Raw genomic sequence first — 55411 nt, forward strand, 5'->3', positions numbered from 1 at the left:
GAACTTCAGAAATCGGATCCTTTTCTGCAGCGGTGTACCGAAAAAACCGCGCCGGGGCTAAGCACCCCGACACGGTCTTGGATTAAGGTATTTTTGTTCCGCGTATTTCAGCAGGATATAAGGCTTCTTTCATAGCCGGTAAATATGTTGTTATAGGCTTCTTCCACCAGCCAACGGCGGTCCTCATCAAGCCAGATCCACCGCTTAAATTCTTCATTGATCAGGCGCTGCTTTTCCAGGGCGGCAAGGGTATCCCGCTCGTTGTACTCCGTTCCGTTATCAAGCAGCTTGATCTCCCGCAAGTTCAGTGTATTTTCCATGATGCGCAGTGCATTGTATCGTTCAAGTCCGTACTTGAACATCGCATTTTTGCTGTTTAAGGAGGCCAGATACGCGGGAAAGTCCGCAGCTATGAGGATGTAATTCAGCGTAATAATCTGTGGCGATTCTTCCATCCGCTCAGAGAAAAAGCGGTCACGAGGGACGAAGCTCGCTGATTCCTGTGTAGAGCCAGAAAAAACGCATTTTATCGAATGGGAGCGCGTCGGACAGGGCAGACATCGTCCGGCGCGCTCCTGTTTAAAAATCGCCATTTTTTCCAAGTCAAGAGCCGAAGAAAATCCCCGAAAAACACCCCTATTGCGTGACAGAGCCGCAGAAAGGATAAGCCTATGAGAAGAGGGCTGACCCAGCAGGAAAAAACCACCGAAATCTATTTTGACGAGAAAGACCCCACCATCTTCATCCGCACCCACAACACCGACCTCAAGAACAGGTTGACCGCCTATGCCGCAGCTCACCCCGGCGAGTGCCGTCAGACCCGGACACGGGCTGCAAGGAATTTGAGATTGAAAAGGGACGCTTCTCTTTCCGGCTGACCGCCCCATACAGAGAGGAACGCCGCCGGGCGGCAAGCGAAGCAACGAAAAAACGAATAAAAGGATTTTATGGCTTCGGTGATTGTTGCGTTGGCAACCCCACCGCAATGGTGGTGCCCTTCTCCGAACTCTCCTCCACCCAAACGGAGCCGCCGTGGAGTTCGGCGATCTCCCACACCAGCGCGAGCCCCAACCCTGCGCCACCGTACTCGCGGCTGCGGGACTTGTCCACCCGGAAGAAGGGCTGGAAGATACTGCGCTGATGCTCCTCCGGGATGCCGCAGCCAGTATCCGACACGCGAAGCAGGAGCTTTTCCGGCTCCTGTGTGACAGAAACCCGTACCGAGCCGCCCGGCCGGTTGTACTTGACAGCATTCTCCGTCAGGTTGAAGATCAGCCGGTAGATCAGTGCGTCACTGCCGGTCATAATGCCGTCACCCTCCGCCGTCAGTGTGACGCCGCGCTTATCTGAGAGCGGCGCGAGATCTGTGAAGATCTCCTCGATCATGGGGGCAAGCTGGATGCGCTCGTTCCGTGCCACCTGCTGCAAATTACTCATCTCCAGCAGCGTTCTGGTCATCTGCGTCAGCCTCTCCGTTTGCTCCCGCAGAAGGGTGAGAAACTCTGCCGTCTGCGGCAGCATGGCGGGATGCTCTGCGGAAAACAGCTCCAGCTGCGCCTGCATCAGTGCCAGCGGTGTGCGCAGCTCGTGGGCAGCGTTGCCGGTGAACTGCCGCTGGGCGGCAAAGGCGGTGTTCAGCCGCTCCAGCATCTGGTTGAAGGAGTGGCTGAGCTGCTTAAACTCCGGAAGCACATCTTCATCGATCTTCATATCCGCCAGATTGTTCATCTGCACCATTTCCACCTGAGAAGCAAAGCTGCGCAGGGGCTTGAGGGCACGTCCACTGACAAAGTAGGCAAGAATGCCGCTGAGCAGCGTTACCGCAGCCGTGATATACCAGTTGGTCGCGCGAAAGCGCCCCTGCGCCCCATCGACGACGATGGTCAGCTCATCGTCGGGCGCTACGAGCTGCGGGTCAAAGCTTGCTGTGCCTTCCTCATTCAGGATCACCGTGCCGCCGCCCTGTAAGCCGTCCACAATGGTGTCCATATAGTACACACCGGAGAAGCAGAGCAGCAGATTCATGGCCACGCAGGTGACGCCGATGAGCAGAACGGTCATCAGCGTGATGCGCCATTGTAAAGAGATCCGCTTCATGCTTCAGTGCCTCCCATCAGATAGCCTTCACCGATGCGGTTGCGGATGGGATCATAGCCCAGTGCAGCGCGAAGCTTTTTGCGCAGTGCGGAGATGTGGACCCGGATGGAGTTGCTGAAGCTGTCCACACTGTTGTCCCAAACATGATCCATCAGCTCCTCCTGACTCACCGGCCGGCCCTGATGTACCATCAAGTATTCCAGAATCCCCGTCTCCTTGCGGGTCAGTGTCATGGTCTGCCCCTTGACGGCGGCGGTGCGGGAGCGGGTATCAAAGGTCAAATCTCCGCAGACCAGCAGCACATCCTGCTGGGTAAACTGCCGCAGGGTCAGACTGCGGATGCGGGCCTCCAATTCAGCTAAGTGGAAGGGCTTTGCCAGATAGTCGTTGGCTCCCGCATCCAGCCCCGCCACCTTGTCCTCCACCTCGCTGCGCGCAGAGAGGATCAGCACCCGTGTCTCACGGTCGGTCTGCCGCAGGCTCCGCAGCACCGTCATACCGTCCTTCCTCGGCAGGTTCAGGTCAAGAAGCACCAGATCATAGCGCTCCACGCCCAGCAGCTCCAGAGCCTTCTCCCCATCGTAACAGTAGTCCACGCTGTAGGCCAGCCGCCGCAGGCTGCGGACGATGGTCTCGCACAGGGCGCGTTCATCTTCAATGACCAAAAGGTGCATAAGAGCCCTCCTTTTTATTATTTCATTTTCACGTTGTTCTTAATTATAGCAAAAACAGATAAGGTTTGCGTTAAATTTTCGTTCTTAACAGAGAATTTAACTCTCCTGCGCTATGATAGCGACAGAAAACCGGAAAGGGTGATGAAAAATGAGCCATGCGAAAAAGACGACGGTACAGGTTACCCTGTTGGCTGCCGCAATTGCCATGCTATGCTTCGGCGCCTGGCGTGGCGAGGCGGCGACGGTGCTAAGCAAGGCCATTAAGCTGTGTCTGGAGTGTGTTGGCATTGGGTAAAAAGAAGTTTACGGGCGTATCACAGTTTCTGGCGCGCTTCCGGGGCTGGATCCAGGCGGGTGCGGCCTTATTGACCAATCTGCATCTGCCGAATTTTCTTAAGGGCGGGCTGTACCAGGGCGCGGGGAAGACCGTCTGTGTGCCGGGACTCAACTGCTATTCCTGTCCGGCAGCCTCCGGTGCCTGTCCCATTGGGGCCTTTCAGGCGGTGGTAGGCTCGTCGAAATTCAGCTTTTCCTATTATATCACAGGAATTCTGATTCTGCTGGGCGTTTTGCTGGGACGCTTTATCTGCGGTTTTTTGTGTCCCTTTGGCTGGTTTCAGGAGCTGCTGCACAAGATTCCGTCAAGAAAGCTGTCTACAAGGAAGCTCAAGCCCCTGCGATACCTGAAATATGCTATTTTGCTGGTGATGGTATTCCTGCTCCCGGCGTTCCTTGTAAACGATGTGGGCATGGGGGATCCCTTCTTCTGCAAGTATCTCTGCCCGCAGGGCGTGCTGGAGGGGGCAATTCCGCTGTCTCTTGCCAATTCCGGCATCCGTGCGGCGCTGGGCAGCCTGTTTACGTGGAAGTTCGGCATTTTACTGGTGGTGATCGTGCTCAGCGTGCTGTTTTATCGGCCCTTCTGCAAGTGGATCTGCCCGCTGGGCGCGTTCTATGCGCTGCTGAATAAGGTCTCCCTGGTTCAGATGAAGGTGGATCAGAGCAAGTGTATTTCCTGCGGGAAATGCGCAAAAGCCTGCAAAATGGACGTGGACGTAACGAAATCCCCGAACCATACCGAGTGCATCCGCTGCGGGATGTGTGTCCGAGCCTGTCCGACCAATGCCGTGCGCTTCCGCTGCGGCTTTGGCACGGGAAAGCAGGGTACCGTTCTCCCGGAGAAAACAAATAAGCAAATGAATGATATTGTAAAGGAGAAAAAATCATGAACATGAAAATGACCAAAATTCTGACCGCACTGCTCCTCGTTGCGCTGGTGCTCAGTTTTGCTGCCTGCAGCAAGCCGCAAACGAACGGAGGCAACATGGCAACTGAAGACAACGCGGCTAACGCGATCGATGACCTTCTGGCAAAAGAGGCGGCCACCGCTGAGGAAGCGACGGCACTGCACACCCAGCTGATGGATGCCGAAACTGCGATCCTGAACGAGAACAGTGCGCTTTGGGAAAAGGTTTTCCTTTCCGCTGACAAGGGCTCTACGATGATCGAGGACGGCAGCAACTACGGTGACTTCCTGCTCAAAACGATCGAAAGCGCAAAGGATGAGTTCACCGAGGACGAGCTGAAGCTGCTGCAGAAGGACGGCGAAACGATCCGCAGCATTGAAGTCAAGGTCGCCGCTCTGGAGGAGAAGTTCCCTGGCTGCGGTCAGATGCCCTCCGGCGACGGCATGAGCGTGCCTGCGGGCGACAACATGATGACGCCTCCCGATGATGGCAGCCTGCAGAAGTTCCCCGCCTTTGAGGGAAAGGATCTGGACGGGAACGAGGTCAAGAGCGATACGCTGTTCTCCGGCAATGCCGTCACCGTAGTGAATTTCTGGTTCACCACCTGCAATCCCTGTGTGGGTGAGCTTGCCGAACTGGACGCACTGAACAAGGAGCTTGCGGAGAAGGGCGGCGCACTCATCGGTGTCAACACCTTCACATTGGATGGCGACGAGGCAGCAATTTCCGAAGCAAAAGACGTATTGGCCAAGAAGGGCGCGACCTATCAGAATGTGTATTTCGCTTCCGATGGCGAGGCCGGCAAGTTCACAACGAACATCTTCGCTTACCCCACCACCTATGTGGTTGACCGCAACGGCAATATCGTGGGCGAGCCCATCGTGGGCGCCATCACAGAAAAGAACCAGGCGGAAGCGCTGCAAAAGCTCATCGATCAGGCGCTTGCCGCCGATAAGGGCTGAGAGCGGGATCTCGAACAGGAGGTCTCAATGGGCAAGACGTCGTGTAAGCCGGCAGTCGTTCTGTTTCCCGCCGCACTGACGCTGGCCGGCGGCGTCGGCGGCTGGCTGTACTACCGCTATGTAGGCTGCGCTGCGGGCGCCTGCGCCATTACGTCCAACCCGTAGCTCGCCATCGGCTTCGGTGTCGCCTTCGGGCTGCTGCTCGGGATGCTCCTGCGGCCGTACGGCGGAGGGATGCCGGACCGCTGAAGGCGCGGAGCAAACCGATTCCTCTCGAAAGGAGGAAACACCATGATTCGGAGAGGATTGCCGCTTCTGCTTGCTGCGGCGTTGCTGCTGAGCGGCTGCACAGCCAATCAAAAGCCTATGCCGCAGGGAAAGGAAGCACAGGATATGGAAACAGCCGGGCAGTCCTCAGATACGTCCGGTGAGGAGAGCATGTATATGGATAACACGGAACATGTCATATATCTGGCGGGCGGCTGCTTCTGGGGCATGGAACAGCTGATGCAGTCTATTCCCGGCGTCATCGACGCCCAGAGCGGCTATGCCAACGGCACCTGCGAGGCGGACGCGGACTATCGGACCGTCTGCAAGGGCGGCACGGGATTCCGTGAAACCGTGCGGGTGGAGTACGACCCCGAACAGGTGAGCCTTGACGCGCTGCTACTGGCGTATTTCTACGTCATCGACCCCACGGTGGAGAACCGGCAGGGGAATGACGTCGGAAGCCAGTACCAGACCGGCGTCTACTATACCAACGACAGGGCGAGGGAGACCGTAGAGCGCATCGCGGAGATCGAGCGGGGGCGCAGCAAGAAATTCTTCGTGGAGATCGGGCCGCTGAAAAACTACTACCCCGCCGAAGAATACCATCAGGATTATCTGGAAAAGAATCCGAACGGCTATTGCCACATCCCGCGGGCGGAGATGGAACTGTTCTCCAAGCTTCGCATCGATCCGGGCGACTACCAAAAGCCCGCAGCAGAGTCCATTCGGGACAAACTGACGGTGGAGCAGTACCGCGTCACCCAGGAGAACGGCACGGAACGTCCATTCAGCAATGCGTTCTGGGATCAGTTCGAGAAGGGCATCTATGTGGATATCGTCACCGGCGAACCGCTCTTTTCCTCCACGGATAAGTTTGAGAGCGGCTGCGGCTGGCCGGCTTTCACAAAGCCCATTGAAGAGCCTGCCGTGGTGGAGCTTGAGGACAGCAGCTTCGGCATGCGCCGCACAGAGGTGCGCAGCCGCGCCGGAGACTCCCACCTCGGGCATGTGTTCACCGGCGATCCGGAATCCCCCAACGGCGTGCGCTACTGCATCAACAGCGCGTCTCTCCGCTTCGTCCCCTATGCGAAGATGGAGGCCGAGGGCTACGGATATCTCCTGTACCTGTTTGAGGAATGAATTCGCAAAATACAATGATATAAGAAACAGCGTCCCAATCATTATGATCCGGGACGCTGTCGTTTATGCTCATGTCGGTTTATTCAAACAGGACATTCAGCTTGCTGTTCAGAATCAGATCGGCATAGGCAAGCGGGTTCTTGTAGATCAGATCGTTCCGCTCTGACCGCTGGAAGCGGTTGTCGGCAACTTCGTTTTCAACGGCTGTGCAGTCATATGTTGAATTGATAGGATATAAGTTTGCTCATGGTCATACCTCGTTTGAATAATTTCGCCAGCAAAAGAAAACGGCGCTATCTGATCGGAAGTCCAGTCAGATAGCGCTTTTTATGGCGTTCCTTCTAATTCCGCTGAGATATACTTACCGCTTTTACATTTTACACATATCCGCAGAGATCGAATGCAGCGAGCTTTTAGGGCGGTTCTCTTTCAACCGTTTTCCTTCTGCTCCGCTCCCCGCCAATACTGCGCGCCCCAATGTACAAAGTCCCACTGCTCCTCGTAGGCATTGCACTCGTAGTCAATGTAATAAAGCACTCCGGCGCGCGGGACGAAGTTGGTGGGATAGTAGTCGATATTCAGTCCGGCCGGGTACAGCAGGCGGCACATGGCGTGCACCTGCGCAAGCCAGCCGGGCTCCGGCCGTCCCGCTTTGAGGAGCTCCGCGACCGTCGGTCCGGCGATGTACTCCTTCAGGATGCGCTCCTGCGGGATATCCGCCGCCAGCAGCCGCGGCATCGGGATGCCGAGCTTCCGCAGCGTTTCATAGTCGCGGAGCTCCGATTGCAGCTTGTCGCCGAAGGTGTAGTATTCGCAGGGCTCGTGGTGGATCTGCTTCAGGACATACTGCGAGGCCCCATCCGTCACAAGATAGGAATATCCGCCCTTTCCCTTTCCCAGGAGCCGGAGCACGGCATATTCCGCGCCGTTTACGGTCCATGCGTCAGGCATGGCAGCGGAGCATGTCCGGCGTGATCGGCACGCCGTTGAGCGCCGTCCACAGGGCTCCGCAGGTCCCGCAGTCCCGTCCGCAGCGGCCGGTCCATTCGTCCATACGGCATTCTCCTGATTCATACAGCTTCCCCGTTCGGGTGGTCCCGGCTTTCCCCGTACTTTTCCTCCAGTTCCCGCGTGTGCGCGCGGAGTAGCTCCAGCGCCCGCGTCTGAATGCACGAAAGCACCGTTTGGTCCGTATCTGCAAACTCTCGTCCGATCCTTGCGGAGGCGACCGCGTGACTGTCGTCCGGTTTGCTCTCGTCCGCTTCCGACAGGAACTTTTGCAGCAGCCCTGGGTCGCCGGAGAAATGCAGCTCCACCAGCTTGGCCCGGTATTCCAGCTCCGCCGGGGTGATCTGAGGGAATCGTTTTCTGTCCACGGTATGCTGCGCCTCATGCTTCAGGAGAGAGACCCGGAACCGCTCGCTTTCCAGATCATACGCCTGCTCGATGCAGTTGATCGTGCCGTCGGGCGAGGCCCAGCCGCCCGTGCCGTACCGGCCGAAGGTCAGATAATCCATCCAGCTCCGGAACACGAAGCCCTTGAGAAGATTGACGGTATATTCCGCCGATCCGTCCGGCAGCTCCACCTGATAGACGGCCGGGACCGTTTCGCGCCAGACATAGGGGCCGTAATAGCCCTGCGTTTTCCCGAAAAGCGCATGATAGCCCTCCGCTTCAAACGCCGCCTGCAGCCGCTCCGTCAGCCGTGCCTCGTCTGCATCCGGCAAATCCAGGCGCTTTTTCAGCCGCGCCAGCAGTTTGTCCGCGGCCTCCGCCTCCGGCAGGCCGCAGTAAAAGGTATCCCGGAAGTAGATCTGATACAGGCGCAGGATATCGTTGAGCGGGGCCGGTATCCCGTAGGTGCGGTATTCGCAATTCTCAAAAATCGCAAGGTAGGCCGGTAGAACATCCCGGAATTCCTCGTGCGCGCGCATATGGGCAATGGCGCCCCTGACGTCTCCGCGCAGGAAATACTGGCTGATATGCATTGCTGTTCTTCTTTCCCGATTTGGACCCGATCCGGCCGCACGTCCGCCCGGCAGACCAGAACGGTCCACAGCACGAAGGCCGCGAAAAAGCCAAGCGCGCTCCAAAGAAGCCTTTTGTTTTGTTTTTCCATGTAGATCTTTCCTTTGCAGCAATGATTCTTGCCATCCGCCGGGAACCATTCTGCACGATCCCGGCGAAAAAGGAAAGAATCTGTCTGTCACATGGGCGACACGGATCGTGTCATGGCCGCTTTCGGAGCAGCAGGGCCTTCCCTGCCAGCAGGCGCAGGCGCGTCTTCGCCCCGCACATCGGGCACAGGACCCACCGTTCACCGGGCTGTTCCATCGTCTCCCCCACTTTCCGGCGTTTTGCCATGAACCATGCGAAAAAAGAGTCCCACATGCTTCCGGAGCCGCTCCAGACACTCCGCCTCGCGCTCCGGCTGGCGGTCACAGACGCCGAGGAGCGTCACGACCGGCGCGACATACAGCATCGCCAGCGTGTCCGGGTCCTCCGGACAAATTTCTCCGGCCGCGATCAGGGCGCGAAAAATTCCGGCATGATAGTCCAGCACGCGCCCGACATAGCGCCGGGAGTACAGCGCCGCCAACTCCGGCGAGCGGAACTGCTCGATGGTCATCATGCGGCGGAAGCGGCTGATGGTCTCGTTGTGCAGGGAGTAAGAGAAGATCTGCCGCACCTTCTCGAACAGGGCGTCCTCCGTGATCTCCGTAAAAACAGGAATGTCCTGCCCCGCATCCTGCACATGGATGTCGATCCGGTCGGTGTCCGCCTCATACTGCGCCGCCGTTGCCTCGACGATCGCGTCGAAAATGGCCTGCTTGCCCGGAAAGTGATTGTAGAGCGAAGGAGCCTTAATGCCGACCGCCTGCGCGATCTCGCCCACACTGACGGAATCATAGCCCTTCGCCGCAAACAGCTCCAGCGCCTTGTCCAGAATTTTCTGCCGGGTATCCTCCTGCTTCATGCTCGCGCCTCACTAACTAACGTTCGTTAGCTATATTATAATCCGCTTCTTGCCCTTTTCAAGAGGTTTTTTCGGCCGTCAGGCTTTTTTCCGCCTCGATGCGCGCGATGAACCGGTCAATGTGCTGCCGCAGCAGGTCCGTGACGGTCTCCTTCTGCGCCGCGCCGTCATAGACGCTGTAGAGCAGGAACATCGGCCCGTAAAACTCCAGTGCCAGCTGCATGGCGGCCTCGTCCGAATCCGCCAGCCTGCGGAAGATCGCCGCCATATACTGCAGCGGCCCGCCCGCCAGATAGTCCTGATACAGCTGCGCGAGCTTCGGCTCGCGGTATTGCTCCAGCGTCAGCATCCGGCGGAAATTCGCGGCAAACGGCTCCTTCGTCCAGTGGTCGAACTGCGCCTCGCTGTAGGCGCGGATCTTGCCGACCGGCGTATGGAGATAGGCCTCCGCAAAGCCGTCCGGCTCCGTCTCCGGCATCTCATATTCCGCTGCGCGGGCATAGTCCATTTCGTTCATCCGCTCCACGATCCGGTCCAGAATTTCCTGCTTGCTGCGATAGTGCTTATACAAAGCGCCCTTTGTGATGCCGAGCTGCTTTGCGATGTCGCTCATAGAGGTCCCCAGATATCCACTCTGCGCGAACAGCTCCAGTGAGACCTCCAGAATGCGCTCTCTGGTATTGCCTGCCATGTACGCTCCCCTTTCGTAACCGTTCGGTCACATTTATATTATAGTAACCAATCGGTCACTTGTCAAGCACAATTTTGCAGAGGTTCGCCGCACCGCTGCATTTTCCCTGCCCGGAATTTGCTTTTTCGGCAGAAAAGGTGTATAATAAGAAGCTGGACAGTTGGAAAGGAGGCGGTCGTATGGGCCCCATTGCCGTATTTGATTCCGGTGTCGGCGGACTGAGCGTCCTGCGGGAGCTGGTCGCGCAGATGCCGAGCGAGCATTTTCTCTACTTCGGCGACTCGGCCAACGCGCCCTATGGCACGCGCCCGACCGCAGAAATTCGTTCTCTGACGCTCGCCCATGCCGAGCGCCTGTTTGACCGGGGCGCAAAGGCCCTTGTCGTGGCCTGCAACACAGCGACATCCGCCGCCATCGGTGCGCTGCGCGCCCGCTGGCCGGATCGGGTCATCATCGGCATTGAGCCTGCGCTCAAGCTGGCCGTTTCGCGCCATCCCGGCGGCTGCATCGGCGTACTGGCCACGGAGGCCACGCTCCGCGAGGAGAAATTTGCCGCCCTGCTGCAGCGCTGCGCCGAGAACTGCCATATTTTGAAATGCCCCTGCCCGGAGCTGGTGGAGTTCGTCGAGCGCGGTGAGCTGACCGGTCCCGCACTGGAGCGCTGCCTTGCTGCGCGGCTTGCCCCGGTGCTTGCCGCCGGGCCGGACGCCCTTGTGCTGGGCTGCACCCACTTTCCCTTCGCCGCCGGGGCCATCCGCCGTGTGGTGGGGCCGGACGTCGAGCTGCTGGACGGCAGCGCGGGCACGGCGCGCGAGACAAAGCGCCGCCTGCTGGACGCGGGGCTGCTGGTGCAGCAGGGCGAGGGCAGCGTGACGATCGAAAACAGCCTGGATTCCCCCGCCATTCTGGCGCTGTCGCGGCAGCTGCTGCACGCGCCGATCTTCCCCGGGCGGGAAAGTTTCGACAAATAGCGACTTGTTCTCCAACTTTTCGTCCGGTGTTTTTCTGCCCGTTGTCGAATAATGAAAGGAAAAGCGAAGTTTTCGACTGATTTCTTCCTTTCGTTGTCGGAATATGCAGAAATTTCACCGTAGCGCGCAGGTCGGTTCTGTGGTTCAATAGGAACCGGAGGTGGTCCCATGAAACACAGAACGCTGATCGGCCGCGCCGGGGTGCGCTGCGCGGACGGACACCGCGCCCGGCTGGACTATTATCTGCTGCGCTCGGGCGGGCGCTTCGGGCTGGAGGTCCGCATGCGCCGCGGGCAGGAGCGATGCCGCGCCTGCCTGCCGGAGCTCTCGCCCACGCCGCGCGAGGTGCTGCGGCTCGGCCGCACACTGCACCGCGGGACGGTCACGCCCTGCGCCGTGCGGGACGTGCTGGAGGAGCTTCTGTCCCGCTGACGCAAAAAAGCAATGGACAAATTTGACAGGATTTGATAAACTAAAAGAAACGAAACAAAAGGGGAAAATTGCCATGAAATGTCCCTATTGCAGCTATCCCGAGAGCAAGGTCGTCGATTCCCGCCACTCGGACGACGGCCTGAGCATCCGCCGCCGCCGCGAATGCCTGCAGTGCCAGCGGCGCTTCACGACCTATGAGACCGTCGAGAGCCTGCCCATCGTGGTGGTGAAGAAGGACGGCAGCCGCCAGTCCTTTGACCGCAATAAAATCCTCAACGGCATGCTCCGCGCGTGCGAAAAGCGCCCGGTCAGTCTGGCCGCGCTGGAGACGGCCGCGCTGGACATCGAGCAGATCCTGCAGAACTCCCTCGAGCGCGAGGTCAGCACCGGCCAGATCGGCGAGCTGGTCATGGAGCGGCTCAAGCCGCTCGACGAGGTCGCCTATGTCCGCTTTGCCTCGGTTTACCGCCAGTTCAAGGATATCAACAGCTTCATGCGCGAGCTGAACAAAATTCTCGAGGAAAAGTGAGGCGCAGAACTTGCTGCCTTATCTGGAAACATATGGAAATTCCGGACGAAGCCGCGGGAAAAGTTGCATTTTCTGCAAAAAAACGTTGACAAAACGCGTTCTCTGCGCTATGATTACGGTAATTAAAGAAAATCCGGCGGTTTGTCCTTTGACGCGCCTCTCCTGCGCATTCGCGCCGCCGTTCGCATTCTGAAGGGGGAATTCCAGATGAAGCAGTATCAGAAGCCCAAGGTAAATTACGAGAATTTTGCGCTGGCAGAGCATATTGCAATGTGTGATTACCAGATCGGTAGTGGTGATCCTATACAATGTAAAATTATCAAGGATAATTATGATGGCGATGGTGCAGACTTTGTAAACGGTTTTGCTGAGACAGAACCTCATGTCACCAAATGCGATTTTATTGTTCCAAACTATTGCTATACCAACGGTGCTGATATGCCGAAAATTTTCCAGTCCTGACTCTCTGTGGAATCGATCTCTTTCTCCATCGCAGGCTGTGAGATCCGCCTGCTGATGCCGTTCCGGCCGGAGGTCACGCGCGGCTTCCAGCCCTTCCTCTGTGCGCCCGGCGAAGCACCCCTGACTGTCTCGCTGCTGCCCGTGCAGGCTCTGCCCGAGGTCCGCGGCCGCGAGCTTCTGCGAAATTATGCCTTTGCCGTCTTCCGAACGGAGGACGGCTTTTTTCGCGTCTTCCACGACCGGCGTGAGGGCGACCGGCCCTACGCCGTCGGCCATTTGGAGCAGGACGGGCGCGAAACCATCGAATATCTGGAGGCCGACCGGGGCTTTTTCTCCGAGACGGCCAACTGCTTCTCCCACATTGCCCTCGAGGCCCTGCTGCTGCAGCGGGACGCCATGATCCTGCACGCCTCGTTCGTCTCCACGCGCTACGGCGGGCTGCTGTTCTCCGGCGTATCCGGCATCGGCAAGTCCACGCAGGCGGACCTCTGGCAGCGCTATGAGGGCGCGGAGCTCCTTAACGGCGACCGCACCGTGCTGCGCCGCATGGACGGCGTGTGGACGGCCTTCGGCTCGCCATACGCCGGGTCCTCGAACTGCTTTGTAAACGAGAGCCGCCCCGTGCGCGCCATCGTCCTGCTGTCGCAGGGCAGCGCGTGCTCGCTGCGCCGCCTCTCCCCCGCCGCCGCGTTCCGCGGCCTGTATGCGGGAATGACCGTCAACCTATGGGACGACCGCTATGTCGCGCGGGTCTGCGACCTGCTGGCGGCGCTGGACGTTCCCGTCTACGCCCTGACCTGTACGCCTGACCGCGCCGCGGTCGACTGCCTGAAAGCGGAGTTGGAACATGAAACAGCCTGAACGCTATGTTGAACCACGCCTGACACAGTATCTTTTTGACCGCGCCAGCCGCACACTCACGCCGCTGAGCGGTACCTTTGAGCTTTCGCCGGTGTGCAACCTCGCCTGCAAGATGTGCTATGTGCGTAAGACGCCCGCCGAGGTCGCCGCCTCGCCGCGTCCGCCCGTCGGGCTGATCCAGTGGCTGTCCATCGCCGAGCAGGCGCGCGACGCAGGCATGCTCTACCTGCTGCTGACCGGCGGCGAGCCGTTCCTGTGGCAGGACTTCTGGCCGCTTTACGAGCGGCTGAGCACGATGGGCTTCCTCATCTCCATCAACTCCAACGGCACCCTGCTGGATGAGGCCCGCGTGGCCCGGCTGGCCGAGCATCCGCCCACACGCATCAACATCACGCTCTACGGCGCGGGCAATGAGACCTACGAAGCCCTGTGCGGCCGCAGCGGTATGTTTGACCGCGTGGACCGCGCCATCACCCTGCTGCGGCAGGCAGGCATCCTCGTCAAGCTCAACTGCTCCCTCACACCGCACAACGCGGGCGATCTGGAGCGCATCGTAAGCTATGCCGCCGAACGGGACCTCATCCTTGAGGTCAACACCTATATGTTCCCCCCGCTGCGCCGCGACCCGGCCATGATCGGGCGGAACGACCGCTTCACCCCGGCGGAAACGGCGCACTATCACATGGAGCGCTACCGCCTGCAGCGCGGCGAGGAGGACTTCACCCGCTTTCTGCAGAACATCCTGCGTGGCATCGCCCCGCCCCCCGGTCTGGACGAGGACTGCGTCGACCCCGTAGACGGCACGATCTCCTGCCGCGCGGGCAACGCCTCGTTCTGGGTGACGTGGGACGGCTGGCTGACGCCCTGCGGCATGATGCCGAAGCCGCGCATCGAGCTGAAGGGCAAGCCCTTCCGCGAGGCCTGGAGCGAGCTGACGCGCGTCAGCGCGGCCCAACGTCTCTCCGGCACCTGCACCGGCTGCCAGAACCGGCGCATCTGCCACTCCTGCGCCGCCATGGCCATGGCCGAGACGGGAAGCGTCTCCGGCATTCCGAAATATCTGTGCGAAATGGTCTGGGCCATGCGCACGGAGGCCGCGCGGCTGCTGGCCGAGCGACAAAAACCAACAGCATAGCCTTTCGCCCCCGGCAGGGTCACCTGCCGGGGGCGAATTTTGTCGTATGGGCGCGGATCAGGTCGTTTCGTTCTTCAGGGCATCAACGGGATTGTCGCGCTTGATCTTGCGCATGGCATACATCATGGAGAGAAACACAACGAGGAACACCATGACCGACGCGATGATCACAGCCGTCCAGTCCAGCCGGAAGTACGACGCGCCGATGAAAGAGGCGGAGCGATACATCAGGAAGGCCAGCGCAACCGACAGCGGCAGGCCGATGAGCAGGGCCCGCGTGCCGTAGAGCAGGCACTCATAGCAGATCATGCGGTTCAGGCCGCCGCGCGTCATACCGGCCGAGCGCAGCATCGCAAAGTCCCGGCGGCGGAGCAGCACGTTCGTCGTCGTGGTGTTGAAGACGTTCGCCACACAGATGAGCGACATCAGCGTGATAAAGCCATAGGCGAACACGCGCACCACGATAAGGGCATTCTCCGCGTCGCGGTACTCCTCCCGTGCGTCATAGAGGTTGCCCTCCGTATAGGTCTCGCCGGAGGCGTTCACGACCTCCTCCAGGCTCTTCTGGGCCTGCTTCGCGTCATCCGTCACCAGCATCAGCGAGCCGGTGTTCCGGGCAATGCCCTTGGCCATGGAGAACGGATAGTACAGCACGAGGCTGTCAGAGCCGCTGTTCGTCAGCTGCGTCTCCGTCCGGCCAACAATTGCAATCCCATCGCCGAACGACGCCGGGCGCGGCTGATAGGTCTGCTTCGTCTCGTTGTAATAGTAGCTGACATAGCCGCCGTCTTCGTAAGCGGTATAGACGTATTTCGAGCCGTCCTCGAGGCTGTCCGCGCTGAACGTGCGCAGCGCCGTGACGCCGTCGTTCAGTACGCGGCCGGTATAGCTCAGGCGGTTGTTCTCGTCATAATAGGTCACGCTTGCGTGGTCACAGACGATCGCGCCGGGCGCGGCATCATACTCTGCGCGCGTCATGCCGATAGAGGCGAGGATGGCGTTGAACGTCTCGTCATCGAGGTAGCAGGCGGAATAGCTCCGCGCTTTCTCGGTTCCGGCGCCGGATTTCTCCAGAATATTCCGGTAACCGCTGGCAAATTCATTCCTGTCCAGCACATAGTCGCCGTTGTCACAGGAGGCAAACCACACCTTCTCGACGCCATCCGCCGCCCGCAGGGCGGGCAGCATGGCAACATCCTTCTCCCCTTCGCCCGTGGAATAGGACAGGTCATAGGGCGGCAGGTTGACGCTCTCGGTCACGCTCTCCGTCAGGTACATGCCATAGGTACTCGCCGAGACGAACAGCAGCACACTCATGGCAAGGGAGAAGATCGTGGCACGGTACTTTTTACGGCTGCGGTGGAAATAGCGGCTGGAAAGCAGGCCCGGCAGGCCGAACAGGCGGTAGCTCAGGCGGCCGGAGCCGCCGTGTTTTGCCGCCGCGCGCACGTCGCGGCTCTGGCGGATGGCCTCAATGGGCGAAATGCGCATGGCACGCCGCGCCGGGATCTGCGCCGAGAGGAAAACCGTCGCCAGCGCGATCAGGGCCGCCGCCAACAGGGTCAGCGGCGAGGCGGCAAACCGCATCGCGACCTCGCGTGTGCCGATCAGGCCGGAAATGCGTGGGCTCAGCAGGCGGATCGTCACCCACATACCGCCGCAGCCCGCAAGCAGGCCGAGCGGAATGCCGATGAGCGCGACCGTCCCAGCCTCGGCATAGACCGTCCGGCGGAGCTGCGCCCGCGTCGCGCCGATGGACGCCAGCAGGCCGAACTGCCGCGTCCGCTCGCTGACGGAAATGGAAAACGCACTGTAAATCAGGCTGACGGAGCCGAGCATGATGAGCAGGACAAAGATGACCACAAACATCAGCAAGAATCTCGAATAGTTGCCATAGCGGAAATTGCCCTGTGTGCGCAGGTAATCCCAGTTCATGCTGATACCGCCCTCGGCCGCATCGGAATAGCGCGCCATGACCCGGTCAAGCGTCTCCTGCTTTGCATCACGCAGCAGCAAATAGACATCATACAGGCCGGTCTGCGGCTCATTCTCCTGCACCGTCAGGGCAGAGAAGCCCGGCGCGGAGTAGTCTTCAAAATTCGGGCGCTGATAGACGCCGACGATCGTATAGGTGCGCGTCTCGCGCGCCAGCAGCTGCTCCGGCTGCTCCGGCTCGTCCGTCAGGCCGGGGTCCGCAGACTCATCGCCTTCCGGCTGGAAGCCGTTGTTCTGCCACAGCCGCCAGCCGCCGGAATAGCGGTCGCCCAGCTCGAGCGTCAGCGTGTCGCCGACGAGATAGGTCCCCGCGTCGGAATAGGCCTGCAGGTGGTCCGGGATGAGCAGCTCCGTGCCGTTTTCCGGCATACGGCCCTCGACAAGATGGACCGGCATCCGGTCCGAAAACCCGGCGTCGATGGCCTCGACATACAGATAGGGCTTATAGGCGTTGTTGACCGTGACCTCTGCATAGCCGAGCACCTCGGCGGCCGAAAAAGCCTCGATATCACTGTCGGCCCGCATGGAGGCCAGTGTGTCGGCGTCCACATTATGCACGCCGAGATAGTAAGCGCCGTCCAAATAGGCCGTGACCCGCTGCAGATGCGTCATCAGCGTGGTCGCGAACGTCGTCACGGCGGTAAACATGGCCGCCGAAAGGATCACGCCGATGATCGTGACGATCGTCCGCATGCGGTTTGCGCGCATGGAGCGCTGCGCAACACGGTGAAACACATTCATTTGCGGATCACCTCGTCCCGGACGATGTGGCCGTCCTCGATGGCAAGCACGCGGTCGGCCTGCAGGGCGATGGACTCGTCATGCGTGATGACGATGAGCGTCTGCCCGTACTGGCGGTTGGAGTATTTCAGCAGCTCCACGATCTCCTGCGAGTTCTTGCGGTCAAGGTTGCCGGTCGGCTCGTCCGCCAGCACGACGGACGGCGCGTTGATGAGCGCGCGGCCGATGGAGACGCGCTGCTGCTGACCGCCGGAAAGCTGATTCGGCAGGTGCTTTTCGCGGCCGCGCAGGCCGAGCGTGTCCAGAAGCTCCTGGAGGCGCGCGTCATTCACCTTCCGTCCATCCATCAGGACGGGCAGCGTGATGTTCTCCACCACGTTCAGGACCGGGATCAGGTTATAGAACTGATAGATGAGGCCGACCTCGCGGCGGCGGAAGATCGCCAGCGCCGTGTCGGAGCGGGAGTAGACGTCCTCCCCATTCATATAAACGTGGCCGCTCGTCGGGCGGTCCACGCCGCCGAGAATATGCAGCAGCGTCGATTTGCCGGAGCCGGACGGGCCGATGATGGCAAGAAACTGCCCGCGCGGGACGGAAAAGCTCACGTCATCCAGCGCATGGACAGCGTTCTCCCCCGTGCCGTAGGTTTTGGTCAGATGTTCGACCGTCAGAAGATCCATAGATATTTTCTTCCTTTCGTTTGATGCCTTCATTTTACCATGCCCCGGTGACGGGCCAGTGACTCGCAGGTGACAATTTTGTCACATTCGCGGCACAAACAGCGCCGTCGCCCGGTGGGGATCGTCCGCAAGCTGCACAGCGCACGGACCGAACAGACGGCGCACCGTGCCATCCGCCTGCCGCAGAGCGAGAAAGCTCCCGCTCCAGAGCAGGCCGTCCTGCGCCCGAAGCTGCATGGGGTCATAGCCGCAGACAGCAAAGTCCCCCTCCGTCCGCTCCGCCGTTTCGAGCAGGGCCCGCAGCGTCACACGCCGCGCCGACCGCTCCCGTTCGAGCCGCCGCTCCGCCTCGGCCAGAAGCTCCGGCTGCAGCCGTACCTCCGGCAGGCTGAGCTGCCGTGCGAGCTGATCCGCGATCGGTTCCCCGCCGGGGTGCACCGGCATCGGCAGGCCCTCCTCTGCCGCCCGCCGCAGCAGCCACGGACCGCTGTCATAGGCCCCGCGGCGCAGGTCCGGCCACTGCAGCAGCCGCTGCGCACTGCGGGCATAGGCACCTTTGCAGGCCGCAGGCGACAGGCGCGCCAGCGCAAGGCGGCCGACATATTCCGCCGTCCCTTCGATGGTCTCCATGCGCGCCTCCTCCAGGAGAAGCTCCGGCTGGAGCGCCGCGCGGCTCTGCCGCAGAGCCAGTACCTCGGAAAGCGGCGCGCCGCCTGCCAGGGCGCGGTGCTCCTGTGCGCGCAGGGCCAGAAACGCGGGCTGCGGCTCCGTAGCCGCCAGCACCAGATCGTCCGGCCAGCCCTGCTCGCCGCAGCGGAACTGGAAGCTGTGGAACATCTCGTGCACGAGCGAGGCCGCAAGCCCCGCAACATCCGCAGGCGGGTCGGCCTCCATATCCCAGATGGCAAGATACTCCCCCTGCCGGCACACGCTGGTGTTGCCGTAGAATTCCGCCGGGCGGGGCACCATCTCACCGTTCAGAACGGCCGTGTCGTGCGTGTACAGGGCAAACGGGCAGGGTGCAAAGCCCGCCCACAGGGCCGGGAAGTCCAGCCTGTCCAGCTGCTCCCGTACCCGATCGTACCAGTTTTTCAGATCCATCGTCTGCACCTCCTTTCCCACAGCATAATAAAATCCCGCCGGAACTTCAACCTGAAATCCGGCAGGATTTTCCGGGGAAATAGACGGACAGCGCCTGCAGCGCCGCCAGCACATCCTGCGCCGGGCCGCGCAGCGTCACGCGCGAGAGCGCCGCATCTCCGCTGAAAGCCATGGTCACGCCATGCTCCGCCGCAAGGGCGGCCACAGTCCGGCAAAGCTCCGCTGCCGCGACCGGCAGGTCGAGCACGGCGCACAGCTGCCCCGTCGTGTCCATGCGCCGCTGGATGAAGTCCTCTGCCACGGCGTTCCGCCGCGCGTTCGAGGCGCTGCACACCTGCGGCAGGGCCAGAAACGCCGCGGTCTGCTCCGCCGTGAAGCGCCAGCCGCCCGGCGTCTTCTCCCCGGCGAGCAGGCCCCGCTTGAGATAGCTGCGCAGCGTGCGCTCCGTCAGCATGGAGATGGCCGCAAGCTGCGCCAGTGTGATACGTTCGCTCATACGATCCCCTTATAGAGCTTCATCGTAAATTCCGCGCCGCCGGGCACATTAGCCGCCGTGAGCGTGCCGTTCTGCGCCGCCGCGATGGAGCGTGAAAGTGCAAGACCGATGCCAACGCTCTGCTCCGGTGCGTTTTCGCCCTTATAATAGCGCTCGAACAGATGCGGCAGATCCTGCGGTGCGATGCCGCCGCCGGTATCGCGGATGACAACGACCGACGCAACGGCGTTTTCCTCCGCCCGCACCGTGATCGTGCCCTCCTGCATATGCTCCGAGCAGTTTTTCAGAATGTTGCCGAGGGCCTCCGCCGTCCACGCGGGATCGCAGCGGACGTTCCCGGAAGCCTCGACCTGCAGCTGCTGGCCGCGCAGCTCCATGCCGATGGCAAACGGCTCCGCCGCCCGCGCCAGCAGGGCCGAAAGCGGAATGGTTTCCGGGCAGAAGCGCGCCGTCCCGGCATCGAGCTTTGCCAGCTTCAGCAGCGATTCTACGAGCCAGTCCATCCGCGCCACCTGCCGCCGCAGCGCGCGCACGTCGCCGCGGCTTTCTTCGTCCACATGCCCGGCCAGACTCGTCAGCAGCAGGTTCACCGCCGTAAGCGGCGTGCGCATCTGGTGCGAGATATCCGCCATGGCGTCGGCGAGCTGCAGCTTTTCCTTTTCGAGCTGCGCGGACTGCTCCCGCAGGCGGAGCGTCATTTTGCGCACCTCGCTGCGCAGCAGGCTGACCTCGCCCTCGCCGTAATCGGCCAGATGGATATCGCCGCTGCCGTGCAGCACGGCGTCGATGTCGGCCGCCAGGCGGGCCATGGCCCGGTAGCGGCAGCAGAGCTCCACGCCGTAAAGCACCAGCAGCACGGTGCCGAGCGCCAGCGCCACGCAGGCGGCCTGCCAGCCGGACAGGCTCATCGCCGCTGCCGAGGCAAGAAACGTCAGAAGGCCGCCCACGAGCAGCGCACGGCGCAGTTCCGGGTTCCGCAGCATCGCTCAGCCCTCCATCCGGTATCCGACGCCGCGCACCGTGCGGATGAGCGCTGGGTCCTGCGGATCGTCCTCGAGCTTGTCACGCAGGCGCTTGATGTAGACCGTCAGCGTATTGTCGTTCACGAAATCGCCCGCCACATCCCAGATCTCCTCGAGCAGCTGCGCGCGGCTGAGCGTCGCGCCCCTGTGATTCAGGAATACGAGCAGCAGCCGGTATTCCAGCGCGGAAAGGCTCAGCTCCTGTCCGTTTTTGCTCACGCAGGCGCGCTCGGTGTCGACACGAAGCGGGCCGACGTCCAGAACGGACTGTACCCGCCCCGTCCGGCGCAGCACGCTGCGGATGCGCGAGACAAGCTCCCGCGGGCGGAAGGGCTTGGCGATATAGTCGTCCGCGCCGAGGTCCAGCCCCGTCACAACACTGTACTCGTCCCCGGACGCACTCAGGAAGATCACGGCCGTCCCGCCGCGCTGCTTCACAGCCGAGCAGACGGAAAAGCCGTTCCCGTCGCGCAGGCCGACATCGAGCAGCACAAGGTCAAATTCTTCCGTCTCCAGCAGAGCAAGCGCCTCGCGCTGACCGGAGGCCTGCCGCACGGCAAAGCCCTCACCGCGCAAAAACGACGTCAGCGGCTGATAGATCGCGCTGTCATCCTCCACCAGCAGGATCCGTTCCATATCCGCGCCTCCCATCCCGTTATCTTGCCTCTTATCATACCCCAACGGCATAAAATTTGCAAGACCTCACAGCCATTCGATATAATCAGATTTTTATCTGGCAGTTTCATCTTTAGAAGTATCTGCGCGCAAAAAATCGATTAAACTTTAAGAGATTATATGCTGTCAGAACCGGGGTGAAGGATCGTGAAAATCTATTGGTACCGTAATTCCAAGAACCTGATCGGGCACCGTCTGCACGACCTGCGTATCAGTCAGCACCTGACCCAGCGTCAGCTGGCCGCGCGCATGCAGCTTGCCGGAATGGAAATGAACGAAGTAACCATTCTGCGCATTGAAAAGGGCGTTCGGTTCGTGCCGGATTATGAGGTCGCCGAGCTGGCCAAGGCGCTCGGCGTGAGCTGCGACGACCTGCTGGAAGACTGCTGAAAGGATTCTTCCGGCAATATCGCACCGTTGCATTCGTCCTCCGGAAAATGCTTTCCCGGACCACGCGGTATTGCCTTTTGTTTTTTTGCGCCGTTTCATCACAGACTTCTTGTTTTCTCTGTGATGACCGTCACAAAAAATGAAAAACGGGAGAAATCGCAGGTATGCTGCGGTTTCTCCCGTCATCTTGTCAAACAGTCCCTCGGGGGATTTTTTGACAAGATGCTTTCAGAATCGCAAAATCAATTTTTGTATCATGATTTTGCAATTCTGTCGCTGCGGCGGGTGATGGAACGTGAAAGCAAACCCTGACGGTTTCCTTTCACACGATCCTTCCCTCCGAGACTTTTGGCTGGGCAGGTTATTTGACAGTCTAACGGACCGTGCTGCAAAACACAGCACGGTCCGAACTTTTGTTCTCAGTTATAACTCGGCGTACTCGCCCTCGGCGGCGTCCTCCGCCTCGACGGCAGCCTCTGTCTCAAGTGCGATGGCCTCAGCCGGGGTCTCCGGCTTCAGTCGCGCGAAGCGGTAGAACAGCAGAGACAAGACCGTTGCAACGGTCCAGCCGATCGGCCACGACAGCCAGATGCCGGTCTCCTCAAAGGTGCGGGACAGGACAAAGGCCAGTGCGACACGCAGCAGCAGGTCCGTGAACGTGGAGACCATGAACGGGCCCATCTTTCCCGCGCCGCGCAGGACGCCGTCGGCCACGATCTTCGAGGCGACGATCACATAGAAAGGCGCGACGATGTGCAGGAACTGCACGCCGGTCGCCAGCGCCTTCTGCGTCGGGTTATCGACGAAGATCTTCACAAGCGGTGCGCCCGCAAAGAAATACAGCACCGTCAGCGGGACGCACAGCGCCCACACAAGGTACAGACCCGCGCGGAAGCCGCTGCGGATGCGGTCCGGCTTCTGTGCGCCGAGGTTCTGCGCCGTGAAGTTCGAAATGCCGTTGCCCAGCGTCACGAGTGACGTGATGACCAGATTATTCAGCTTGACCGACGCGGAATAGCCCGCCATAACGGCCGTGCCGAACGAATTGATGATACTCTGCAGCACGATATTGCCGACGGAGACAAAGCTCTGCTGCAGGATACTCGGGACGGCGACGCGCGCCACGCGGCCGAGCAGTCTGCCGGAGAAGACCGGAGCCCTCTGGCCCTCCGGCAGGTGGATCTTCGCCAGACGGCGGAACACGAACACCAGCGCCAGCACGCAGCTCACGCCCTGGCACAGGAACGTCGCCCACGCAACGCCGTCCACGCCCATGCCGAACGCCGTGACGAACAGGATATCCACCGCGATGTTCGAGAGAGACGAAGCCATGAGGAAGAAGAACGGCGTTTTGGAATCGCCGAGCGCGGAGAAAATACCGGTCGCCACATTATAGAAAAACACAAACGGCAGGCCGCAGATGTAGATGTTCAGATACAGCTGAGAGTCCTTCATGATCTCATCCGGCGTGTTGATGAGGCCGAGGAGCTGACGCGACAGCAGCAGGCCGACCAGCATCAGAACAGCGCACAGGCCCGCGCTGGCGATGAGCGTGGTATAGATCGTCGTCTTCATGCTGCGCAGGTCCTTCGCGCCGAAGAACTGCGCCGCCACGACGGAGCAGCCGATGTTGCAGCCAAAGGCAAAGGCGATGAAGATCAGCGTGATCTCATAGCTGTTGCCGACGGCGGCCAGCGCATTCTCGCCGATGAATTTACCGGCGACAAAGCTGTCTGCGATATTATATAGCTGCTGGAAAATGATGCTGCCGAACAGCGGCAGACAGAATTTCCAGAGCACCCGGCTCGGTTTGCCGGTCGTTAAGTCCTGATTCACAATGATTCCTCCTTGATTCCATTCCAAGGGTGTATTATAATGGCTCTGTTCTTATACGGATAATCTATTGTTGATATGGTCTCGATATCAATTTTATATAGGAGGAACACATGGACATTGCGCTGGATTATTACCGCATCTTTGAAGCCGTAGCGCGGCACCGCAGCTTTACCCGCGCGGCGGAGGCGCTGGTCAACAGCCAGCCGAACCTGACGCGCGCCGTGCACAATCTCGAGGCGGAGCTCGGCTGCCGCCTGTTCCTGCGCTCCAGCCGCGGCGTGGAGCTGACGCCGGAGGGCGAGGCTCTCTATGCCCACGTCACGGCCGCCATGGAGCAGCTGCGCGCGGGCGAGGCCGAGCTGCAGCGCCAGCGCGAACTGCGCAGCGGCATGGTCTCCATCGCCTGCAGCGAGACGGCCCTGCACGCCGTGCTGCTGCAGGTACTCAGCCGCTTTCACCGCGAAAATCCCGCCATCCGCCTGCGCGTTTCGAACCAGTCCGCGCCGGAGGCCATCGACGCCCTGCGCAGCGGCCTTGCCGAGCTTGCCGTCGTTACAATGCCGCCCACTCCCCTGTCCGCTCCGCTGGAGGCGACGGTGCTGGCCTCGTTCCGCGAGGTCGCCGTGTGCAGCACGGCCTTCCCGCTGGACAGCGGCCGCACCTTTACGCTCCGGGAGATCGCGGCCCTGCCGCTCATCGCCCTGCGGCGCGGTACGAGCACGTTTGACCTCTATGAGAGCCTGTTCCGCCGCCATGGGCTGAGCTATGCGCCGGATATTGAGGCGGCGACCTCCACGCAGCTCCTGCCGCTTGTGAAAAACGGCCTCGGCATCGCCTTTGTGCCGGATGTTCTGCTCCCCGCCCCCGGCATCGAGCGCCTGCACCTGCGCGAGGGCCTGCCGGAGCGGGCCGTCTGCCTCATCCGCCGCACGGACCGGCCACGCAGCGTCGCTGCCGCCGCACTCGAAACGATGCTTCTTTCGCTGCAGAACAAGTAAAATGATCCTGACGATCCACATGGGCCTGTGGATCGTCAGGATCTGTTATTTGATATTATACTCCCTCGACCGTACCGGCGTTCTTCGCCTCGAGCACGCGGATGGCGTGATACAGGAACTCGTTATACGGCGTGGGGACGCCATATTCCTTGCCAAGGCGGATGACCGCACCGGCAAAGATATCGACCTCCGTTTTGCGCCCGGCCAGAATATCCTGCAGCGTAGAGGGCTTGTTGCGCGGCGGAACGGCCTTGATGACATCCAGATGGTCGCGCGCATAGTTCGTCTCGATGGGGATGCCTTTCTTCTGTGCGATCTCGATGACCTCGGCCGCGACCATGATGCGCAGCGCCTCGGCGTCCTCGCAGCTGCCCCACGCGCCATACGGCAGGTCGAGCACGGCAGCGACCTGATTTTCGCTGACGTTGCAGGCAAATTTCTCCCAGATGGCCAGCAGCATATCCGGGCGGATCTGATAGCGGATGCCCGCGCCGTCAAACAGTGCCTTGAGGCGCAGCACGCGCTCGGACAGGTTCGCGGGATCGTTCTTCTTCTCGCCATACTCCACATAGAACGCGGCGTTCGGGTCGAACGAAACGGTGTTTCCGACCTTGACGCTGCTGATGCGCATCAGGGAATAGACAATATTCTCCCAGCCGTAGGTCTTCGCCACAACCTCCTCGCTCTCCACGCCGTTGAGCGGCGAAAGGATGAGCGTCTCCGGGCCGATCTGCGCCCGCACGTCCTCGATGGCCTGCTGCAAGCCAGACATCTTCGTGGCAAAGATCACCAGATCGGCAGGCTCGCCCTCGCCCGGCTCCACAACGTGGTAGTATTCCTGCTTGCCGTTAATGACAAGGCCCTCGCGGCGGATCCGCTCCGCACGCGCACCGCCTGCGATGACACGCAGATCGTCGCCGAGCACCGGCTGCAGCCTGTCCGCAAAATATGCGCCGATGGCTCCGAGGCCGACCAGCGCGACTGTTTTGATCTCCTTCATGGCAGTGTCTCCTTTGCAGTAGCTGCGCAGACCTCATCGCGCAGCCGATATCTTGGATATTTTACCACAAATTGGCACATATTTCCACAGGATTTTTTATGTTTCCGGCAGACGGCCAAGCAGGGCAGGGCCATGCTCCCGCAGCCAGGCGCGCTGCGCGGCATAGTCGGGCAGCCATAACGCGACCTCGCGCCAGAACGCGGCGCTGTGGTTCATCTGCTTCCGGTGGCACAGCTCATGCACGGCGACATACTCGCGCACCTCCGGCGGGGCCAGCATCAGAAGGCAGTTGAAGCTCAGGCTCCCGCGGGCAGAGCAGCTGCCCCAGCGGGTGCGCTGCGCGCGGATCGTGATCCCGGCAAAGTCGACGCCCATCCGGGCCGCGAGGCGCGTCACACGCTCCGTCAGATCGGCCCGCGCCGCGGTGCGGAGCCGCTGCAGCTCCGCTTCGCTCAGGATGCCTGCCTGCTGTGCGGCCCGGCTCCCCGCTCTGGCGCGGGCCACGGCTGCCTCGAGCCATGCCGCATGCTGCTCGGCAAAGGCATGGATATCCCGCTCCGGCAGGCGCAGGGGCGCGCGGGCAACGATCTCGCCCGTCGGCAGGACCTGCAGCGCCAGCGTTTTCCGGCGGCTGCGGACGATCCGCAGCTCCGTCACGGCCGCACCGCCTGCCAGACGCGCAGGGCCAGCGCCGCACTGCCGACATGATAGCCGCTGACGGCATAGGCCGCCGTGAGCGGGCCGCGCAGCACAACGAGCAGCGGCAGCTTGCCCGCCTCGGCAAACGTCTGCCGCGCGGCAGCCTCCGCCGTGCGCGCGTCGCCGTCCAGCAAGACGGGGACGTCCGGGTTCTTTTCGCAGAAGCGACGCAGCGTCTCGTTGCGCAGGGAACCGGCATCCGGAACGAGCAGCGTCAGCGGCAAGCCCTGCAGGTTCTCGTCCAGAAGCTCGCGCAGCAGGTGCTCCGTCGGCTCCTGCCCGGGCGCGAGCCACGCCAGCAGGCCGCCGCGGGCCGTGAGCGCCGCACCGGAGACCGGCTCGCCCGCCATCGTCCGCGCGGAAAAGAAGTCCTCCATCGCATGGCTGCCCAGCATCTCAGAAAGGGCCGCATGGGCGCGTTCCGGCCGGATCGTGCGCCGTTCGCCCGCCGCAAGGGAAAAATGCAGCCGCAGCACGCGCTGGTCGCCGTTTGGGAGCCGGTTCGTCGTGAGCAGGCAGTAGTCCCCCGGCGCAGCGGAGAACGTCAGGCCGTCCGCTGCGGGCCAGAGCAGGCGCGCACCGTCCGGCGTCAGGGCAGAAAGGGAAAAGTCCACGCCGCAGACCCATTTTTCGCCCGCGGGGCAGATCAGAACGACCGTTCCGCGCGTGTTGCGGCCCTCCGTGCGCTTCCAGACGCCGTTGTGCCAATATTCGGCCGCACCGTCCTCCGGCGCAAGCCGGGCCGGGACGCCGAGCGCGCGGCAGAGCGCCGCAAACAGGACGCGCTTTGCCTCCGGCGAAGCCTGCCGCAGCGTCAGCGCCGCCAGCGGAGATGGGCTGAGCACGGACGGCTCGATCGTCTCCGTGAGCCATGCCCAGAGCGCCGCCGGGTCCCTGCGAAACACAGCGCTCCGTTCCTCCGAAAAATATGTAGTCAACTCCCGCCGCTGCGGCAGAAGCTGCTCATATCCGACGCGCGGACAGAGCACAAAGGCCTCCCAGATGCCTTCCGGCACGCCGTCCGGCCGGGGCGTGTGCGCCCATGTATCGTGCAGGACGTCCGGCGCGATATCGAGCAGGTCCTTCGGTAAAAGTGTGCGCAAAAGGGGCATTGCCTCCGGCTCCTCCCGCAGAAAGGCCGCCAGCTGTGCCGCATGGCCCGCGCCCGCGCGCAGCAGCGCCGTCTCCTCCGGCGGCAGGCCCTGCGCGTCCGCCTCGTCCAGCCGGTCCTCGCGGCGCTGCGTCCACGCCTCGTGCGCCTGCCGGAGCCACCGCTCCTGCAGGTCCCGCTGCGGCTCCGTCGGAACCGCTCCGCGCACGGCTCCTCCGCGGGGTGCCGTCAGCTCGATCGGCTCCCAGCGATCCGGCGCGGGAGCGCGCTTCCCGAGAGTCAGCACGACCGGCCCGGTCTCCTCCGGGGAGACGAAGGCCTCACAGCACAGGCCGTCCCGCCGTGCCAGCAGCCGCAGACTGCCAAGGCCGCATGTGAGGGCCGCCATGCCGGACGCATCGGTCTGCACCGTTGCCGCGGGATACCATTCACAATTATTCAGAATACAAAAATCGACATTTGCCCCCGCCGCAGACATACCGTTTTCGTCCGTCACGCGGACGGTCAGGCGGCGCACATCAGCATAGCGGGCCGTTTCGTTGCAATAGACCACATCGCCCTCGCGGCCGATGACCTCCGCATCCGGCTCCGGCTCGCCGAAGCAGCGGCTGTGCACCAGAACGGCGCGTCCGGCCGCGCTGTTGAACCAGCCGCGGTCCAGCACAGCCTCCGGCTCACAGGCCCCGAGGAAGTGCCATGCGCCGCCGCACCAGACCTCGACCCATGCGTGGTTGTCATCGCAGTGCGCCCAGCGCGGCACATAGACCTGCCGCGCCGCAAAGCCGCAGGCGCGCAGGACATTCACCGCAAACATGGACTCCTCACCGCAGCGGCCGAAGCCCGCGCGGAGCACGGCCAGCGCGCTGCGCGTGCGCTCGTCCGTCGGCTGATAGGCCACATGCTCAGCGCACCAGCGGTTGATCTCCAGAATGGCGGCCTCCTCCGGAAGACCGCGCAGCCGCTCGGCAAGCGCGGCATAGAACACGGGGCGGCAGTCGCACAGTGCCTCGTTATTGACGCGCGGATGCAGCACATAGGCAAGGAACAGCGGCTCCGGCAGGGCGCGCGTCCACGAAGCATTCTCCCGCAGGTATCGCGCATGCGCCGCACAGGAGAAAAACACCTCCGGCGGCGTATCGAGCCAGTCGCTGGCGGGGCTTGCCGCATAGCAAAGGCGGGCCAGCCGCGCCGTCTCGTCCGGCAGGGTCTGCAATAGGTCCGGAAGCTGCCAAAGGCCCGTCTGGGCGAGCTTCCGCTCAAATTCCGCTTTCCGGCCTCTCATGCCTGCGCTCCCGGCGTTCCGAGGGCGTGCACCGCCTCGGCGCATGCGCGGAACTCCGCCTCGTCCGTCAGCCAAAGCTCATACTCCGAAAGGGACGGCAGGCCCATGGACACGCCCTCCTTGCGGTAGCGCATGCCGCTGTCCACGCTGCCCTTACGGCCCGTGGTGTGGAAGGTCGTGATGCCGGTCTGCGCAGCAATCTGCGCAATGTTTGCTTTCTTTACGCCGCAGCCCGCCATCAGGTCGATGCGTCCTGCTGCCTGCTCGTTCAGCTTTGCCAGCAGCGGCGCGCCGAGGGCTGCGTTGGCCGCCTGCCCCGAGGACAGGATCGTCCGGCAGCCAAGGGAAACGGCGTCCTCCAGCGCCCGGAACGGGTCGCGCGTCATGTCGAACGCGCGGTGGAGCGTGACCTCCATCTGCCCTGCGCAGGCCAGCATGCGGCGCATCTGCGCAAGGTCCAGCTCGCCGTCCGGCGTGAGCGCGCCGATGACGACGCCGTTCGCGCCGAGGTCGCGGAAGGCCGCGATCTCCTCGCACATCTCCTCCAGCTCCGGCTCGGTATAGAGAAAATCGCCGAAGCGCGGGCGGATGAGCACATTAATGGGCACGCCGCTGCCGCGCTGCACCTGCCGGAACAGGGCATGCGTCGGTGTCGTGCCGCCGATGACCAGATGGGCGCACAGCTCCAGCCGGTCCGCACCGGCGCGGCTTGCCGCCATGGCAGAGGCATAGGAATCCACACATGCCTCGATCAGGGGTCGTTTCATTTTGCTTCCTCCTTTTTTTCCGCCAGCCCGCAGGCCAGATGGAACAGGGTGCTCACGGCCGTTCCGGTCGCGCCGGGGACCTGATGCTCCCAGACATAGCCCTTGTTGTCCGCCGTGCCTGCGATGTCCAGATGCAGCCAAGGCAGACCCTCGGTAAAGTGCCGCAGGAACAGCCCGGCCGTGATCGCGCCGCAGCCGTCGCGGCTCGTGTTGCGCACGTCACCGAGGTCGCCGCGGATGAGCTTTTCATATTCCGGGAAGTCCGGCATGCGCCAGAAGCGCTCGCCGGAGTGGGCGGCGGCCCGCTCGAGCGCGGCATACCAGCCGTCGTCGCTCGCCATAACGCCCGTGGCCACATAGCCGAGCATGGCGCAAATCGCGCCCGTCAGCGTGGCGGCGTCCACAAGGCGCGTGCAGCCCTCCTTCCGGATGGCCCACGTCAGGCCGTCGGCCAGAATGAGGCGGCCCTCGGCGTCTGCATTGAATACCTCGATGGTCTTGCCGGACAACGAGCCGATCAGGTCCCCCGGCAGCAGGCTCGTCGTGGAGATGCGGTTCTCGCAGCACGGCACGACGGCCGTAACATTCACCGGAATCCCGGCCGCCGCAATGGCGCGCACGGCAGCGGCCACGGCAGCGCCGCCCGCCATATCGCCCTTGATGCCCGCCATGGAGCCGCTGGATTTCAGATTATAGCCGCCGGAATCCACCGTCACGCCCTTGCCGACAAGGCCGAGGCGCTCCGCCGAATCCGGCGCGCCCGTATAGCGCAGCACGGCCAGCACCGGCGAGTGGCCGCTGCTGTCGCCCACGGCGAGGAAGGCCTCCAGCCCCAGCTCGTGCAGGGTGCCGCGGTCATAGCACTGCGTCTCGACCGGCAGACCCGCGCACTGCTCCGTCAGCGCGGCAGCAAGCCGCTCCGGCGTGAGCAGATTGGCAGGGCGGTTCACAAGACTGCGCGTCCGGAGGATGGACTCCGCCAGCGTCCAGCCGAGCTGCAGGTCCTGCTCCTGCCAGCCCTCGCCGGAGGCATAGCAGGCAAATTCCGGCTCCCACTGATCGGAGAGCGTATATTTCATCTGATAAGCGCCGCCGCAGATGCCCTCGGCCGCAGCCAGAAGGCCGTCACGGCCCAGCTCGGCCGCCGCGCTCAGGTCGAACACGGCGCTCTTTGCACCGCTGGCCTGCACGGCCTTGGATGCCTTGCCATAGACCTCCTTGCAGGCCAGGACCGACCAGCTCCCGCCGCGGCCCACGGTGATCTGCTCGCTGCCGTCCGGCAGGATGCGGTCGTGCAGCTTCAGATAGTCGCCGGGCTCCGGCGTCACGCGCAGACCGACCGGCTCGTTGTGATAGCGCTGGATCATGGATCATTCTCCTTTAGTAATATAAAATATCAGAAAACCCGGAGAAAACGCTCCGGGTCAGACTGTCAAAAACCTGCCCAGCCGAAAGTTCCGGAGGGAAGAAAGGTGTGAAAGGAAACCGTCAGGGTGTCCTTTCGCGTCAAATAACCCGCCGCAGCGGCAAAATTGCAAAATCATGCTGCAAAATTTGATTTTGCAATTTGGAAAGCAGCTTGGCAAAAAGGCCCGAAGGGACTTCTTTGACAAGCTGACCCGGAGAAAACGCTCCGGGTCCCGTGTGCACAAAGCCCTCCGCTTTGTCATTCCGAAAAACGAAGCGGCGTGGGGATCCCGAGCAGAAAGTTCCGAATTCGTTCAAGAGATTCCCCAGCGGTTACAAGTGTCCGGCAATGCGGGCGATCACAGTGCGGTGCACCTGCATCGCGCCCCTCGGGCAGAATTCCTGACAGCAGAAGCAGTGGATGCAGCGCCCGCGGTCGATGTGCGCCCGGCCGTTTTCGATTGTGATGGCATGGGCCGGACAGACATCGCGGCACACGCCGCAGCCGACGCACAGCGCCCGCTTCAGGCCCGGCCGCGTCCGCAGCGCAAGCGCCGCCGTCTTCCCGAGCAGGCGGCCGAAGGTGCCGCCCCGCGCGCCGAAATCCGTCCCCGTCCCATGCTGGACGATCCGGAAATCCGGGCAGGCAAAGGCCGCGGCATCCCCCGCAACACAGAGCTGCGCCGGGTCGAGCGGCGTCAGGCCGCGCTCGGCCGCTGCGCGCAGCGTCGGCACATTCTCCGGCTTCAGCCCGATGAGTGAGGCGCACAGCAGGTCGATGCGGTGTGGGTTCGTTCCGGCCAGCAGCGCGCCGAACGGACGCGGCGTTCCGGCCGTCGGGCCGTTTCCCTCCATGGCGACGACGGCGTCCACAAGATAGAGCCTCGGGTGGAAATGCTCGTTCAGGTCGATGAGCATCCCGGCAAAGTCCATGGGATCGGGATAGCGATAGTGATACTCCGGTTTGATTGTGCCGGGGATCGCACCGAAAAGATTCTTCGTCGCAGCGGAAAGGGCGAGCATGCCATGGCTCTTGAGCTTGCAGAAGCTGATGACGGCATCGGCGTCGTCCAGATAGGCCGTGTAAGTAATGTGCTTTGCCACGCGCGCGTCCGGCAGGTCGGCCTCCCGCTGGGCAAAGTTCCGGTTGAGCGTGCCGCCTGCCTCCTCGACGGCCGCAAGGCCGCAGGCACGGTAGACGGCGTTCAGATGCCCCGCTGCATAGGTGCCGCCGGGGCTGTCACCCACAACGACGGACGCGCCGCGCCGGACGAGCTCCTCCGTCAGGACCCGCAGCAGCATCGGATGGGTCGTTGCGGCCCGCTCCGGCTTCATGGCCGAGACGAGGTTCGCCTTGACGGCGATGCGCATGCCGGGCTTCACCCATGCAAGGCCTCCGAACGGCGCAAGCACCTGCTGCAGGGCTGTGCGGCAGGTCTCCGGCTCATAATCGGGGCACGCGGCAATGGCCGCATCGGGCACGCCGCTCATACCGCGCGCTCCAGCAGCAGCCGCAGGGCTGCGCGGCAGGCCGCCTCCCGGTTCTCCCCGCGCGTACCGCCGCATTCCAGCCGCACGCACCGCGTCCCGGCCGCGTCGGCGCACGCCACAAAGATCTCCCCGACGCGGGGATTTTTCTCATCCGTGCCCGGCCCGGCATTGCCGGTGACGGACAGGGCATAGTCCGCGCCGAGCAGGCTCCGCGCGCCCTCCGCCATACGGCGGGCGACCGGCTCGCACACGGCCCCCTGCGCCTCGAGCAGGGCATGCGGAACACCGAGCAGGCGCTCCTTCACGGCGTAGGCGTAGGAGATAATGCCGCCGAGATAGACGGCGGAAGCACCGGGTACATCCGTCAGCAGCTTGCCGAGCAGACCGCCGGTGCAGCTTTCCGCCGTGACGAGCGTTCTCTCCGCAGCCGTGAGCCGGGCAATGACCTGCACCGCCTCATCCATGCCAGCGCACCTTCACCAGCTCGGTGTTCTCCAGCGCGCGGGCGATCAGGCCCTCCAGGTCGAGCGGGGCGCAGGCGGCGTCCACCTGGGCCAGCGTCGGCTTCGTCTTCGGGTGGCGCGGCGTAAAGACCGTGCAGCAGTCCTCATAGGGCAGGATGGACGTCTCCATCGTGCCGATCTGACGGGCGCGCGTGACGATCTCCTCCTTATCCATGCCGATGAGCGGCTGGAAGATGGGCAGGTCCACGCAGGCGCCCGTCACGGCCATGGCTTCCATAGTCTGAGAGGCGACCTGGCCGAGGTTTTCGCCGGTGACGAGGCAGCCGCAGCCATGGTCACGCGCGATGCGCTCGGCGATCTTCATCATGAACCGGCGCATGACCAGCGTAAAGAATTCCTCCGGGCAGTTGTCACGGATCGCTTCCTGAATTTCGGTAAAGCCGACAATATTCACGGTCATTCGGCCGCAGTAGCGCGTCATCAGGTGTGCAAGCTCCAGCACCTTGTCCTTGGCCAGCTCGCTGGTATAGGGATAGGAGAAGAAGTGCACGCACTCCAGCTCCACGCCGCGCTTGGCGATCATGTAGCCCGCGACCGGCGAATCGATGCCGCCGGACAGCAGCAGCATGGCTCTGCCGCCCACGCCCGTGGGCAGGCCGCCCGCGCCGGGCTCCGCCGGGCCGTGCACATAGGCCGCGCGGTCGCGCACCTCGACATAGACCGTGTAATCCGGGTGATGCACATCGACCGTCACGTCCGGAAAGGCCTCAGCCAGACGGCCGCCGATCTCCTGCGACAGGCCGATGGACGTCAGCGGAAAGCGCTTGTCCGAGCGGCGCGACTCGACCTTGAACGACTTCGCCATGCTCAGGTCTTCGCCGAGGTAGGCCATGGCCGTATCAAAAATGGCGTCGAGATCCTTGGCGCACGGGCGGCAGCGGCACAGGCTCACCACGCCGAAGATAGCATGGCAGGCCTCCCACGCGCCGTCGAGGTCGCAGTCGGCGTTCTCCGGCTCCACATAGGCCGTAGACTGGACGATGGAGACGCGGAAGTCGCCGAACGGGCGCATACGCCGGGCAACATTCGTCTTGAGACGGTTCTCAAACTGGAAGCGGTTACCGCCCTTCAGGACGATCTCGCCCAGCTTCAGCAAAAACATTTCATTCATGGTAAATTCCTCAATTCCTCAGTTCTGGATCAGTTGGTGCGTGCGGTACTGGATGGCCTCGGACAGGTGCTCCGGCAGGATGCTTTCGCTCCCGGCAAGGTCCGCGATCGTGCGGGCCACGCGGCGGATGCGGTCATAGCTGCGGGCAGTGAGGCCGAGGCTCTCGAACGCCTGCTGCATCAGCAGAGCTCCCGTTTCGTCCAGCTCGCAGAAGCGGCGCAGCTCCGGCGTCTGCATATTGGCGTTGCAGCGGCAGGATGTGCCCTTGAAGCGCTCCCGCTGGATAGCGCGGGCCGTTTCGACGCGCTGCTTGACCACGGCAGAAGACTCCGGCACGGTCGTGCTGCGCAGCTCGTCAAAGTGGAGCGACGGCACCTCCGTGATGATGTCGATGCGGTCGAGCAGCGGGCCGGAGATGCGCGAAAGATAGGCCTGCACCGCACCCTGCGAGCAGGTGCACCGCCCCGAGGGGTCGCCGTACCAGCCGCAGCGGCACGGATTCATGGCGCACACGAGCTGAAAGCGGCTCGGGTAACTTGCTGAGCCGTTTGCGCGGGAGATCGTTACCATGCCGTCCTCAAGCGGCTGGCGCATGACCTCGAGCGTCTCGCGCCGGAATTCCGGCAGCTCATCGAGGAACAGCACGCCGCGGTGGGCCAGTGAGATCTCGCCCGGGCGCGGCGTGGAGCCGCCGCCCGTCAGGCCGGGAGCCGAGATCGTGTGGTGCGGGCTGCGGAAGGGGCGGCGGCGCACCAGCGGGGACTCCGGCGTGAGCAGGCCCATGACGGAGTGGATCTGCGTGACCTCCAGTGCCTCCTCGCGCGTCATATCCGGCAGGATGGACGGCAGGCGGCGGGCCAGCATGCTCTTGCCGGAGCCCGGCGGGCCGACGAGCAGCACATTGTGCGCGCCTGCGGCCGCGACCTCCAGCGCGCGCTTGACATGCTCCTGTCCCATGACATCGCTGAAGTCCGGCAGGCGCTCCTCCGTCTCCTCGGGCTGCCAGGCAGGCTCCGGCTCGATGGAGAATTCACCGCGCAGATGGGCGGCCAGCTGCCGCACCTCCTTCACGGGGATGACGGTCAGGCCGCCCGCCAGCGTGGCCTCGCGCGCATTTTCCGCCGGGACATACAGCGTGCGGATGCCGGCCTTCCGGGCGGCGATGGCCATGGGCAGCACGCCGTTGACCGGACGCAGCTTGCCCTCAAGGCTCAGCTCGCCGAGAAAGGCGGACGGCTCGCGCGGCAGGCGGACAAGCTCCTGCGCCGCAAGAATGCCGAGCAGGATCGGCAGGTCGTAGAGCGTGCCGGTCTTTTTCGTCCCGGCCGGGGCAAGGTTCAGCGTGATGCGGCTGACCGGAAAGCGGAAACCGCTGTTTTTGATGGCAGCGCGCACCCGCTCGCGCGACTCGCGCACGGCGGCATCCGGCAGGCCGACGAGCTCAAAGCCCGGCAGGCCGCTGGAGATGCTGCACTCGACCATGACGGGATAGCCGCTGATGCCGGACAGGCCCACGGAATCCACGCGTGAAGTCATACGTTCCCCCTCCTTTTCCTTTATTTTTTTATCATACAACACAGACCGCAAAAATACAAGCGCCGCCGTGCAAAAGCGACGGCGGCTTAGTGAATATTCAAACTATGATTTCATTTTAGAATAATCCTTGAATTATTGCCTGAATCAGCCCCGACAGGGCGTTAGCACCCGCATCCTTTAAGATATTTCCGAGACCAGCCAGCAATGATTTAAGTACATTGGGCTTGCTTTTATTCTCAATTTCACTTCTAATATCAGACAGTAATTCATTTGCTCTCTCTGTAATATCGTTTGAAAGCCTTTCTTTAAGTAATCTTTTCTCAATTTCGTCAACTGCCTGCTCCACAGCACTATACGAGAAGGTAATGTTGTTTTCACCCCCAGATATAATTTGCACATGGTCACTTGGCGAAGTAATAATACTAGTATTTCCAAAAAAATTATTTATAGTTTGCGGAATGCCTGCCGCACAGTTTTTCTCTTTTTCAGAAAAAACCATATTTTCTCCAACAATGCCTTCTGCCTCAAGCTTTAGTGTCCAATCTAAAATTGTATTCTTAACTTTTTCTTCTATATCGGCTATTGACGTACTCGGAATATAAAGTTTATAGGTCATTGGCACTGGCGGTTTGAATAGGCTATTTAGGTATTCCAATTGTTCTCCTGAAAACTCACAAATTAGCCAACCGTCATCAGATGATTTGCCTAAGGAAATTATCTCCGAAATGGAGTTAACAATTTTTCGTTCGCATATCTTTTTCTCAAAATCGTCGTTTTGAATAACAGTTGGGATCCAACCTCGATAGGGGTTAAGCGCTTTCAAAACTCCTCTCACTTTTCTATACTCGGGGCAATAGCCCGGACCAGGATAGCCATTTAATTCATATTGAGTCCATTGATCGAATTGAGCCAAATCAAGTTTAGAGGATATTAAGTGCGCTTTGCGCAAAACGTTCACAACATCACAACCCGATCTCGTTATTTCATTTTGCAGTCCTAATACTAAGCTGTTCATTTCAGTCTCCTTTCTATTTTTTTGAAAGTGTTTGAAAGGGCATTATATTTCATTATTTCTATGCCGATTTCAAATGCAGAAGGCCGCATAGAGCGGGACGTTCTTTTTCCGATCCTCGAAGCCGAAGTTTTTCGCAGAGAGCTTGATGGCATAGGCAGGCTGATAGGCATCCATATAGAGCTTCAGGCTCTTGGCTCTGGTGTTGTCAGCAGATTTGACCTCAATGGGAATGAGCTGCCCGTCACGCTGAATGATAAAATCAATTTCAGCACCACGCTCGGACTCCCAATAGTAGGTGTGGTAGCCGTTCATGGTAAGCTGCACATTGACATAGTTCTCCGCCATACCGCCTTTGAAGTCGTTGATTTCCTCCACCATATAGAGAATGTCATTGGCGGCCAGATCCTTTTTGGCGCAAAGCAGTCCTAAGTCAGACACATAAATCTTGAACGCATCAATATCACGGTAGTTTTCAAGGGGCTTTTTGATTTGCTCGACCTTGTAGACCTGTGACACGATACCAGACAGGCAAAGCCATTCGATCGCATTTTCAAATTCGGAAGCCCGTCCTCCTTTCTTAATCAGCTTATATTGGAAACGGGTATTCTTCTTGGAGAGCTGGACGGTGATGTTATCGTAGGCAAGTCTGGTTTTCTTGATTTCATTCAAGTTGTTATACTTGCTCATATCGTTGAGATAGCTTGCAAGTATCGTATCCTGCGTATGGCGAACAAGGATATAATCCCTGGTTTCAGCGAATTGCATCACGCACTCCGGCATACCGCCGACCACAAGATACTGACGGTAAAGCTGCATGGCCGCATCGTGCAGGGCCGACGGCAGCGGCGTATCGGTCTGGAAGCACTTTTTAATCTGCTCTACCAAATCGTCCTCACCGAGCGCCAACATAAATTCCTCCATATCCATAGGATAAAGCGTTTTCATATCGACCTTTCCTACGGGGAAAGAGAATTTCGCCCGGTTGACTGCAACGCCGAGCAAGCTGCCTGCGACGATGATGTGGTAATCTGGAGCGTCCTCGCAAAAGTATTTGAGTGAAGTCAACGCCCTTTCGCAGAGCTGCACCTCATCAAAGACTATCAGCGTTTTTTCCTTTACGATAGTCTGACCTGCGATATGGGACAAAATCGGGATCAGATAATCGGGGCTGATGTTTTCCTCAAAGGTTTCGTTCAGCTTTGGATTGGTTTCAAAGTTGAAGTATGCCACATTTTCGTAGTGGGTGCGCCCGAACTCCAGAATGGAATAGGTCTTTCCGACCTGTCTTGCGCCCTGTAAAATAAGGGGCTTGCGGTGTTCGTTTTCTTTCCACGCTTCCAGAAAGCCCGTGATTTTTCGATACATGCTTCATCCCTCCTCAAGGGTACTGAGACCAGTATATCGCACATTCGTGTAAAAATCAACGAATTTTTCTCAATTTTTTACACTAAATTACGCGAACTTTTTCTTGATTCTCACACGATCCGACACGAACATCCCGATTCTCCGATTCTCCCGCACTTTTGTTGCGGAAGCGCCAGGCAGCCGCTTCCCCATCTTTTCGTTCTTCGCGGCAATATGCCGAAAATGGCCGCACGCTACGTGGCACAGTTCCAAGATTTTCGCGGTTCTTTTCGTTTTTCTGATTTACAAATCCGGACTTTAGTGTTAGAATGGAGATGTTTTGAAAGAAATACTTTCAGGAGGTATTTATTTTGGCACGTAAATTCAAGACGATGGACGGCAACACCGCCGCCGCCCATGTCAGCTACGCCTTTACGGAAGTAGCCGGCATCTACCCCATCACCCCCTCCAGCCCGATGGCCGACTATGTCGACCAGTGGTCTGCGCAGGGCCGTAAGAACATCTTCGGCAACCGCGTCAAGGTCGTCGAGATGCAGTCCGAGGCAGGCGCTTCCGGCACCGTTCACGGCTCTCTGGCCGCCGGCGCTCTGACGACGACCTATACTGCTTCGCAGGGTCTTCTGCTGATGATCCCGAACATGTATAAGATCGCCGGTGAACTGCTGCCCGCCGTCTTCCATGTCTCCGCGCGTACCGTCGCGACCCATGCGCTGAATATCTTCGGCGATCATTCCGACGTTTACGCCTGCCGTCAGACCGGCTTCGCCATGCTCTGCGAGACCAACCCGCAGGAAGTCATGGACCTTGCCCCTGTCGCGCACCTGTCCGCCATCAAGGGCCGCGTCCCGTTCATCAACTTCTTCGACGGCTTCCGCACGTCCCATGAGATCCAGAAGATCGCCATCTGGGACTACGATGACCTGAAGGAAATGTGTGACATGGACGCAGTGGCTGCCTTCCGCAACCACTGCCTGAACCCCGAGCGCCCCGCCATGCGCGGCTCTCACGAGAACGGCGACACGTTCTTCCAGCACCGCGAGGCCTGCAACGGCTACTACGACGCTCTGCCTGAGATCGTCGAGGAGTACATGGGCAAGGTCAACGCCAAGCTCGGCACCGACTACAAGCTGTTCAACTACTATGGCGCACCGGACGCAGAGCGCGTCATCATCGCCATGGGCTCCATCTGCGACGTCGCAGAGGAAGTCATCGACTACATGAACGCTCACGGCGAGAAGGTCGGCCTCGTGAAGGTCCGCCTGTACCGTCCGTTCCGCGCCGACCGTCTGCTCGAGGCCATTCCGGCCACCTGCAAGAAGATCGCCGTTCTCGACCGCACGAAGGAGCCGGGCGCCCTGGGCGAGCCGCTCTACCTCGACGTCGTGACCGCTCTGGCCAACGCCGGCCGGATGATCCCGGTCATCGGCGGCCGCTACGGCCTCGGTTCCAAGGATACGCCCCCCGCATCCGTCTTCGCCGTCTATGAAGAGCTGGCGAAGGAAGAGCCGAAGCGCCACTTCACCATCGGCATCAACGACGATGTCACCCACCTGTCCCTCGAGGAGCATGCCGCACCGAACACCGCTGCGGAAGGCACCATCGAGTGCAAGTTCTGGGGCCTCGGCGGCGACGGCACCGTCGGTGCAAACAAGAACTCCATCAAGATCATCGGCGACCATACCGACAAGTATGTGCAGGCCTACTTCCAGTACGACTCCAAGAAGACCGGCGGCGTGACCATCTCGCACCTCCGCTTCGGCGACAAGCCCATCAAGAGCCCGTACTACATCAACAAGGCCGACTTCGTCGCCTGCCATAACCCGTCCTACATCACCAAGGGCTTCAAGATCGTCAACGACGTCAAGCCGGGCGGCGTGTTCCTCATCAACTGCCAGTGGGATCTGGCCGAGCTGGAGCACCACCTGAACGCCGAGGCGAAGCGCTACATCGCGAAGAACAACATCCAGCTCTACACGATCAACGCCATCGATCTGGCCATCAAGGTCGGCATGGGCAAGCGCACGAACACCATCCTGCAGTCCGCCTTCTTCTCCCTCGCCAAGGTCATGCCCGAGGCCGACGCCATCAAGTACATGAAGGACGCCGCCGAGCATTCCTACGCCAAGAAGGGCATGGATGTTGTTGAGAAGAACTGGAACGCCATCGACGCCGGCGCTACCGCCTACGTCAAGGTCGATGTCCCCGCCGCATGGGCCGAGGCTGAGGATCAGCCCGACACCACCGTGCTCGAGGGCAAGCCGGAGCTCGTGAAGATGGTCAAGAACATCCTCCTGCCCATCGACAAGATGGACGGCGATTCCCTGCCTGTCTCCACGTTCATGGATCATGTCGACGGCCAGTTCGAGCTGGGCGCTTCCGCTTACGAGAAGCGCGGCGTCGCCGTGACCGTCCCCGAGTGGGACGCCGACAAGTGCATCCAGTGCAACAGCTGCGCATTTGTCTGCCCGCATGCCACGATCCGTCCGTTCGCACTGACCGAAGAAGAGGCCGCTGCCGCTCCCGCCGCTGCGAAGATCCGTCCGGTCAAGGCTGGCAAGGGCAAGGGCAAGTATCAGTACACCATGGCTGTCTCCCCGCTCGACTGCATGGGCTGCGGCGTCTGCGTCGGCGTCTGCCCGACGAAGGCCATCACCATGGTCGCTCAGGAGAGCCAGCTCGATCAGCAGCCGGTCTTCAACTACATGGTCTCCAAGGTCGCGCCGAAGGAAGAGCTTCAGGATCTGAGCGTCAAGGGCAGCCAGTTCAAGCAGCCCATGCTCGAGTTCTCCGGCTCCTGCGCAGGCTGCGCCGAGACGTCCTATGCACGCCTCATCACCCAGCTGTTCGGCGACCGCATGTATATCTCCAACGCCACCGGTTGCTCCTCCATCTGGGGCGGCCCGGGCGCGACGTCCCCGTACTGCACCGATAAGAACGGCCACGGCCCCGCATGGTCCAACTCCCTGTTCGAGGACAACGCAGAGCACGGCTACGGCATGTACACCGCGCAGAAGGTCATCCGCGAGAACCTCGCCGAGAAGACTCACGCCCTGCTCGCCATCGACTGGACGGCTGCAGAGCTGAAGGAAGCCGCTCAGAAGTGGCTCGACACCATGGAAGACGGCGCTGCCAACAAGGAAGCTGCCAAGGCTTACATCGCCGCCCTCGAAGAGAGCATCTGCGACGGCTGCGACTGCGACGCCTGCAAGCTGGCCTCTGAGATCCTGAGCCAGAAGGATTACCTCAGCAAGAAGTCCGTCTGGATCTTCGGCGGCGACGGCTGGGCCTACGATATCGGCTTCGGCGGCGTGGACCATGTCCTTGCCCAGAACGAGGATGTCAACATCTTCGTCTTCGATACCGAGGTGTACTCCAACACCGGCGGACAGGCCTCCAAGGCTTCCAACATCGGTCAGGTCGCTCAGTTCGCGGCTGCCGGTAAGGAGACCAAGAAGAAGAGCCTTGCCGAGATCGCCATGTCCTATGGCTACATCTACGTCGCGCAGGTCGCGATGGGTGCCAACCAGGCTCAGACCCTCAAGGCCATTGCCGAGGCCGAGGCCTATCATGGCCCGTCCCTCATCATCGGCTATGCTCCGTGCGAAATGCACTCCATCAAGGGCGGCATGATGCACTGCCAGGAAGAGATGAAGAAGGCTGTCGACTGCGGCTACTGGAACATGTTCCGCTTCGACCCGTCCAAGGAGACCGGCAAGTTCACCCTCGACTCCAAGCAGCCGAAGGGCGGCTATCAGGAGTTCCTGATGAACGAGGCGCGCTATAGCCGCCTGACCCGCGAGTTCCCGGAGCGTGCAAACGAGCTGTTTGAGCGCAACGAGGAATCCGCAAAGGCCCGCTATGAGCACCTGCTCAAGCTGGTCGAGATGTACAAGGACTAAGCCCTTGTTGCATCTGACCTGATACCTATAAAATCGCCCCCATCGGCCAAAGCCGATGGGGGCGATTTTGATCGGTTTGCTTATTCTGCAATTCCCGGCAGGCGAAAGTCCGGGAAATACGTCTTCACAAATTCGACGTCCGCCACCTGAAAGCTGCGGCCGTTCAGGGGCGCAAGTACGCCTGCGTCCGTGGTGAAGCAGAACGTCAGGCGATAGGAATACAGCGCCTGATAGCGCCGGTCAGCGTGCGGATCGAGCTTGCCGTACTTGCCGTCGCCCAGCAGCGGATGTCCGGCGTGCGCAAACTGCGCGCGGATCTGATGCGTGCGGCCCGTGATCAGCTCACACTCCACCAGCGACAGGCCGCCGCGCTTTGTAAGCGTTCGATAGCGCGTTTCGCAGGTCTTTGCGCCCTTCTGCGGCGTATCCGTGACGAAAACGCGGTTTTTGACCGCATCCTTGAAGAGATAGCCCTTCAGCACGCCGGTCTCCGGGCGGGGCGTGCCCTCCACCACGGCGAGATAGCGCTTGTCCAACTCGCGGTCGCGAATTTTCTGGTTCAGGATGCGCAACGCCTCGGCCGTCTTGGCCGCGATGACGATGCCGCCGGTGTTGCGGTCGATCCGGTTGCACAGGGCTGGGGTGAAGGCCTGCTCCTCGCGCGGCCGCCACTCTCCTTTTGCATAGAGATAGGCCTGAATATGGTCGATGAGCGTGCGCCCATACTCCGCGCCGTCGTGCGGATGCACGGCCACGCCGGGCTTTTTGTCCACGAGCAGGATGTTTTCGTCCTCATAGACGATGTTGAGCTTCGGTGCCGTCACCGTCAGATAGGCGTTGGCCTCGGAGGGCTTGTCGAAAAACTCGTCGTTGATATAAAGCTGCAGCACATCGCCCTCCTGCAGGCGCGTGTCGCGCTGCGCGCGGGCGTTGTTGCACTTGATACGCTTGAGGCGGATATACTTCTGCGCCAGCGAGGCGGGCAGCAGCGGAACGGCCTTGGCCAGAAAGCGGTCGAGCCGCTGCCCGGCGTCATTGCGGCCGATGGTCAGTTCTTTCATGGGAGCGTGGTCTCCTTCGCTGAAATCGGGCAGCAGCGCACCATGAAGCGAAAGCATTCGGCGAGAGATTTTTTGTCGAGCCGAGATTCGGAAAGTGCAGGCGTACTTTGTGTACTCCAAACTTTTCGAACCGATGGATCGGCGAAAAAGATTCGGCGAAGGCCGAAGCGGCAATGGGGCGCTGCTGCCTTTACTATGCCGCAGATCGTTCGGATTGTCAAGGTTTTTTATGAAAAAATCGAAAAAGGATTTGACAAAATCACGAAAAACCGTTATAATATCTCCTGCACGACTATGGAACAGGGGATCATTATGCTGCTTGGATTATCAAAAATCATGCAAAAGCCGGACAGTGTTCTGCCCTTCCATACCGCGCTGGATCTGCACGATCTGCAATTCGGCGGGAGTTTTCCCGTGCAGGAGCCCGTCTCCGCCGAGGGGACGGTGCGCAACACCGCCGGTGTCCTCGTTTTAGAGGCCGTGATCTCCACCAATCTGCACGCTGTCTGCGACCGCTGCGCCGCGCCGTTTGAACGCCGCGTCTCCTGGCCGGTGCATGCTGTGCTCACCCGTTCGCTCGAGCGGGAGGATGAGGCAGATGAGTGGACTTTCCTCCTGCAGGAGGGGGATATGGCCGATCTGGACGAGATCCTGACGACCGCGTTCGTGCTGAACATGGATTCGAAGCTGCTTTGCAAGCCGGACTGCAAGGGCATCTGCCCCCGCTGCGGCAAGAATCTGAATGAGGGCGCATGCTCGTGCCGCCCTGAGATCGATCCCCGTTTGGCTGTCCTTGGGCAGCTGTTGAAGGATAAATGATTATTTTCTGCGAAAGCATCTGACCAAGGAGGTGTCATTCATGGCTGTTCCTAAGTGTAAGGTTTCCAAGGCAAGACGGGATAAGAGACGCAGCTCCCACTGGAAGCTCTCCATCCCCGGCGTAGTCGCTTGCCCGAAGTGCGGTGAGGCTCGTCTGCCGCACAGAGCTTGCAAGAACTGCGGTACCTACAATGGCCGCGAGGTTCTTCCTGCCGCCGAGGCGAAGTAATTCCGTTCCCACAAGGAAAGCAGGAAAGGATAAGCTCCTTTCTCTCAGCCTGCCGGACAGCGCCCCTTCCGGGGTGGTATCCCGGCAGGTTTTGCTTTGTTTGCGGGCATTTTTGTTTGTGCCTTGCAAATCGAAGCGTTTTGTGCCATAATAGGAAAAAGAACCCGCGGCGCTCTGCCGCAGAGAGGAGGCTTGCGCTATGCCCAAGCCCTTGGTTGCGATCGTTGGACGGCCGAACGTCGGCAAGTCCATGCTTTTCAACAAACTGACCGGCCGGCGCGCCGCCATCGTGGAGGATACGCCGGGCGTGACCCGCGACCGCATTTACGGCGACTGTGACTGGAACGGCCGCGAATTCGAGCTCGTGGATACGGGCGGCATCGAGCCGAACACCGACAGTGAGATGCTGCAGTTTATGCGCCGCCAGGCCGAGCTGGCCATCGCCGCTGCCGACGTGATCGTCATGGTCACGGATGTGAAGACCGGCGTGACCGCCGCCGATCAGGACGTCGCCAATATGCTGCTGCGCAGCCGCAAGCCGGTCTGTCTCGCCGTGAACAAGTGCGACTCCGTCGGCCCCACGAACCCCGACGTCTACGAATTCTATGCGCTCGGCCTCGGCGACCCCATCGAGGTCTCCGCCGTCCACGGCCACGGCACCGGCGACCTGCTCGACTGGTGCGTTGCGCACTTCCCCGCCCCCTCCGAGCAGGAGGACGAGGGCGAGGTCATCAACGTTGCCATCATCGGCAAGCCGAATGTCGGCAAGTCCAGCCTGCTCAACCGCATTCTCGGGCAGGAGCGCGTCATTGTCTCCAATGTCGCCGGAACGACGCGCGACGCCATCGACAGCTATTTTGAAAACGAATTCGGCAAATACCGCTTCATCGATACCGCCGGAATGCGGCGCAAGTCCAAGGTCGATGACGCCATTGAAAAATATTCCAATCTCCGATCCATCGCCGCCATTGAGCGCGCGGATGTCTGCCTGATCCTCATCGACGCCGTCGAGGGCGTGACGGAGCAGGACACGAAGATCGCCGGTCTGGCCCACGAGGCCGGAAAGGCCAGCATCATCGTCGTGAACAAGTGGGACCTTGTGGACAAGGACACGAACACCATGGCTGAGAAGACGGCCGAGATCCGCCGCGACCTCAGCTACCTCACCTACGCGCCGATCATCTTCCTGTCCGCCCTGACGGGACAGCGCGTCGGCAAGCTCTATGAGCGCATCAACGCCGTGGCCAACCAGAGCGCCATGCGCATCACGACCGGCATGCTCAATAGCATTCTTGAGGACGCCACGGCCCGCGTGCAGCCGCCCACGGACAAGGGGCGCCGCCTGAAGATCTATTATATGACGCAGGTCGGCGTAAAGCCGCCGCACTTCGTCATCTTCTGCAACGACGCGCGCCTGTTCCACTTCTCCTACCAGCGCTATCTGGAGAATCAGCTCCGCGGTGTCTTCGGTCTGGAGGGAACGCCCATCCGGCTGACCATCCGCCAGAAGGGCGATAAGGAGGACTGAGCATGGACTGGTGGCGCATCGTCTGCTGTGCCGCTGCGGGCTACCTGCTCGGCAGCTGCAATGGCGCTATCGTCGTGTCGCACACCTGCATGCACGACGACATCCGCAAAAAAGGCAGCGGAAACGCCGGCCTGACGAATTTTCTGCGGAACTTCGGCGGCTGGGCAACGCTGCTCGTCGTCCTGATGGATATGGGTAAGGTCGTGCTCGCCTGCCTGCTCGGCCGCTGGCTCCTGCCCGGAAACCCGCAGCTCGGGATGATGATCGCAGGCGCGATGACGGAGCTGGGCCATATTTTCCCGGTCTTTTACGGCTTCCGCGGCGGCAAGGGCATCCTGTCGAGCGCTGCACTGGCGATCATGATGGACTGGCGCATCTTTGTCATCGGCTTCAGCCTGTTTCTGATCATCGTCTTTGCGACGCACTATGTCTCGCTCGGCTCCATTCTGGCCGCCACGGCCTATGCCGTGCTGTTTGTCATCTTTTTTCCCGGACAGCCGTGGATCTGGAGCATCGCCATTGCTATGGCCGTCCTTGCGATCTTCATGCATCGCAGCAATATTGCCCGTCTGCTCCATGGCACGGAGACAAAAACCTATCTTTTGAAATCCAAGAAAAAGTGAGGAATCTTTCATGCAGGTAACGATCGCCGGCAGCGGCGGCTGGGGCACGGCCCTTGCCATTCTGCTGCATGAAAACGGTCACGATGTCACCCTTTGGTCGCATTTCGAAACGGAGAGCAAGCAGCTCGCCGAGACCCATCAGAATCCATATCTCCCCGGCGTCACGCTGCCGGAGGGACTGCATTATTCCGCCGACCCCGCCTGCGCGCAGGGCAGGGAGATGGTCGTGTTCGCCACGCCGTCGTTCGCCGTGCGCACCACGGCCCACGCCTTTGCGCCGTACCTTGCCGAAACGCCCCTGCTCGTCTCCGTGACGAAGGGCATCGAGGAGGGTACCGGCTACCGCATGTCTGAGCTTGTCTCGCAGGAGACCGGCCGCACCGTCGTCGCCCTGTCCGGCCCCTCGCACGCCGAGGAGGTCAGCCGCGGCATCCCGACGGGCGTTGTCGTCGCCTGCCCGGAGCGGGAGCTTGCCGAGCGCGTGCAGAACGCCTTCATGTGCAGCCGTTTCCGCGTCTACACCAGCCCGGACACGGCCGGTATCGAGCTGGGCGCGGCACTCAAAAACGTCATCGCCCTCTGCGCCGGTGTCTGCGACGGCATGGGCTACGGCGACAACACCAAGGCCCTGCTCATGACGCGCGGCCTTGCCGAGGTCGCCCGGCTGGGCATGGCGCTCGGCGCGCACCGCGAGACCTTCGCCGGTCTGGCCGGTGTGGGCGACCTGATCGTCACCTGCACGTCCATGCACTCCCGTAACCGCCGCGCCGGTATCCTCATCGGCCAGGGCGTTCCCGTGCAGGAGGCCATGAAGCAGGTCGGCGCCGTCGTCGAGGGCTATTATGCCGCCCAGTCCGCGTGGGAGCTGGCGCAGCGCAAGAATGTCGACATGCCGATCACCGAGGCGGCCTATGCCGTGCTCTATGAGGGCCGCGATCCGCGTGAGGCGCTCAATTCGCTCATGCTGCGCGACCGCACCTCAGAGGCAGAGGACGCCGCATGGGCACGGTGAACCGCCGCGCAGAGCTGCTGCGTTCGCTGAAGTTCACTCTGTTCTCTGCCTCGGCCGGGCTCATCCAGATCGGCGCGTTCGCCCTGTGCAACGACGTCATCCACCTGCCCGCATGGCTGGGCTATCTTATCGCATTGGTGCTATCCGTGCTCTGGAACTTTACGCTGAACCGGCGCTATACGTTCCGCTCCGCCGCAAGCGTGCCGCGCGCCATGGCGCTTGTCGCGCTGTTCTACCTCGTCTTTACGCCCTGCACCACCTGGCTGGAGCACTGGCTCACCGACGTGAAGCTCTGGAACGACTACCTGGTCACGGCGCTCAACATGGTGCTGAACCTCGTGTTAGAGTTCCTCTATGACCGCTTCGTCGTCTTCCGCGGAACGATCGATTCCAGAGACGCAAAATAACAAGCAAGACCTGCCTGATTTCGTTCAGGCAGGTCTTGCTTGTTTTTGCAGATCCGTTCAGGCGTCGATGGTGCCTTCCAGAAGCGTCCAGCCGTCGCCGCCGAGGGGGCCGCCGTCCGTCCGGCCGAGGAAGCCGCCGCCCAGCAGGTCGAACACGCTGCCGCGGAAGCTGAATTCCGGCAGGCGGCCGACAGGCAGGCCGTCACGGCACAGATAGGCCGTCTGCACCGGTGTCGCGAAATCCCCTGCAGGCGTCATATCGCCGCCGGAGGCCACGTCGATCAGGATAAACGACCGATCGCCGAGCAGCTCGGCATAGGAATGTGTCTGTGCAATGCGCAGGCAGCCCTCCGAGGCCGAGCGGCAGGGCGCGGCGTCATAAGCGCCGCCCGCCGCGGCAGTCGCCATGCAGCCATAGCGCGCAGCCTGTGCACGATCCGCTGCGCCGCGCACAAGCACGCCGTTTTCGATGAGCGGCAGTGTGTCGCCCTCGAGCACGGAGCCCTCCGCATCAAAGAACGGCAGCCAGCTCTCAGGACGCCGGTCGACCTGCAGCGTCAGCGCGCCGGAGAAGAGCTTCTCCCCCATTTTGCCGCTGAACAGCGACGCACCGCTCTCCAGCTTCTGCACGTCGAGCAGGCCCTCGAGCTTTCCGCTCAGGAAGCTGCCCGCAAACAGGACGGGGAGCTTTTCCTTCGGCATAGGCACCTCGTTGCGGTAGGCACGCAGGGAACGGCGCGCGGCCTCCAGCCCGTCGATGGCCGCATTGCCGCGGCTCGTCCAGCCGATGCCGGTGTCAAATACGTTCGGCGATGCCTCGTCCTTCACGACCAGATTCAGGAACGAACCGCTCTGCCTGTCGTCGAGCCTGCGGCCGAGGTCATTTTCCAGCCGCACCCGCTCGGAAAGCGCCACGATCTTATTGGAAAACACAAAGCCGGGACATTCCTCACGCAGATGTGCCAGCAGAGCCTCGGACTGCTCCAGCAGCTCACGCTCCTCCGGCATAACGCCGGTCTCGCGGCTGCGGACCAGAGCGCCAAGCGGCTCCGGGTGGGAAAGGCCGGCAGTGAGCGCGCGCTGCGCGGCCTGCCATGTTACCTCGTCCGGCTCGCCAAACACGCCGCTGATGCCGAGCTTTCCGCCGTCATACACGCGGCAGCCGCTGCGGACGATGTGCTTGCGGCGCACCTCCGTCACGGCGCCCTCGGAAATATTCAGAGAAACCTCGCTTCTCTCGATCTGATAAAGCTCTTTTTGCATCTCCGTCTCCTCCTTACTGCGCCTTCAGGCCGCGCACCCGCAGGTACGGCCCGCCGAACGCGACGCGCAGCGGCCACTGCTCCATTTTGCCGCAGCCGCCCGTGAACAGGCTGCGCAGCTCCGTCTCGGCCGTCGCGCCGTCGATCTGATGCAGCGTCTGCATCACATTGCCGGAGATCACGCTGACCAGCACCGGCTCTGCCGGTTTTCCGCCGCGGATGCGGTAAGCGCGCGCCGGAGCGATCGTAAATGTCGACATGCCGGAGCCGTGGAAGAAGTCCGGGATATACAGGCCGCCCTCGGCCCCCCGCAGCAGGCTCTCAAACGTGTCCGTGCCGCCCGCGATCCAGGTGGAGGTCATGCGCACGATCGGCTCGAACTCGAAGCTGATGGCGCGGGCGTTGCCCGTGACTGCCTCGTCCAGCGCAGCAGCCGTCGCTGCGGAATGCAGGCGGCCGGTCAGCACGCCGTTTTTCACCAGATAGGTGTCGCGCGCGCGCGTGCCCTCGTCGTCATAGGGGCAGTAGCCGGAGCCGTTCGGCACGCCGGAGTCCAGAATGCTCAGGCCCTCCCAGCCGACCTGCTTGCCCAGCTCCCACTCCCGGCGCATCGTCTCGGAGCCGAGCATAAAGTCCGACTCGCTCTTGTGGCCGAAGCTCTCATGGGCAAACACACCGGCGACCGTCGGCGAGAGCACGCAGGTATATTCCCCCGGCTCCACGGGGACGGCGTGCATGGCATAGTTCACGTCCTCCGCAATGGCCGCGCGCAGGCCCTCTTGGCAGCCCTGCAGGCCCGCGAAATCCGATGCATAGCGCTGCCGGCCATTCGTGAACGGCGCGTTCGCGCCCGTGACGGTATAGCCCAGCGCGATGCCGCAGTGCTGATAGTCCTGCCGGATATCCGCGCCGAGCGAAGAGCGGAAGGTCTTGTCGACATGCACATCCAGATAGCGCGCACGGGTGGCGGCAAGCCCGCTGCGCTCCAGCAGGGGCTGATAGCTGCGCAGCAGCGCCAGCTTCTGCTCCACCGGCACGGCGCGCAGGTCGCCTGCCTGCCAGCGCAGCACACAGTCACGGTTCACCTCAAAACGGCGCACAACAGGGTCGTCGCCGATGGCCGGGTTCGGCTCTGCCATGGCGGCCAGCGTATCAAGCTCCTGCTGCAGGCGGTCCGGCTCCGTTGTGGCGCTGTTATACCAGCGCTTTCCGTCATAGACGCGCACGAATGCGCCGCGGCGGCGGCTCTCGGTGCACTGCTTCAGCTCGCCGTCCTCGAGTACGAGCGTCGTTTCCGCCACGTCCTCCACACGGACATCCGAGTATAGATCCCTGGGAAATTTCAGCATAAGCATTTCCTCCTTTTCCCGCATTCTATCATGCGGGACACGCCGTGTCAATCAGCAGCGGACCGGTTCTTTTACGATACCGCCGTCCTCGACCGTCAGGTCCTCGGAATACTCCACGCGATCGATCACGCAGCCCGCGCCGACGCGGACAAAGCGCCCGCGGACGACGGCCGCCTGCGTATCGAGCAGCTCGAGCGTATCGCCCTCGATGGACTGCGCCTCCAGTGCGCGCTTGCGGCGGCCGAGCGAGATCACATGCGCGTCCTGCACCACACGGAGCGTCGTGCAGCCGATGTCGCCCGCCTGATACAGGCCGCCGCGGGACAGGGTGATCTCTCCGGCATTGAGCAGGCCGTCGATCCGGAACACGCCGGAGGCATGGAAGCGCTCGGCCTCCACAGCCGGGGCGCACAGTGAGCCTGCGATCTCAAGCTCCTCGGCATGGATGTCGCCCTCTGCGGCGCAGCTGCCGCTGAAGCGGGCCTTGCCAAGCTGCATGCCGCCCTCGATCTTTGCCGAGCCGGAGCACTGCAGCGTTCCCGTACAGTGCAGCGACTGTGCCTTCACGCTGCCGGAAAAGCGGCCCTCCTGCATGGCAGCCTCGCCCGCGACCTTCACCGAGCCGCTGCAGCGGACCTCACCGGCGCAGGAAAGCGCGCCCTCGATCTTTGCGGAGCCGGAGCACTGCAGGGTGTCGCACCGCAGGTCGCCGTCCACGCGCAGGCTGGCGCTTACGCGCACCTCGCCGTATTCCCCGCCGTCAACGCGGGTCGAACCGGAACAATTCAAATTCTGTTTCATTTCTGATGAACTCCCTTCTGCTTTGGCAGGAGCTCCTGCGCCTGCCCGTCCACGATCAATGTAATGCTTTTCAGTTCCTCCAGCCGGAAGCGGCGGCTGGTAAAGCGGTCCGTCACGATGAGCCAGTTTTCTGGGGCCTGCCGCTCCGGTTCCCGGAGCTTTTCGGCCAGATCCTCCAGCGAGGTATCCCCGCGCTGCAAAATCTGCTCCACGCGCGGGCAGATCTGCGCCCGGTGGAAAAACGTCTCCTGCCCGGTCGGCGTTGCCCGGCGCAGGAACCAGTCCTCCGGGATGAGGCCCATGCGCTTCCAGCGATAGAGCGCGCCATAGGACACGCCGTAGCGCTCCAGCAGCTCACGCTTGGAAATGAGGTCTTCCATTCGCATCCTCCTTCCGTAACATTGTTACGCCATCATAATAGCATAACATTGTTACGCTGTCAAGCACAAATTTTGGCGCAGGCGGGAGCACCTGCGCATAGACTATCTCAGGGCAGTACGCAAGGGCTGCCCAAACCCGATTCAGGAGGTACCTTATGGCAGCAAGCGGAACCCTACAGGCGCGAGCCTTTGCTTCCAACGCGCAGCTCCCGCTGCCCGGCGTAGCCATCCGCATCACGGAGCGCACGCCGGAGGGCAGCATGAAGCTGCTTGCCCTGCGCATCACGGACGAAAGCGGCATGATCGGCCCCATCGTCATCGAAGCGCCCGAGCGAGCGGGCAGTCAGGCCCCGGGAACGGGGCAGCCGTTCACGCAGGTGGACCTGTCGGCGGAGTGCCCCGGCTACGAGCAGATCCTCGTGGAGGGCATCCAGATCTTCGCCGGGGTGCGGGCCATTCAGGAGCTGGCCATGATCCCCTACCCGCAGTATCCGGAGTATTACAACCTGACCGAGGTCTTCCCGATCTCGCCGCAGGCGCTGTAGGTGGCGGCCATGGTAACGGTCACTCCCTACATTCCCGCGCAGATCACCGTGCATCTGGGGCCGCCGACCGCCTCGGCCGCGAATGTGACGGTGTCGTTTGCGGACTATGTCAAAAACGTCGCCTCGAGCGAAATTTACCCGACGTGGGAGGACAGCGCCCTCGTCGCCAACATTCTGGCCATCATTTCCTTTGCCCTCAACCGCGTTTATACGGAATTCTACCGCAGCCGGGGCTATGATTTCGACATCACGTCCTCGACGGCCATCGACCAGAAATTCATCAACGGGCGGAATATTTTTGAAAATGTCGGCCGCCTCGTCGACGAGCTGTTCAACACCTATCTCCGGCGGCAGGGCTTTGTGGAGCCTCTGGCCGCCAAATTCTGCAACGGAACGACCGTGACGTGCGACGGTCTGAGCCAGTGGGGCTCACAGGAGCTTGCACAGCAGGGGCTGAGCTCCGTGGAAATTCTCCGCCGCTATTACGGCGAGGATATCGAGATCGTCCGCAACGCGCCCATGCGCGGCTACGCCCCCTCCTACGGCGGAACGCCCCTGCGCCGCGGCTCGCGTGGGCCGCAGGTCGTGCAGCTGCAGGTCATGCTCAACCGCATCGGGCAGAACTACCCCGCCATCCCACGTGTTGCGTCCGTAGACGGCATTTTCGGCACGCAGACGGAAAATGCCGTGCTGGCCGCACAGCGCATCTTCAATCTGGACCCGGACGGCATCGTCGGCAAGGGCACGTGGTATCAGCTCGTGCGGCTGTATGTCGCGGTGACGGAGCTGTCAGAGCTGGCCTCGCAGGGGCAGACGTTCTATGCCGTGAACTGGCAGTATTCCCGCGTACTGCGCGAGGGCAGCACCGGTGAGCCGGTGCGCGTGCTGCAGTATATGCTGCAGGTCATCGGCTCGTATATCAACGACGTCCCCATGCCGCCGCAGACCGGCATCTTCGGCGAGTTAACGGCCAACAGCGTGCGGGCCTTCCAGCGCTTTTCCGGTCTGGCCATTGACGGCATCGTCGGCGAGCAGACGTGGAACGCCATTTTTGACCGTCTCGCCGGGATTGCCGAGACCGGGCCGCTGCCGCAGGATGTGGCACAGGAGATCGCAGAGGAGGTCGGCTATCTCGTGCAGGCCGGAGTGATCCCGAATTTCCCGGGACAGATCCTGCGCCTCGGCGACAGCGACACATAAAAGGAGGAAAGCCATGCAAATGCCCATCCGTTCCCTGCAGTCCATGCTGCGCCTGCTGCAGCGCCATGCCGGGAAGCCCACAACCGTCGTTCCCGACGGCATCTTCGGCCCGGAGACGGCCCGTGCCGTGCGGGAATTTCAACAGCAGAACGGCCTGCCCGTCACCGGAGCGGCCGACCTTACGACTTGGAACGCCGTTGTGGATGCCGCGCGCGAGGCGCACATCCACCATGGCCCGGCCGAGCCGCTGCGCCCGCTTTTTCAGCCGATGCAGACCATCTCCCCCGGCGAGCAGAACATGCACCTGTACCTTGCTCAGGGCATGCTGCAGGCCTTGCGGCACTACTATGACGGCATGCCGCCCGTTTCCGTGACAGGCCGGCACGATGAAGCTTGCACCGCCTGCCTCAAATGGCTGCAGGCCCGCTGCGGCCTGCCCGTGACCGGCGAGCTGGACCGGCGGACCTGGCAGCATATGGTGCGGCTGTATGCCCAGACCGTCGGCGACGGGACCGGGTCCTATCCCGTCCGGATCACCCACCCGGAGGGTGCGCAGACGCCGCAGCGCGTCTGAAGCGCTCCGCAGCGAAGCAGAATTTCTTTGCCGGAAAAGTCCAAGGGGCTTTTCCGGCAAACGGTCACGGCAGTCCGCAGCCCGACCGTGCGGCGCAGTCATAGCCCGGAGCCAGGCCCCCCGTGCTGCGGTGGATATAGGCATCCACGCCCTCGCGGAGCACGGGCGCAAACAGGTATTCTCCGCTGCGCGTGGCCAAAAAGTCCCGAATGAATGCCTCGGCCGTTCTGCGGCTGCCGCGGCAGTTCTCCCGCAGGAAGGCGACATAGTGATCCTCGCAGGTCAGGCAATACTGCCAGCTGCTGCCGGTGTAGGTCCCGTTGCCGAACAGCACATCCCCGCCCAGAACGACGCCGCGCATTGCCTCGACGCTGGCAAGCACCCGAAAGATCTGCGGCTTTGTCCAGGCCAGCTCTCCGCACGGAAGCTGTACCGCCCCGCCGAGGGCGCGCAAATCCCAACTCATATTCTTTCCCCTTCCCGTTTTCCGATTCACAGGGAATCCCGCATTGCTGCCCGGATTCGCCGTTATTTTTAGAATATCGAAATTTTAATGAAATGTCAAGCAGTTTTTTGCGCAGAATAACGCGATTTTTGTCGATATTTGTCGAGAGTGTTGGGGTTTGTCCCAGCGTGTAATGTAGATATACAACACATCCGCTTTCGCGGAAGCCTTCTTTTTCGCAAAGGCCATTGTATTTGGCAAAATGGGTGCTATCATAATGCTGTTGCAGTTAGCATTCGCTAACCTCATCTGAAACAAACGGACAGAAACAGGAGATCGAACTATGAAAATTCCGGTATTCGGCGCAGGCGTACCCGGCTGCAATCTGGCGCGGGGCAGCTGGGCAGAGGAGATTCAGAAAAACGGCCTGCGGATCAAAGACAAATTCTCACCCCGGATGTGCTGCTCTTTGTCTATGCCGCCCTCTCCGGAATTATGGCGCTGTTTCTCCGCTAAGAACATAAAGCTCCCGCTGCGAAACCCGCAGCGGGAATGAAATTATGTCTTTGGTCGAGCCAGCCGTTTCTGCTGCAGCTCCGCACGGAGCAGAATGCCGAGCGTCAGGCAGAAATCCGGATCCTTCAGATCTCGGCCAAGCATCTGCGTGATATGGGCAAGACGATCGAGAAGCGTCGAGCGGTGCAGATAGAGAGCCGCTGCCGTTCTGGTGACGGAAAGGTTGTTGTCGAGGTAGACGCGCAGCGTCTCCAGATACGAGACCTGCGAAGCTTCGTCATGCGCTTTGAGCTTTTTCAGCCCGTTCGGATAATAGACCCACGAGGGTCGCCCTGACAGCGCACCGGACAGAAGCTGCGGCAGCAGATAGTCCTGAAAATAAAAGACCGTGCCGTTTCCATCTTGCAAAAAGCCGTTCTGCAGGGCGCTGGTAGCCTGGAACCATGCCTGATTTGCCTCATACAGATTGGAAAACACACCGGATACGCCGCAGACCAGGCCGAGTCTGTCCAGCAGCGGCAGGAGCTGCGCCGTTGTCTCACATTCGGCCTGTGCGGCGGGTAGAAATGCGGCGACGGTACGCTCGTACTCAAAGGCCATCGCGCCGGTGTACCGTTCTTCCAATGCGGCGGAAAGATACGTGCCGGGCAGCGGCGCTGCCCCACGCTTTGGCTGGAGGCGGACACAGACCCAGTCCGTTTTCCCGTTTTCCTGACTGAGCGCACGCCGCAGCTCAAAATCGACAGGCTGCCCTGCGATAACGCTGCGCAGGGCGCGGCGTACGGCGGAGCGGGTGCTGGCAAGCGTCGGGTTCTGCTGGACAGCCTGCCGCAGGAGCTTTGCAAGGAAGATCGAAAGCGCGCGGTCAAAATCTTGAAGCGGACGGAAGGCCTCAAACACCGTCAGGCAGCCGAGGTATTCCTCCTGATCGAATACGTTGACCGACAGCGTCCGAATACCCTGCAGCTCCAGCAAAAGCGGATCATGCACATGAGTGGAAAGGTCGTGCAGAGATAAAAAGGTTGCCATCTTCTCTGCGTCAAATGTCTCGGTATCCAGCCGGATGCCGAG

The 55411-nt window shown here is 61.5% G+C and carries 58 protein-coding genes and 1 pseudogene; 24 read left to right on the plus strand and 35 right to left on the minus strand.

The annotated features are described in order from the left end of the window. Positions 1–107 precede the first annotated feature (107 nt). Entirely contained in the window at positions 108–755 is a 648-nt protein-coding gene (locus WMO66_RS04040; protein ID WP_349135157.1) for a DUF8437 domain-containing protein, read from the minus strand. On the opposite strand from WMO66_RS04040, the pseudogene WMO66_RS04045 reads away from it, so the two are divergent. Next, a pseudogene (locus tag WMO66_RS04045) lies at positions 672–931 on the plus strand (hypothetical protein); the annotation flags it as partial. The gene WMO66_RS04040 and the pseudogene WMO66_RS04045 overlap by 84 nt on opposite strands. Positions 932–945: 14 nt before the next feature. Here WMO66_RS04045 and WMO66_RS04050 read toward each other — a convergent pair. Both WMO66_RS04050 and WMO66_RS04055 read right to left on the minus strand, forming a co-directional pair. Continuing rightward, complete coding sequence (locus WMO66_RS04050; protein ID WP_349135099.1) at positions 946–2097, minus strand: sensor histidine kinase; 1152 nt, start codon at positions 2095–2097, stop codon at positions 946–948. After that, the gene (locus WMO66_RS04055) at positions 2094–2771 is read right to left on the minus strand and encodes a response regulator transcription factor (protein WP_349135100.1); all 678 of its coding nucleotides are present in this window, start codon (positions 2769–2771) and stop codon (positions 2094–2096) included. The genes WMO66_RS04050 and WMO66_RS04055 overlap by 4 nt, the downstream gene beginning before the upstream one ends. A 148-nt stretch (positions 2772–2919) precedes the next feature. Here WMO66_RS04055 and WMO66_RS04060 point away from each other — a divergent pair, with 148 nt between their 5' ends. From WMO66_RS04060 to msrB, 5 genes are all read left to right on the plus strand, one after another. Continuing rightward, positions 2920–3066, plus strand: coding sequence for a CD1871A family CXXC motif-containing protein (locus WMO66_RS04060; RefSeq protein ID WP_349135101.1), 147 nt, complete (start codon positions 2920–2922; stop codon positions 3064–3066). Beyond that, the gene (locus WMO66_RS04065; protein ID WP_349135102.1) at positions 3059–4000 is read left to right on the plus strand and encodes a 4Fe-4S binding protein; all 942 of its coding nucleotides are present in this window, start codon (positions 3059–3061) and stop codon (positions 3998–4000) included. Before WMO66_RS04060 ends, WMO66_RS04065 begins: the two co-directional genes overlap by 8 nt. 2 nt (positions 4001–4002) lie before the next feature. Next, positions 4003–4980, plus strand: coding sequence for a TlpA family protein disulfide reductase (locus WMO66_RS04070; RefSeq protein WP_349135156.1), 978 nt, complete (start codon positions 4003–4005; stop codon positions 4978–4980). Between the two features lie 27 nt (positions 4981–5007). Further along, a complete protein-coding gene (locus WMO66_RS04075) occupies positions 5008–5145 on the plus strand; it encodes a hypothetical protein (RefSeq protein WP_349135103.1) in 138 nt (45 codons plus the stop codon). A 126-nt stretch (positions 5146–5271) separates the two neighbouring features. Beyond that, positions 5272–6390 (plus strand): peptide-methionine (R)-S-oxide reductase MsrB, encoded by a 1119-nt coding sequence (gene msrB, locus WMO66_RS04080; protein WP_349135104.1) that lies wholly within the window; start codon positions 5272–5274, stop codon positions 6388–6390. Positions 6391–6469: 79 nt separating this feature from the next. On the opposite strand, the gene WMO66_RS04085 is transcribed toward msrB, so the two are convergent. The 6 genes from WMO66_RS04085 to WMO66_RS04110 form a co-directional block, all read right to left on the minus strand. Further along, positions 6470–6619 carry a DUF6061 family protein gene (locus WMO66_RS04085; protein WP_435387783.1) on the minus strand — a complete coding sequence of 50 codons (150 nt, stop codon included), beginning with the start codon at positions 6617–6619 and terminating at the stop codon, positions 6470–6472. Between the two features lie 200 nt (positions 6620–6819). Then, complete coding sequence (locus WMO66_RS04090) at positions 6820–7341, minus strand: BUD32 family EKC/KEOPS complex subunit (RefSeq protein ID WP_349135105.1); 522 nt, start codon at positions 7339–7341, stop codon at positions 6820–6822. A gap of 119 nt (positions 7342–7460) precedes the next feature. Beyond that, entirely contained in the window at positions 7461–8378 is a 918-nt protein-coding gene (locus tag WMO66_RS04095; protein WP_349135107.1) for a hypothetical protein, read from the minus strand. A gap of 241 nt (positions 8379–8619) precedes the next feature. Further along, positions 8620–8724 (minus strand): cysteine-rich KTR domain-containing protein, encoded by a 105-nt coding sequence (locus tag WMO66_RS04100; RefSeq protein WP_349135108.1) that lies wholly within the window; start codon positions 8722–8724, stop codon positions 8620–8622. After that, complete coding sequence (locus WMO66_RS04105) at positions 8708–9367, minus strand: TetR/AcrR family transcriptional regulator (RefSeq protein WP_349135109.1); 660 nt, start codon at positions 9365–9367, stop codon at positions 8708–8710. The genes WMO66_RS04100 and WMO66_RS04105 overlap by 17 nt, the downstream gene beginning before the upstream one ends. 58 nt (positions 9368–9425) lie before the next feature. Next, the gene (locus WMO66_RS04110) at positions 9426–10058 is read right to left on the minus strand and encodes a TetR/AcrR family transcriptional regulator (protein ID WP_349135110.1); all 633 of its coding nucleotides are present in this window, start codon (positions 10056–10058) and stop codon (positions 9426–9428) included. A 179-nt stretch (positions 10059–10237) separates the two neighbouring features. On the opposite strand from WMO66_RS04110, the gene murI reads away from it, so the two are divergent. The 6 genes from murI to WMO66_RS04140 all read left to right on the plus strand — a co-directional run bounded on the left by murI (position 10238) and on the right by WMO66_RS04140 (position 14448). Continuing rightward, positions 10238–11029: a glutamate racemase gene (murI, locus tag WMO66_RS04115; RefSeq protein ID WP_349135111.1), complete on the plus strand. Its 792-nt coding sequence runs from the start codon at positions 10238–10240 to the stop codon at positions 11027–11029. A gap of 168 nt (positions 11030–11197) precedes the next feature. Beyond that, positions 11198–11461 (plus strand): DUF6514 family protein, encoded by a 264-nt coding sequence (locus tag WMO66_RS04120; RefSeq protein WP_349135112.1) that lies wholly within the window; start codon positions 11198–11200, stop codon positions 11459–11461. A 73-nt stretch (positions 11462–11534) separates the two neighbouring features. Continuing rightward, a complete protein-coding gene (gene nrdR / locus WMO66_RS04125) occupies positions 11535–11990 on the plus strand; it encodes a transcriptional regulator NrdR (RefSeq protein ID WP_349135113.1) in 456 nt (151 codons plus the stop codon). 207 nt (positions 11991–12197) lie between these two features. Next, positions 12198–12452 (plus strand): hypothetical protein, encoded by a 255-nt coding sequence (locus WMO66_RS04130; protein WP_349135114.1) that lies wholly within the window; start codon positions 12198–12200, stop codon positions 12450–12452. 6 nt (positions 12453–12458) lie between these two features. Then, entirely contained in the window at positions 12459–13313 is an 855-nt protein-coding gene (locus WMO66_RS04135) for a hypothetical protein (protein ID WP_349135116.1), read from the plus strand. Continuing rightward, a complete protein-coding gene (locus WMO66_RS04140; RefSeq protein ID WP_349135117.1) occupies positions 13300–14448 on the plus strand; it encodes a radical SAM protein in 1149 nt (382 codons plus the stop codon). Before WMO66_RS04135 ends, WMO66_RS04140 begins: the two co-directional genes overlap by 14 nt. Before the next feature lie 57 nt (positions 14449–14505). Here WMO66_RS04140 and WMO66_RS04145 read toward each other — a convergent pair whose 3' ends face one another. The 6 genes from WMO66_RS04145 to WMO66_RS04170 all read right to left on the minus strand — a co-directional run bounded on the left by WMO66_RS04145 (position 14506) and on the right by WMO66_RS04170 (position 21119). Beyond that, positions 14506–17184, minus strand: a complete 2679-nt coding sequence (locus tag WMO66_RS04145) for an ABC transporter permease (protein WP_349135118.1) — start codon at positions 17182–17184, stop codon at positions 14506–14508. Then, positions 17181–17864 (minus strand): ABC transporter ATP-binding protein, encoded by a 684-nt coding sequence (locus WMO66_RS04150; RefSeq protein WP_349135119.1) that lies wholly within the window; start codon positions 17862–17864, stop codon positions 17181–17183. Before WMO66_RS04150 ends, WMO66_RS04145 begins: the two co-directional genes overlap by 4 nt. An 81-nt stretch (positions 17865–17945) precedes the next feature. Next, positions 17946–18965, minus strand: coding sequence for a hypothetical protein (locus WMO66_RS04155; protein WP_349135120.1), 1020 nt, complete (start codon positions 18963–18965; stop codon positions 17946–17948). Positions 18966–19011: 46 nt separating this feature from the next. Next, positions 19012–19461, minus strand: coding sequence for a MerR family transcriptional regulator (locus tag WMO66_RS04160; protein WP_349135121.1), 450 nt, complete (start codon positions 19459–19461; stop codon positions 19012–19014). Continuing rightward, positions 19458–20444, minus strand: coding sequence for a sensor histidine kinase (locus WMO66_RS04165; RefSeq protein WP_349135122.1), 987 nt, complete (start codon positions 20442–20444; stop codon positions 19458–19460). Before WMO66_RS04165 ends, WMO66_RS04160 begins: the two co-directional genes overlap by 4 nt. A gap of 3 nt (positions 20445–20447) precedes the next feature. After that, positions 20448–21119: a response regulator transcription factor gene (locus WMO66_RS04170; RefSeq protein ID WP_349135123.1), complete on the minus strand. Its 672-nt coding sequence runs from the start codon at positions 21117–21119 to the stop codon at positions 20448–20450. A 186-nt stretch (positions 21120–21305) separates the two neighbouring features. Between WMO66_RS04170 and WMO66_RS04175 the strand changes: the two genes are divergently transcribed. Beyond that, positions 21306–21548: a helix-turn-helix domain-containing protein gene (locus tag WMO66_RS04175; RefSeq protein WP_349135124.1), complete on the plus strand. Its 243-nt coding sequence runs from the start codon at positions 21306–21308 to the stop codon at positions 21546–21548. A gap of 423 nt (positions 21549–21971) precedes the next feature. Here WMO66_RS04175 and WMO66_RS04180 read toward each other — a convergent pair whose 3' ends face one another. Continuing rightward, complete coding sequence (locus WMO66_RS04180; protein WP_349135125.1) at positions 21972–23384, minus strand: MATE family efflux transporter; 1413 nt, start codon at positions 23382–23384, stop codon at positions 21972–21974. A 110-nt stretch (positions 23385–23494) separates the two neighbouring features. On the opposite strand from WMO66_RS04180, the gene WMO66_RS04185 reads away from it, so the two are divergent. After that, a complete protein-coding gene (locus WMO66_RS04185; protein WP_349135126.1) occupies positions 23495–24382 on the plus strand; it encodes a LysR family transcriptional regulator in 888 nt (295 codons plus the stop codon). Positions 24383–24437: 55 nt separating this feature from the next. Here WMO66_RS04185 and WMO66_RS04190 read toward each other — a convergent pair whose 3' ends face one another. From WMO66_RS04190 to WMO66_RS04245, 12 genes are all read right to left on the minus strand, one after another. Continuing rightward, positions 24438–25382 carry a ketopantoate reductase family protein gene (locus tag WMO66_RS04190; RefSeq protein ID WP_349135127.1) on the minus strand — a complete coding sequence of 315 codons (945 nt, stop codon included), beginning with the start codon at positions 25380–25382 and terminating at the stop codon, positions 24438–24440. A gap of 96 nt (positions 25383–25478) precedes the next feature. Continuing rightward, positions 25479–26039 (minus strand): M48 family metallopeptidase, encoded by a 561-nt coding sequence (locus WMO66_RS04195; RefSeq protein WP_349135128.1) that lies wholly within the window; start codon positions 26037–26039, stop codon positions 25479–25481. Further along, positions 26036–28474 (minus strand): transglutaminase domain-containing protein, encoded by a 2439-nt coding sequence (locus WMO66_RS04200; protein ID WP_349135130.1) that lies wholly within the window; start codon positions 28472–28474, stop codon positions 26036–26038. The genes WMO66_RS04195 and WMO66_RS04200 overlap by 4 nt, the downstream gene beginning before the upstream one ends. Then, a complete protein-coding gene (locus tag WMO66_RS04205) occupies positions 28471–29241 on the minus strand; it encodes a copper homeostasis protein CutC (protein WP_349135131.1) in 771 nt (256 codons plus the stop codon). Before WMO66_RS04205 ends, WMO66_RS04200 begins: the two co-directional genes overlap by 4 nt. Then, complete coding sequence (locus WMO66_RS04210; RefSeq protein WP_349135132.1) at positions 29238–30608, minus strand: leucyl aminopeptidase family protein; 1371 nt, start codon at positions 30606–30608, stop codon at positions 29238–29240. The genes WMO66_RS04205 and WMO66_RS04210 overlap by 4 nt, the downstream gene beginning before the upstream one ends. A gap of 139 nt (positions 30609–30747) precedes the next feature. Continuing rightward, a complete protein-coding gene (locus tag WMO66_RS04215) occupies positions 30748–30966 on the minus strand; it encodes a hypothetical protein (RefSeq protein WP_349135133.1) in 219 nt (72 codons plus the stop codon). Between the two features lie 15 nt (positions 30967–30981). Further along, on the minus strand, positions 30982–32139 hold the full coding sequence (locus WMO66_RS04220; RefSeq protein ID WP_349135134.1) for a DUF362 domain-containing protein: 1158 nt from the start codon (positions 32137–32139) through the stop codon (positions 30982–30984). Continuing rightward, positions 32136–32603 carry a CinA family protein gene (locus tag WMO66_RS04225; protein ID WP_349135135.1) on the minus strand — a complete coding sequence of 156 codons (468 nt, stop codon included), beginning with the start codon at positions 32601–32603 and terminating at the stop codon, positions 32136–32138. Before WMO66_RS04225 ends, WMO66_RS04220 begins: the two co-directional genes overlap by 4 nt. Beyond that, on the minus strand, positions 32596–33774 hold the full coding sequence (gene thiI / locus WMO66_RS04230; RefSeq protein ID WP_349135136.1) for a tRNA uracil 4-sulfurtransferase ThiI: 1179 nt from the start codon (positions 33772–33774) through the stop codon (positions 32596–32598). The genes WMO66_RS04225 and thiI overlap by 8 nt, the downstream gene beginning before the upstream one ends. Before the next feature lie 18 nt (positions 33775–33792). Beyond that, positions 33793–35310, minus strand: coding sequence for a YifB family Mg chelatase-like AAA ATPase (locus tag WMO66_RS04235; protein WP_349135137.1), 1518 nt, complete (start codon positions 35308–35310; stop codon positions 33793–33795). Positions 35311–35425: 115 nt separating this feature from the next. After that, complete coding sequence (locus WMO66_RS04240) at positions 35426–36325, minus strand: AbiTii domain-containing protein (protein WP_177719822.1); 900 nt, start codon at positions 36323–36325, stop codon at positions 35426–35428. Positions 36326–36394: 69 nt separating this feature from the next. After that, positions 36395–37690, minus strand: a complete 1296-nt coding sequence (locus WMO66_RS04245) for an ATP-binding protein (protein WP_349135138.1) — start codon at positions 37688–37690, stop codon at positions 36395–36397. 350 nt (positions 37691–38040) lie between these two features. On the opposite strand from WMO66_RS04245, the gene nifJ reads away from it, so the two are divergent. Further along, positions 38041–41589, plus strand: a complete 3549-nt coding sequence (nifJ, locus tag WMO66_RS04250; RefSeq protein ID WP_349135139.1) for a pyruvate:ferredoxin (flavodoxin) oxidoreductase — start codon at positions 38041–38043, stop codon at positions 41587–41589. Positions 41590–41669: 80 nt separating this feature from the next. On the opposite strand, the gene WMO66_RS04255 is transcribed toward nifJ, so the two are convergent. Then, positions 41670–42650 carry an RluA family pseudouridine synthase gene (locus WMO66_RS04255; RefSeq protein ID WP_349135140.1) on the minus strand — a complete coding sequence of 327 codons (981 nt, stop codon included), beginning with the start codon at positions 42648–42650 and terminating at the stop codon, positions 41670–41672. A gap of 312 nt (positions 42651–42962) precedes the next feature. Between WMO66_RS04255 and WMO66_RS04260 the strand changes: the two genes are divergently transcribed. From WMO66_RS04260 to WMO66_RS04285, 6 genes are all read left to right on the plus strand, one after another. Then, positions 42963–43469, plus strand: a complete 507-nt coding sequence (locus WMO66_RS04260; RefSeq protein ID WP_349135141.1) for a YceD family protein — start codon at positions 42963–42965, stop codon at positions 43467–43469. Positions 43470–43509: 40 nt separating this feature from the next. Continuing rightward, the gene (gene rpmF / locus WMO66_RS04265; protein ID WP_349135142.1) at positions 43510–43698 is read left to right on the plus strand and encodes a 50S ribosomal protein L32; all 189 of its coding nucleotides are present in this window, start codon (positions 43510–43512) and stop codon (positions 43696–43698) included. A 199-nt stretch (positions 43699–43897) separates the two neighbouring features. Then, a complete protein-coding gene (der, locus tag WMO66_RS04270) occupies positions 43898–45226 on the plus strand; it encodes a ribosome biogenesis GTPase Der (RefSeq protein WP_349135143.1) in 1329 nt (442 codons plus the stop codon). A gap of 2 nt (positions 45227–45228) precedes the next feature. Further along, the gene (gene plsY / locus WMO66_RS04275) at positions 45229–45849 is read left to right on the plus strand and encodes a glycerol-3-phosphate 1-O-acyltransferase PlsY (RefSeq protein WP_349135144.1); all 621 of its coding nucleotides are present in this window, start codon (positions 45229–45231) and stop codon (positions 45847–45849) included. Positions 45850–45859: 10 nt separating this feature from the next. After that, positions 45860–46861, plus strand: a complete 1002-nt coding sequence (locus WMO66_RS04280) for an NAD(P)H-dependent glycerol-3-phosphate dehydrogenase (RefSeq protein WP_349135145.1) — start codon at positions 45860–45862, stop codon at positions 46859–46861. Beyond that, on the plus strand, positions 46849–47268 hold the full coding sequence (locus WMO66_RS04285) for a GtrA family protein (RefSeq protein WP_349135146.1): 420 nt from the start codon (positions 46849–46851) through the stop codon (positions 47266–47268). The genes WMO66_RS04280 and WMO66_RS04285 overlap by 13 nt, the downstream gene beginning before the upstream one ends. A 57-nt stretch (positions 47269–47325) precedes the next feature. Here the strand turns inward: WMO66_RS04285 and WMO66_RS04290 are convergent, their stop codons facing one another. From WMO66_RS04290 to WMO66_RS04305, 4 genes are read right to left on the minus strand one after another with little or no spacing between them, the layout of a single operon-like run. Next, positions 47326–48531, minus strand: coding sequence for a metallopeptidase TldD-related protein (locus tag WMO66_RS04290; RefSeq protein ID WP_349135147.1), 1206 nt, complete (start codon positions 48529–48531; stop codon positions 47326–47328). 13 nt (positions 48532–48544) lie between these two features. Then, positions 48545–49879, minus strand: coding sequence for a TldD/PmbA family protein (locus WMO66_RS04295; protein WP_349135148.1), 1335 nt, complete (start codon positions 49877–49879; stop codon positions 48545–48547). Positions 49880–49930: 51 nt separating this feature from the next. After that, complete coding sequence (locus WMO66_RS04300) at positions 49931–50680, minus strand: polymer-forming cytoskeletal protein (protein WP_349135149.1); 750 nt, start codon at positions 50678–50680, stop codon at positions 49931–49933. Next, positions 50677–51060 (minus strand): DUF4004 family protein, encoded by a 384-nt coding sequence (locus WMO66_RS04305; RefSeq protein ID WP_349135150.1) that lies wholly within the window; start codon positions 51058–51060, stop codon positions 50677–50679. The genes WMO66_RS04300 and WMO66_RS04305 overlap by 4 nt, the downstream gene beginning before the upstream one ends. Positions 51061–51215: 155 nt before the next feature. Here WMO66_RS04305 and WMO66_RS04310 point away from each other — a divergent pair, with 155 nt between their 5' ends. Genes WMO66_RS04310 through WMO66_RS04320 form a run of 3 tightly spaced genes read left to right on the plus strand, consistent with a single transcriptional unit; the run spans position 51216 to position 53379 of the window. Continuing rightward, positions 51216–51605 carry a spore cortex-lytic protein gene (locus WMO66_RS04310; RefSeq protein ID WP_349135151.1) on the plus strand — a complete coding sequence of 130 codons (390 nt, stop codon included), beginning with the start codon at positions 51216–51218 and terminating at the stop codon, positions 51603–51605. A gap of 9 nt (positions 51606–51614) precedes the next feature. Continuing rightward, positions 51615–52805, plus strand: a complete 1191-nt coding sequence (locus WMO66_RS04315; protein ID WP_349135152.1) for a peptidoglycan-binding protein — start codon at positions 51615–51617, stop codon at positions 52803–52805. A gap of 13 nt (positions 52806–52818) precedes the next feature. Then, positions 52819–53379 carry a peptidoglycan-binding domain-containing protein gene (locus tag WMO66_RS04320; RefSeq protein ID WP_349135153.1) on the plus strand — a complete coding sequence of 187 codons (561 nt, stop codon included), beginning with the start codon at positions 52819–52821 and terminating at the stop codon, positions 53377–53379. Positions 53380–53443: 64 nt separating this feature from the next. Here WMO66_RS04320 and WMO66_RS04325 read toward each other — a convergent pair whose 3' ends face one another. After that, positions 53444–53845: an Imm40 family immunity protein gene (locus WMO66_RS04325; RefSeq protein WP_349135154.1), complete on the minus strand. Its 402-nt coding sequence runs from the start codon at positions 53843–53845 to the stop codon at positions 53444–53446. 537 nt (positions 53846–54382) lie between these two features. Continuing rightward, the coding region (locus WMO66_RS04330) for a PucR family transcriptional regulator (RefSeq protein ID WP_349135155.1) at positions 54383–55411 on the minus strand (1029 nt) is incomplete at its 5' end.

Source organism: Faecousia intestinalis (assembly GCF_040096185.1).
GTDB lineage: Bacteria > Bacillota > Clostridia > Oscillospirales > Oscillospiraceae > JAZOXB01.

What these genes read in the sequence shown, in the direction of transcription:
- WMO66_RS04050 (WP_349135099.1), bottom strand. Translation starts at nt 2,097, where the DNA reads ATGAAGCGGATCTCTTTACAATGGCGCATCACGCTGATGACCGTTCTG.
- WMO66_RS04055 (WP_349135100.1), bottom strand. Translation starts at nt 2,771, where the DNA reads ATGCACCTTTTGGTCATTGAAGATGAACGCGCCCTGTGCGAGACCATC.
- WMO66_RS04060 (WP_349135101.1), top strand. Translation starts at nt 2,920, where the DNA reads ATGAGCCATGCGAAAAAGACGACGGTACAGGTTACCCTGTTGGCTGCC.
- WMO66_RS04070 (WP_349135156.1), top strand. Translation starts at nt 4,003, where the DNA reads ATGAAAATGACCAAAATTCTGACCGCACTGCTCCTCGTTGCGCTGGTG.
- WMO66_RS04075 (WP_349135103.1), top strand. Translation starts at nt 5,008, where the DNA reads ATGGGCAAGACGTCGTGTAAGCCGGCAGTCGTTCTGTTTCCCGCCGCA.
- msrB (WP_349135104.1), top strand. Translation starts at nt 5,272, where the DNA reads ATGATTCGGAGAGGATTGCCGCTTCTGCTTGCTGCGGCGTTGCTGCTG.
- WMO66_RS04090 (WP_349135105.1), bottom strand. Translation starts at nt 7,341, where the DNA reads ATGCCTGACGCATGGACCGTAAACGGCGCGGAATATGCCGTGCTCCGG.
- WMO66_RS04095 (WP_349135107.1), bottom strand. Translation starts at nt 8,378, where the DNA reads ATGCATATCAGCCAGTATTTCCTGCGCGGAGACGTCAGGGGCGCCATT.
- WMO66_RS04100 (WP_349135108.1), bottom strand. Translation starts at nt 8,724, where the DNA reads ATGGAACAGCCCGGTGAACGGTGGGTCCTGTGCCCGATGTGCGGGGCG.
- WMO66_RS04105 (WP_349135109.1), bottom strand. Translation starts at nt 9,367, where the DNA reads ATGAAGCAGGAGGATACCCGGCAGAAAATTCTGGACAAGGCGCTGGAG.
- WMO66_RS04110 (WP_349135110.1), bottom strand. Translation starts at nt 10,058, where the DNA reads ATGGCAGGCAATACCAGAGAGCGCATTCTGGAGGTCTCACTGGAGCTG.
- murI (WP_349135111.1), top strand. Translation starts at nt 10,238, where the DNA reads ATGGGCCCCATTGCCGTATTTGATTCCGGTGTCGGCGGACTGAGCGTC.
- WMO66_RS04120 (WP_349135112.1), top strand. Translation starts at nt 11,198, where the DNA reads ATGAAACACAGAACGCTGATCGGCCGCGCCGGGGTGCGCTGCGCGGAC.
- nrdR (WP_349135113.1), top strand. Translation starts at nt 11,535, where the DNA reads ATGAAATGTCCCTATTGCAGCTATCCCGAGAGCAAGGTCGTCGATTCC.
- WMO66_RS04130 (WP_349135114.1), top strand. Translation starts at nt 12,198, where the DNA reads ATGAAGCAGTATCAGAAGCCCAAGGTAAATTACGAGAATTTTGCGCTG.
- WMO66_RS04140 (WP_349135117.1), top strand. Translation starts at nt 13,300, where the DNA reads ATGAAACAGCCTGAACGCTATGTTGAACCACGCCTGACACAGTATCTT.
- WMO66_RS04145 (WP_349135118.1), bottom strand. Translation starts at nt 17,184, where the DNA reads ATGAATGTGTTTCACCGTGTTGCGCAGCGCTCCATGCGCGCAAACCGC.
- WMO66_RS04150 (WP_349135119.1), bottom strand. Translation starts at nt 17,864, where the DNA reads ATGGATCTTCTGACGGTCGAACATCTGACCAAAACCTACGGCACGGGG.
- WMO66_RS04155 (WP_349135120.1), bottom strand. Translation starts at nt 18,965, where the DNA reads ATGGATCTGAAAAACTGGTACGATCGGGTACGGGAGCAGCTGGACAGG.
- WMO66_RS04160 (WP_349135121.1), bottom strand. Translation starts at nt 19,461, where the DNA reads ATGAGCGAACGTATCACACTGGCGCAGCTTGCGGCCATCTCCATGCTG.
- WMO66_RS04165 (WP_349135122.1), bottom strand. Translation starts at nt 20,444, where the DNA reads ATGCTGCGGAACCCGGAACTGCGCCGTGCGCTGCTCGTGGGCGGCCTT.
- WMO66_RS04170 (WP_349135123.1), bottom strand. Translation starts at nt 21,119, where the DNA reads ATGGAACGGATCCTGCTGGTGGAGGATGACAGCGCGATCTATCAGCCG.
- WMO66_RS04185 (WP_349135126.1), top strand. Translation starts at nt 23,495, where the DNA reads ATGGACATTGCGCTGGATTATTACCGCATCTTTGAAGCCGTAGCGCGG.
- WMO66_RS04190 (WP_349135127.1), bottom strand. Translation starts at nt 25,382, where the DNA reads ATGAAGGAGATCAAAACAGTCGCGCTGGTCGGCCTCGGAGCCATCGGC.
- WMO66_RS04200 (WP_349135130.1), bottom strand. Translation starts at nt 28,474, where the DNA reads ATGAGAGGCCGGAAAGCGGAATTTGAGCGGAAGCTCGCCCAGACGGGC.
- WMO66_RS04205 (WP_349135131.1), bottom strand. Translation starts at nt 29,241, where the DNA reads ATGAAACGACCCCTGATCGAGGCATGTGTGGATTCCTATGCCTCTGCC.
- WMO66_RS04210 (WP_349135132.1), bottom strand. Translation starts at nt 30,608, where the DNA reads ATGATCCAGCGCTATCACAACGAGCCGGTCGGTCTGCGCGTGACGCCG.
- WMO66_RS04220 (WP_349135134.1), bottom strand. Translation starts at nt 32,139, where the DNA reads ATGAGCGGCGTGCCCGATGCGGCCATTGCCGCGTGCCCCGATTATGAG.
- WMO66_RS04225 (WP_349135135.1), bottom strand. Translation starts at nt 32,603, where the DNA reads ATGGATGAGGCGGTGCAGGTCATTGCCCGGCTCACGGCTGCGGAGAGA.
- thiI (WP_349135136.1), bottom strand. Translation starts at nt 33,774, where the DNA reads ATGAATGAAATGTTTTTGCTGAAGCTGGGCGAGATCGTCCTGAAGGGC.
- WMO66_RS04235 (WP_349135137.1), bottom strand. Translation starts at nt 35,310, where the DNA reads ATGACTTCACGCGTGGATTCCGTGGGCCTGTCCGGCATCAGCGGCTAT.
- WMO66_RS04240 (WP_177719822.1), bottom strand. Translation starts at nt 36,325, where the DNA reads ATGAACAGCTTAGTATTAGGACTGCAAAATGAAATAACGAGATCGGGT.
- WMO66_RS04245 (WP_349135138.1), bottom strand. Translation starts at nt 37,690, where the DNA reads ATGTATCGAAAAATCACGGGCTTTCTGGAAGCGTGGAAAGAAAACGAA.
- WMO66_RS04255 (WP_349135140.1), bottom strand. Translation starts at nt 42,650, where the DNA reads ATGAAAGAACTGACCATCGGCCGCAATGACGCCGGGCAGCGGCTCGAC.
- WMO66_RS04260 (WP_349135141.1), top strand. Translation starts at nt 42,963, where the DNA reads ATGCTGCTTGGATTATCAAAAATCATGCAAAAGCCGGACAGTGTTCTG.
- rpmF (WP_349135142.1), top strand. Translation starts at nt 43,510, where the DNA reads ATGGCTGTTCCTAAGTGTAAGGTTTCCAAGGCAAGACGGGATAAGAGA.
- der (WP_349135143.1), top strand. Translation starts at nt 43,898, where the DNA reads ATGCCCAAGCCCTTGGTTGCGATCGTTGGACGGCCGAACGTCGGCAAG.
- plsY (WP_349135144.1), top strand. Translation starts at nt 45,229, where the DNA reads ATGGACTGGTGGCGCATCGTCTGCTGTGCCGCTGCGGGCTACCTGCTC.
- WMO66_RS04280 (WP_349135145.1), top strand. Translation starts at nt 45,860, where the DNA reads ATGCAGGTAACGATCGCCGGCAGCGGCGGCTGGGGCACGGCCCTTGCC.
- WMO66_RS04285 (WP_349135146.1), top strand. Translation starts at nt 46,849, where the DNA reads ATGGGCACGGTGAACCGCCGCGCAGAGCTGCTGCGTTCGCTGAAGTTC.
- WMO66_RS04290 (WP_349135147.1), bottom strand. Translation starts at nt 48,531, where the DNA reads ATGCAAAAAGAGCTTTATCAGATCGAGAGAAGCGAGGTTTCTCTGAAT.
- WMO66_RS04295 (WP_349135148.1), bottom strand. Translation starts at nt 49,879, where the DNA reads ATGCTGAAATTTCCCAGGGATCTATACTCGGATGTCCGTGTGGAGGAC.
- WMO66_RS04300 (WP_349135149.1), bottom strand. Translation starts at nt 50,680, where the DNA reads ATGAAACAGAATTTGAATTGTTCCGGTTCGACCCGCGTTGACGGCGGG.
- WMO66_RS04305 (WP_349135150.1), bottom strand. Translation starts at nt 51,060, where the DNA reads ATGGAAGACCTCATTTCCAAGCGTGAGCTGCTGGAGCGCTACGGCGTG.
- WMO66_RS04310 (WP_349135151.1), top strand. Translation starts at nt 51,216, where the DNA reads ATGGCAGCAAGCGGAACCCTACAGGCGCGAGCCTTTGCTTCCAACGCG.
- WMO66_RS04315 (WP_349135152.1), top strand. Translation starts at nt 51,615, where the DNA reads ATGGTAACGGTCACTCCCTACATTCCCGCGCAGATCACCGTGCATCTG.
- WMO66_RS04320 (WP_349135153.1), top strand. Translation starts at nt 52,819, where the DNA reads ATGCAAATGCCCATCCGTTCCCTGCAGTCCATGCTGCGCCTGCTGCAG.
- WMO66_RS04325 (WP_349135154.1), bottom strand. Translation starts at nt 53,845, where the DNA reads ATGAGTTGGGATTTGCGCGCCCTCGGCGGGGCGGTACAGCTTCCGTGC.